The sequence below is a fragment of the Falsiroseomonas sp. CW058 genome, assembly GCF_050563535.1.
GTDB lineage: Bacteria > Pseudomonadota > Alphaproteobacteria > Acetobacterales > Acetobacteraceae > Falsiroseomonas.
Genome location: NZ_JBNXUO010000009.1, coordinates 111,255 through 156,370, shown reverse-complemented (window position 1 = coordinate 156,370; position 45,116 = coordinate 111,255). Strand labels below are relative to the sequence as shown.

The window sequence follows — 45,116 nt, the reverse complement described above, 5'->3', positions numbered from 1 at the left end:
GTTTGTGGTGGCCCCCCCCCCCCCCCCGCGGGGGCCGGCGGGGGGGGGGGGGGGGGGGGGGGGGGGGCCCGCCCCGCCCCCCCGCTGCGCGTCCGGGGCCTTGAAGCCGCATCCGCGCCTGACTATCTCCTGCTGCGTCGAGGGCGCCCGATCGGGGCCCCCGACGCGGACCGATGAGGGTCGCCCGCCACGGGGGCCCGCCACGCATCCGGTCCGCAACGTCCACGAGCTTGCTGAAGCAGGAGCTCCACCGATGAACGCCTTCGACTTTTCCCCGCTGTTCCGTTCCGCCATCGGCTTCGACCGCATGGCCCGCCTGGTCGAGACCGCGCGCGCCGCGGCGGATGGCCCGGCCTATCCGCCCTACAATATCGAGAAGACCGGCGAGGACAGCTACGTCCTGACCATGGCGGTCGCAGGCTTCGGCCCGAACGACATCGACGTGACGGCGCATGACAACACGTTGACCGTGTCCGGCAAGGCCCCGCAGGCCCAGGACGCCGGGCGCGTGCTCTACCGCGGCATCGCCGGCCGCGCCTTCGAGCGCCGCTTCGTCCTCGCCGACCACATCCTGGTGGAGGGCGCGCAGCTCGAGAACGGCCTGCTGCATGTCGCCCTGCGGCGCGAGGTGCCCGAGGCGCTGAAGCCCCGCCGCATCGCCATCCAGGCCGGCGCGCCCCGCGCGCTGACCGCGAATGGCGCCGAGCAGGTGCAGCAGGCGGCCTGACCGGCCGATGGGCTGACGAAGCCGGCGGGGCGACCCGCCGGCTTTTTTCATGCGCGGCCGGGCGATCGTGCCCGCGCCTCATCCAGGCCGCTTGAAGAACATCTCCGCCGCCGCCTTCTGGGCATCGCGCCGGCCGATCTCGGCCTCGGCGCGGGCGATCTCGGCCCTGAGCTCGCCGATATAGCCGCGCAGGTCGTCCACGTCCCAGCGGTCCAGCACCGCCGGCACGAATCGCCCCGTCGGGCGCGGTCCTTCCGGGTCTTCCATCCCACTCCCCTCACCTTTCCTGCCCGCGGGCTTTGACCGGGCGGGCGCCACTCCCTTATATCCGCGATCGACGAGGCGCGGGCGCCACGGCGGGCGATTCCGCTCGCCCCGCTTCTGGCGCACGCCCCACCGGAAGGTTGACCATGAAGACGCCCCTGATGCCCAAGGCCACCGCCGTGTGGCTGATCGAGAAGACGTCCCTGTCCTTCGAGCAGATCGCCGACTTCGTCGGCATGCACCCGCTGGAGGTGCAGGCCATCGCGGATGGCGAGGTGGCGCAGGGCATCGTCGGCTACGACCCGATCTCCAACGGGCAGCTGACGCGCGAGCAGATCGTGAAGGCCGAAGGCGACCCCGCCGCCCGCCTCACCCTCATCGAGAACACGATCCCCCTGCCGAAGCAGCGCTCCAAGGGCGCGCGCTACATCCCGGTGGCGAAGCGGACGGAACGGCCCGACGCCATCGCCTGGCTGCTGCGCAACTTCCCGCAGCTGTCGGACCCGCAGGTGGTCAAGCTCCTCGCCACCACGAAGGAGACGATCCAGAAAGTGCGGGACAAGACCCACCCCAACACGCCGAACATCAAGCCGCGCGACCCCGTGACCCTCGGGCTCTGCACGCAGACGGCGCTGAACGAAGCGGTGGCCGCCGCCAACGAGCGGACCGGCGCCACCAACACCTCCCCGGCGATGCCGCACGACGACGCCGCCTGAAGGCGGTGCCGTCGCGGCGGCCGGGGCGCTTCGGCCGGCACGGAGGTGCCGGCCGGCAGGCCTTCCCGCGCTCCGGCTAGTTGAGCCGTCTCAGGCGCAGCCGTTCCATCTCCTCCTTCAGGCGCAGCTTCTCCAGCTTCAGGCGCTGCAACGCCTCGCTGTCCGGGCGGGGCCGGGTGCCTTCCTCGAAGATCCGGGCCTCGAGCGCCGCGTGGCGCTCCTCCAGAGAGCGGAGGCGGGGCATTTCGGGCATGCGCGTACATCCCTGGTGGTTGACCGCGGACGCCGGGCGGCGGGTCCCGGGGGCGGATCGGATCGGCCGGCGCGCCCCCGCGGGCCCGTCACCCTTCTGCGCCCGCGCCCAGCATGTTATGCCGGCCCCTGGCGGGTTCCAGCTTTATATTCTGCCCGATACGCTCCCGCCTGGCGGACCCGTCGCGAAACCGACGCGGCCCGCCATGCCGCAACATCCAGCCACCAGGGGCGCATGCTGGCCGACCGCGACAGCCTCCTCCGCCGCCTGCACGAGCTCCGCAGCGAGCACCGCGACCTCGACACCGTCATCGCGCGGCTGGGCGAGAGCGGGGCCGACCCCCTGCAGCTGCAGCGGCTCAAGAAGCGCAAGCTGAAGCTGAAGGACGAGATCGCCTGGCTCGAAAGCCGACTCGTCCCCGACATCATCGCCTGACCCTTCCACCCCGCGCCCCGCCGCCCTTCCCCGCCCCGGCGGCAGGCCCGGACGGGACGCCGCCGCCCGAGCCGCCACATGCCCGAACCCGCCCCGCCCCTCGTCGGCATCATCATGGGCAGCACCTCCGACTGGGAGACGATGCGCCATGCGGCCGAGATCCTGGCCGAGCTCGGCGTGCCCCATGAATGCCGCGTCGTCTCCGCCCACCGCACGCCCGACCGGATGTACGACTATGCGAAGGCGGCGGAAGGCCGAGGGCTGAAGGTCATCGTCGCCGGCGCCGGCGGCGCCGCGCACCTGCCGGGGATGACCGCCTCACTCACCACGCTGCCGGTGCTGGGCGTCCCGGTCGAGAGCCAGGCCCTGCGGGGCCAGGACAGCCTCCTGTCCATCGTGCAGATGCCGGCCGGGATCCCGGTCGGCACGCTCGCCATCGGCCGGGCGGGGGCGGTGAATGCCGGGCTGCTCGCCGCCGCCATCCTCGCCACCGCCGACCCTGCCCTGGGGGCGCGGCTCGCCGCCTGGCGCGCCGCCCGCACCGCCGCCGTGCCGGACCTGCCGGCATGACGGCGCCCGCCCGCCCGGACCTCGCCGGGCCGCTCCCGCCGGGATCGACCATCGGCATCCTCGGCGGCGGACAGCTCGGGCGCATGTCGGCGCTCGCCGCCGCCGCGCTCGGCTACCGCTGCCACGTCTTCGCGCCGGAGGCGGACAGCCCGGGGATGCAGGTCGCCGCCGCGCGGACCGTGGCGGGCTACGAGGATGCGGCCGCGCTGGCCGCCTTCGCCGCCGCCGTGGACGTCGTGACCTTCGAGTTCGAGAACGTCCCCGCCGCCACGCTCGACATCCTCGCCCCGCTGGTGCCCTGCCGGCCCGGCGTGGCCGCGCTGCGCACCGGGCAGGACCGGCTGGCGGAGAAGCGCTTCGCGGAATCCATCGGCCTCGCCGTCGCCCCCTGGCGGGAGGTGACGAGCCTTGCGGAACTCCACGCAGCGGTCGCGGCGCTCGGCCTGCCGGCCGTGCTGAAGACCACGCGGCTCGGCTATGACGGCCGCGGCCAGGCCGTGCTGCGCGGGCCGGAGGACCTGGCCCCCGCCTTCGAGCGCCTCGCCCCGCGCCCGCTGGTGCTGGAGGCCTTCGTCCCGTTCGAGCGTGAGGTGTCCGCCATCGCCGCCCGCGGCATCGACGGGCGGATCGTCACCTTCGACGCCACCGAGAATCGGCACGCGCACCACATCCTCGACCTCTCCATCGCGCCCGCACCCGTGCCCGCGGCGGTGGCGGCGGCGGCACGCGCGGCGGTTGCGCGAGTCGCCGAGTCGCTCGACCTCGTGGGCCTGGTCGCGCTAGAGATGTTCCTGCTGCCCGATGGACGCCTCCTGGTGAACGAGATGGCGCCGAGGCCGCACAATTCCGGGCATTGGACGATGGATGCCTGCCGGATCGGCCAGTTCGAGATGCATGTCCGCGCCGTCGCCGGACTGCCGCTGCCGGAGCCGGGGCGGCATCACGACGCCGTGATGAAGAACCTCGTCGGCCCCGATTCCTTCGCCCGCTGGCCGGAACTGGCGGCAATGGGCGATGTCGCGCTGCACCTGTACGGGAAGGCGGAGGCCCGTCCGGGCCGCAAGCTCGGCCATGCGACGCGGCTGCTTCCGCTCGGCGCGGTCGCGGAAGCGAGGGATTCCGGGGCTCTCTCACCCCTGTGACCCGTTTGCCATGCCGGGCTGTGGCCGGTCGGCAACACTGGGCCGCGACTGTTGCGCCCATGCTGTCAGAGGGCACGAAGCGGTGTTAGGGTGCACCGCACGCACCGCCCGGGGCGAAGACGCGAAATGGTTGCCGGCCCACGGCCCCGACAAGCGCCCAGCCCCACGGTGCAGCAGCTAATGGTTTCGAGGAGAAACACGATGAGCCTCAAGAAGGCCCTTCTGGCCGCGACGGTTCTGGCCCTGCCGGTCGCCGCGCAGGCGCAGCCCGTCAACGGCCTCTATGTCGGCGCCGGCGCCGGCATCAACTGGCTCCAGGAGTCGGACGTCGCGCTGTCCCGCCAGTTCGGCGGCACCGCCGCGTCCCGCACGGGCTCGGCCGAGTTCAGCCTCGGCTGGGCCGGCGTGATCAGCCTCGGCTACGGCTTCGGCAACGGCGTCCGCGCCGAGATCGAGGGCAGCTACCGCCAGAACGACGTCGACAGCGTCTCCGGCTTCCCCGGCCTGCAGCGCCCGCTGCGCTCCAGCGGCACCGCCCGTTCCTACGGCGTGATGGCCAACGCCCTGTATGACTTCGACCTCGGCGCGGGCTCCTTCTTCACGCCGTATGTCGGCGTCGGCGCCGGCTACGTGTGGCACGAGTACGACGGCACGCGCGTCACCAGCCCCGCCGGCTCCGTGACCATCGACGGCAGCGACGGCCAGTTCGCCTACCAGGCGATCGTCGGCGCCGCCTTCCCGATCGCCGCCGTTCCCGGCCTGGCCGTGACCGCCGAGTACCGCTTCCTCGGCACGCTCCAGCCCGAGATCGACGCCGTGTCGCGCAGCCCGGCCGGTGCCGTGACCGCCCGCGGCAATGCCGAGGTGGACAACTACAACCACAGCCTGATGCTCGGCCTGCGCTACGCCTTCGGCGTGACGCCGCCGCCGCCGGTCGTGCCGCCGGCGCCGCCCGCTCCGGCCGTGACCGTGGCCCGCACCTTCCTGGTGTTCTTCGACTTCGACCGCGCCGACCTGACCGACCGCGCCCGCCAGATCATCGCCGAAGCGGCGACGAACGCGCAGCGCACCGGCACGACGCGCATCGAGGTCTCGGGCCACGCCGACCGTTCGGGCACGCCGCAGTACAACCAGCGCCTGTCCGAGCGTCGCGCCGCCGCCGTCGCGGCCGAGCTGGAGCGCCGTGGCGTTGCCCGCTCCGCCATGGTCATCCAGGCCTTCGGCGAGAGCCGTCCGCTGGTCCCGACCGCCGACGGCGTGCGCGAGCCGCAGAACCGCCGCGTCGAGATCGTCCTGCGCTGATCCGCGCCGGACATCGCGAAGCCGACAGGGGGGGCGCCGCAAGGCGCCCCCTTTTCTGCGTACGGGGCCGTCCTGCCTACTGCAGCTTGCGGCGGACAAAATGCGGCAATTCCCATGTTGCAGCGCAACAGCGCATCCGGCATCTGCCAAGGGGGGAGTGACGTGCGGCGCATGGCCTGACCGGTCCCGAGAAGGCGTGCGCCATGCTGACACCCCGATTCCCGCTCTCCCCCGCCCCGTTCGGCCGGCGCGCGCTGCTCGGCGCCTCGCTCGGCGCGCCGCTCCTGCTCCGTGCCCCGCCCGCGCGGGCGAACGAGCCGGTCGATGTCGAGCTCGTCCTCGCGGTCGATGTCAGCCGCTCCGTCGACCAGGAGGAGCAGGAGATGCAGTTCCGCGGCTATGCCGCGGCCTTCCGCGACCGCCGCCTGATCGAAGGCGTGGCCGGCGGCCCTCTCGGCCGCATCGCCGTGACTTTCTTCACCTGGTCCGACTGGCACATCCAGGAACACCTGGTCCCCTGGACGCTGGTGGACGGCCCCGGCACCGCCGAACGCTTCGCCGCCGCCATCGATGCCGCGCCGCGGCGGGCCTGGCTCTACACCTCGATCTCGGGCGCGATGGACTATGCCGCCCGGCTGTTCGGCCGCGGTTTCGAAGGCACGCGGAAGGTCGTCGACATCTCGGGCGACGGCGTGAACAATTCCGGCCGCCCGGTGGCCGAGGCGCGTGAGGATGCGCTGGCGCAGGGCATCGTGCTGAACGGCCTCGCCGTGCTGGACCGCACCCCGCAGCCCTGGGCCGCCGGCCTGCCCCCGCTCGACGACTACTACCGCAGCCAGGTGATCGGCGGGCCCGGCGCATTCCTGATGGTGGCGGAGGGATTCGACGCCTTCGAATCGGCCGTGAAGCGCAAGATCATCCGCGAGATCGCGTCCGCCCCGCCTCACGGCCCGCTGGTGGAACGCGCCACGGCCTGAACGCCCCGTCCGGGCGCGTCACCCCGCGTCGATCAGGCGGCCACCGGGCGAATCCGCCGACGGTCCGGCAGACGCGACCGGCAACCAGAGCGTGACGGTGGTGCCCCGCCCCTGCACGCTGTCGATCCGCATGGCGCCACCCGAGCGTTCGGCGAATTGCCGGGCCATGGTCAGCCCCAGCCCGGTGCCCTGGTCGGCCCCTTTGGTGGTGAAGAAGGGCTCCTCCGCCCGCGCCAGCACCTCGGGCGGCATACCCGTCCCGTGATCGGCGACCGAGACGCGCAGCATCGGCGCCTGGCGCGGCGCCTCGGGCGGCCCGGCCCCCTGTTCCAGCGTCGCCAGCACGCGCACGACGCCCCCCTGGGGCATCGAGTCTCGCGCATTGACGATGAGATTGACCAGCACCGTCTCGAACTCGCGGCGGTCGGCGCGGATGGGGGGCAGACCCTGCGGCGCGGCGCATTCCACCCGCAACCCGGACCCGAGCAGGCCGTCCAGCAGCGCCTCCAGCCGTCCCAGCACCTCGGCGGGCGCGAAACGCTCCGCACCGTCGGGCGCCGCCCGGCCGAATTCCAGCATCCGCCGCGCCAGCCGCGCGCCGCGCGTCGCCGCCTCGTCCATCAGCCGCGCGATGCGCCGCACCTCCGTCACGTCGCCCGCGCGCCGGTCCAGCAGGCGGGAGGAGGCGACGACGCTCTGCACCAGGTTGTTCATGTCATGCGCGACGCCGGCCGCGACCTGGCCGAGCGCCGCGTTCCGCTCGGACCGGCGCAGCCGCGCCTCCATCTCGGCGCGGCGTTCCGCCTCGATGCGGGCGAGATGGGCGTCGGCCGCCGCGGCGGCCATGGCGGCGCCCTCGCGCCGGGCGCTGCGGGTGACGCGCGCGGTCAGCAGCAGCAGCAGCGCCGCCGCCGCCAGGCAGATCACGGCCGGCGCCGCCAGCCGGGCCATCCAGGCGCGCTGCATCGTAGCGGGGCCGAAGCCGTAGATCACCGCCACCGGGTAGTCCCCCACCCGGCGGAAGGCGTTCAGCCGCAGCGTCCCGTCAAGGCCGGAGCGCACCGTGAACAGGCCCGCGCGCCGGCCCTCCGCCATCATCCGCAGCGTCGGCGAATCGGGCGGCAGGCGGGGCTCGGCGCCCGTGGGCACCGGGAAGCGGGCCAGCACCGCGCCATCGGCGTGGATCAGCGCCACCCGGTCGCCCGGGGCTTCCACGATGCTGGCATAGAAGCGGGTGAACTGGTCCACCCGGAAGCTGGAGGCGAGGACGCCGCCCTCCGGCCCGCTGCGAGGGCGGCTCAGCACGAAGATCTGCTGGCCGGACGGGCGGGCGGTGACGCGGCCGCCCACGAAGGTGCCGCGGGCGCCCTCCAGATAGGCCCGGACATAGTCCCGGTCCCGCTGGTCGAGCGGCTGCTGCGGGAAGGGCTCGGCGCCGGCGCGCAGCACCATCCATCCCGCCGCGTCAACCAGGCCGAGCCCGGCGGTGAAGGGTGCGCTTTCCGCGAGGCGCAGCAGGAAGCCATGCACCTCGGCCGAGGCCGCGACGGCATCCCAGGCCATGCCGGCGATGCGCGCATCGGCCGCGGTCAGCAGCGCCTCCTGCGTCTCGAAGGCGCGGAGGGTCTGTTCGTGCAGCATGTCGGCCAGCCGCGCCACGCGCGATTCAGCCTCGGCCGTCACATTGCGCCAGGTGATCCAGGCGGTGAGGAGGAACACCGCCGCCGGCAGCAGGATGGCCGCGGTCCAGAGCGGCCAGAATGACGCGCGCCCCCTGCGCGGCATGGGAGACCGCATGGGCGTCGGGCGCGCAATGTCGTCCGGCTTTGGCACGCGGGGATTATGCCGGGGCCATCCCCGCCCGCCAGCCTGATGAGAGCGGAGAGGTTACGGAACCCCTTCCGTTCGCCGAGTCGTGATCAGGACGATCGGAAACCGATCGCCCCGCGACCGAAGCGCCTCATGCTTGGCTCATGAAGTGCTGACGCACTTCATGCTTCGGACGCCAGCGCGCCTCCGGCGCTCGGCTTCGCCGCACTTGCGGCGGCGCCCGTTCGGGCGCCCGGCCCGCTGCGCGGGCCGCAGGTCGGAACTTCGTGAGCCGCGTATCAGCGCCCCCGCCCCGTCTTCTCCTGCAAGGCATCGATGCGCAGCGACGCCTCGGCCTTGGTGAGGTTCGGGTCGAACTCCTCCCCGGCCTCCTCGGACAGCGTCTTCAGATAGGATGCCTGTGCCCCCGTCATCTCCTCGTCGCCCGTCGTCCAGTCATGCGGGTCCTTGACGGTGTTGGACCCCGGTTCCGGATCCGCCTTGGGGTTGGCGGCGTGGCGGTCGGTGGACGGGTTCTGCTTGGTGGTCATGTCGGGTGGTCCCTGCTGGCCTGTGTTCTCCTAACGTTCACTGTTGCGCCGGGTTGCCGCGGCCCGTCACTCCAGCACGGCCAGGTAGCGATGCGCACGGGTGTCGAGCAGCGTGACCCGCAGCTCCACCGTCCGCTCCGACAGGTCCCGGGCCAGCCGCGCGATCTCCAGCAGCGGCGCCCCGGGGACGAGGCCGAGCAGCCGCGCCTCCTCCTCCCCGGCCGCGACGGCAGCCAGCCCCTCCTCGGCGCGCGCGATGGTCACGCCGTATTCGCGCTGGTACAGCACGTAGAGCTCGTCCGTCATCGGCTTCAGCAGGGGCAGGGCGAAGCCGGGGAACAGCGCGGCCGGCAGCAGGATTCGCTCGAGGATCGGCGCGGCCTCGCCTATGGTGCGGAGCCGCTTCACCCGGTGCACCTCCTCCCCCGCGCCGAGGCCGAGCAGCGCCGCCTCCTCCGTCGTGGCGGCGCCGGTGCGGCAGTCCAGCACGAGGCTGGACGGCGCCACCTTGCGGCGGTCGAGGTCCACGATCCGGAAGAAGTGGAACAGCGCGCGTTCCGAGGTATGGGCCGCGACGAAGGTGCCGATGCCCTGCCGCTTCTCGATCAGCCGCCGCCGCTCCAGCGCGGCCAGCGCCTTGCGCACCGTGCCGGTCGACATGCCGAGCAGCGCCGCCAGGCCCTGCTCGGTTGGCAGTTGCGTCCCCGGCCGCCAGAGCCCTTCGGCCAGCCGCCGGGTCAGGATCTCCTCTGCCTGCCGGTAGAGCGGCCCCCTCGCCCGGCCATCCCCCGCCACGGTGCCGCGCGGGGGGCGCCGGGCCGCCCCGTCCCTCACCGCTTCAGGTTCGGCGCCGGCCGGCCGTCGATCGCCACGTTCACCACCGCCGGCCGGCCGGAGGCGAGCGCGCGGTCCAGCGCCGGCACCAGGTCGCGCGCATGCTCCACCGCCTCGCCATGGCCGCCCATCGCCTGCGCCACCAGTTCATAGCGCGTGCCGGGCGCAAGCTCGCAGCCATGGGCGCGGTTGGCGCCGTAGTCCCGCAGCTGGATCTGGTGCTCGGCGTTCCAGCGGCTGTCGTTGCCGATCACCGCCACATAGGGCAGCCCGTGCCGCGCGGCGGTGTCGAGTTCCGCCATGTGGAACCCGAAGGAGCCATCGCCCATCAGCGCGATGGCCGGCGCCGCCTTCGCCGCGCGCGCGCCGATGGCGAAGGGGTTCCCCACGCCGATCGCGCCGGCCACGCCGTTGGTGACGCGGGTGCCGGACCGGACGATGGACTGGCCCCACTGCCCGATCTCGCCGCCGTCGCAGACGAAGATCCCCCCCGGCCGCGCGGCCAGCGCGGCCTCGATCGCGTGGCACAGCGTCGCGGGGTGGATCGGGCCGTCCGGCGCGCCGGCCAGCGCCGCCCATTCCGCCGGGCGCCAGGCGATCGTCTCGCGCACGCGCTCGGCCCAGGCGGCCTGCGCGGCGGTGGGCTGCAGCGCGGCGGCCAGCGCGGTCGTGGCGGACATGGCGTCGCAGACCGCGCCCAGCAGCAGCCGCTCGCCCAGCAGGCGCTGCGCCCGGCCGAGCAGCGCCGGCTCCGGCTCCAGCACCACGAAGCGGGCCCGCGCCGCGGTCCGCCCGAAGCGGCTGGTGAAGTCGAGCGGCTTGCCGAGCAGCACCACCAGGTCCGCCTCCGGCAGCAGTTCGGCAAAGGCGCCGAGCGAGGGGTCGGCTAGGCCGCGGGGCGAGTTCATGCGGATGGCGGGCAGGCCCGACGCCGCCTCGAGCGCGAGGAGAGCGGCCTCCCCGGCCGGGGAGCAGAGCGCGGGCGGCGCCAGCAGCAGCGGCCGGGCGGAGGCCATGACGGCGGCGCCGATGATGGCTGCCGTGCCGGCCGAGAGCGGCATGCCAATCGCCCCGCCATCCCCGGCGGGCGCGGGGTCCGCCACTTCCGCCTCCAGCAGGTCGGTCGGCAGGGAGAGGTGGACCGGCCCCGGCCGCCCGCTGCGCGCAAGGGCGATGCAGCGCGCCACCTCCTGCCCGAGCCCGGCCGCGGACTGCGCGGTGAAGGACGCCTTCGCCACGGGCGCGGCCATGGCGGCCTGCGGCAGTTCCTGGAAGGCGCCGTTGCCGAGTTCCGCGAGCGGCGCATGGCCCGACAGCAGCAGCACCGGACTTTCGCCGGCAAGCGCGGTCGGCAGGCCGGCGACGGCGTTGGTGTGCCCCTGCCCGCCGGTGACGAGCGCCACGCCGACCCCGCCCGAGACGCGCGCATAGGCATCCGCCATGTGGACGGCAGCGGCCTCGTGCCGGGTGTGGACGATGTCGATGCCGGAGCCCAGCAACGCGTCATACACCTCCATGATGTGGTTGCCCGACAGGCTGAAGATCCGGCGCACCCCCGCCGCCTTCAGCCCCGCCACCACCGCATCCGCGCCGCGCCGTCTCATTATTGGTTCGTCCTGGCCGATTGAGTCATGTACAAGACCATGCAAACTGTTGATCTCGCAAGGGGAGGAGCGCGTCTTGGACGCTGTCCTGAACGTGTCGGTCTGGCGGGGCGACGCCACGGGCGGCGGGCTGCGCCAGTACCAGGTGCCGGCGCGGGAGAACCAGACCGTGCTCGACGTCGTCACCCACATCCAGCGGGAGATCGAGCCCGGCCTTGCCTATCGCTTCGCCTGCCGCGTCGGCATGTGCGGGTCCTGCGCGATGGTGGTGAACGGCCGCGCCCGCTGGACCTGCCGGACGCATGTGAAGAAGGTCGCGGGGGACGGGGTGCTGGAACTCCGCCCGCTGTCGAACCTGCCGGTGATCCGCGACCTCGCCACCGACATGGCGCCCTTCTTCGACAAATGGGCCCGCGCGCGCGGCACCTTCCAGCCGAAGGATGCGCAGGACGGCGCCGTGCCCGAGGAATTCGCGGTGGTCCCGCCCGACAGCGCGAAGCGCCAGGCCGCGGATGCCGGGATCGAATGCATCGGCTGCGGGGTCTGCCACGCCTCCTGCGACATCGTGCAGTGGAACCCGGACTATCTCGGCCCCGCCGCGCTGAACCGCGCCTGGACGCTGGTGAACGACGTGCGCGACGGCGCCCGGAAGGAAAGGCTGGCGGCGGTCGCGGGCGATGCCGGCTGCCATGCCTGCCATTCGACGCAAAGCTGCACCGAACGCTGCCCGAAGGGCATCGACCCGTCGGGCGCGATCGCGGGGCTGAAGCGCACCCTGTTCTGGAACGTCTTCGGGTTGGGGCGATGAGCGCGCCGGGGGGCACCCATCTCTGGGTGGCGCAGCGCGTCACCGCGATGGTGCTGGCGGTGGCGGTGGCCGTGCATCTGGTCACCATCGTGCTTGCCGTGCGCGGCGGGCTTTCGGCCGCCGAGATCATCGGCCGCACCCGCGGCAGCGCCGCGTGGTTCGGCTTCTACGCCGCCTTCGCGCTGGCGGCGGGGCTGCATGGCGCCATCGGGCTGCGCGGCATCGCGGCGGAATGGCTGGGCTGGCGCGGGCGCGGCTTCGACCTGGCCTGGCTGGCGATCGGCCTGCTGACGGCGGGGTTCGGCATCCGCGCGGCGCATGGGCTGTATGCGGCATGATCGACCCGCGCCCACGTTCCCACCCGACCTATCTCGCCTTCCTCGTCCACCGCGTCTCCGGCCTGCTGCTGGCGCTGTTCCTGCCGCTGCATTTCTGGGCGCTGTCGCACGCCATCGCGGGGGAAGCCGCGCTGGACGGCTTCCTGCGCTGGACCGACAATGCGGTGCTGAAGGCGGCTGAGACGGCGCTGGTGGTGCTGCTGGCGGCTCACCTGGCCGGCGGGCTGCGCGTGCTGGCGCTGGAGTTCCTGGGCTGGCGCGCCAGCCAGAAGACGCTCGTCGCGGCCTCGGCGGGCGTGTCGCTCGCGGCGGGGCTGCTGTTCCTGCTGAATCTCTGAGGGGCCGCGGATGGACTGGTCGCAGCTCGCGATCCTGCTCGGCGGCTGCTTCGTCGCGGCCTTCGCCTCCGGCATGGCGGGCTTCGCGTTCAACCTGGTGGCGGCGTCGATCCTGTTCCACTGGCTGCCGCCCGCCACCACGGCGCCGGTGCTGGTGCTGGGGTCCATGCTGATCCAGCTCGGCACCATCCGCGCGGTCATCCCGGCGATCCGGTGGGAGGTGCTGCGCCCCTACCTCATCGGCGGCGTGCTCGGCACGCCCTTCGGCGTGCTGGTGCTGAAGTTCGGCGAGGCGCGCTGGATCGTGGCCGGCGTCGGGCTGCTGCTGGTGGTCTATGCGGGCTACGCGCTGCTCGGCATCGCGCTGAGGCACCGGCCGGCGGAGCTCCGGGCCGGCGCGGGCGCCGATGCGGCAGTGGGCTTCGCGGGCGGCGTGCTGGGCGGCATCGGCGGCTTCTCCGGCGCGCTGCCGGCGATGTGGGGCGACCTGAAGGGGCTGCGGAAGGACGAGGCGCGGGCCATCTTCCAGCCCTTCATCATCGCGATGCAGATGGCGGCGGCCATCGGGCTCGTTGCGGGCGGCTTCTTCGGGCCGGACAGCGCGCGGATGCTGCTTGCCGCGCTGCCCGCGCTCGCGCTCGGCGCCTGGCTCGGGGTCCGCGCCTACAAGGTGATCCCGGCAGAGGGCTTCCGGGTGGTATTGCTCGGCCTGCTGCTGCTGTCGGGCCTGTCGCTGGTTCTGTAGGGAGGTGTCCGCATGACGCTGATGACCAAGACCGGGACCGAGGCGCTCCGCGTCGCGCCGGACGCGATCGAGGAGGCGGCGAAGCTCCTCTACATCCGCGCGCTGAAGGTCCTGCCGGACGACATCAAGGCGGGCTTCACCCGGCTCGACGCGAGCGAGACGGACGGGACGGCCAAGGCCGTCCTCGCGACCATGATCGAGAACATCGGCGTGGCCGAGCGCACGGACAACCTGCTCTGCCAGGACACCGGCATCCCGATCTTCAACGTCGAGATCGGCCGCAACGTCGAGATCGACGGCTGGGCGCTGAAGCAGGCGATCCGGCGCGGCACGGAACGCGCGACGCGAGAGCATCCGCTGCGGAGTTCGGTGGTGCATCCCATCACGCGCAGCAACGAACACACGAGCTGCGGCGCGCATGTGCCCGTCATCAACATCGACTTCGTGGAGGCGGAACGCGTGCTGAGGCTGGAGATGATCCCGAAGGGATCGGGCAGCGAGAACGGCAGCTTCCTCCAGATGCTCATCCCGGCGGACGGCATCGCCGGCGTGAAGCGCTTCGTCATCGACGCGGCGATGAAGGCGGGCGGCAAGGTCTGCCCGCCCGTCATCATGGGGGTGGGCGTCGGCGGCACGTCGGACCTGTGCATGCACCTCGCCAAGGTGGCCGCCACCCGCCCGCTCGGCAGCCGCTGCGCGGACGGGGAAGGGGCGAAGCTGGAGGCGCTGCTGTCCGAGGCGGTGAACAGCCTCGGCATCGGGCCGCAGGGGCTCGGCGGGGATTCCACCGCCTTCGCGGTGCATGTCGAGGTCGCGGCGACCCACATCACGATGAACCCGGTCGCCGTGAACATCCAGTGCCACAGCGCGCGCCGCGCCAGCGCCACCTTCACGCCCGCCGGCGTGGCGATCGGGTTCTGACGCCATGGCCCACCACACGCTCCACATGCCCTGCACCGAGGCGGATATCCGCAGGCTTCGCGTCGGTGATCACGTCACCCTGCAGGACACGCTGTTCGGCATCCGGGATGCCACGCAGATCCACATGTTCGACCACGGCCGCCGCACGCGGATGGACCTGCGCGGCCATGCGGTGATCCACACCGCGCCCAATGTCCGCAAGGTGGACAAGCGCGGCACCAATGACAGCGGCTACGAGGCGATCTGCGTCGGCACCACGACGAGCGACCGGATGGAGCGCTTCACCCGCCCCCTGATGGAGCGCGAGGGAGTTCGCATCATCATCGGCAAGGGCGGCCTGCGGGAGGAGAGCGCGAGGGCCTTCGCGGAACTCGGCGGCGTCTACCTCGCCATCATCGGCGGCACCGCGGCGCTGGAGACGACCTGGATCGAGGCGATCGAGGATGTGGACCTCGACGACCTCAACCCCGAGAGCCTCTGGAAATTCCGCATCCGCGACTTCGGCCCGCTGCTCGTGGCGATGGACAGCCATGGCGGCAGCCTGTTCGCCGAGGTGCAGGCGAAGGTGCAGGACCGCCGCGCGGCGGCGCTGGCCAGGCTGGGGGTGACGTGATGCGCGCGCTGCTGCTGCTCGGCCTGCTTGCCGCAGCGCCGGTCGTCGCCCAACCCGCGCCGCCCGCGGCGCCCCCTGCCCCGGCCGAGGATTGCGGCTGCGGCGTGCCGACCAGCCCGAGGGGGCCGCGATGACGGAGATCGCCCGCCGCACCACCGATGTCCTCGTGCTCGGCAGCGGTGGCGCCGGGCTGCTTGGCGCGCTGCACGCGAAGGCCGGCACGCCCGACCTGCGCGTCACCGTCGCGGTGAAGGGCCTGCTCGGCAAGTCCGGCTGCACGCGCATGGTGCAGGGCGGCTACAACGTGGCGCTGGCGGCGGGCGATTCGGCCGAGCGGCATTTCATGGACACGCTCGACGGCGGGAAGTGGCTGAACGACCAGGACCTGGCCTGGACGCTGGTGACGGTCGCGCAGACGCGCATCCGGGAGCTGGAGAATCGCTGGGGCTGCTTCTTCGACCGCAACCCGGACGGCACCATCCACCAGAAGGCCTTCGCCGGGCAGACCTTCGACCGCACCGTCCACAAGGGCGACCTGACGGGCATCGAGATCATCAACCGCCTGGCGGAGCAGACCTGGGCGCGCGGGATCGAGCGGATGGAGGAACACCGCGCGCTCGCCCTCCTCCCCTCGCGCGACCGCTCCCGCCTCGCCGGCGTGCTGATGGTCGATGTGCGGACCGGCGCGCTGGTGCTGGTGCAGGCGAAGGCGGTGCTGCTGGCGACCGGCGGCGGGCCGACGATGTACACCTACCACACCCCGTCGGGCGACAAGTCCTGCGACGGCATGGCGATGGCGCTGCGCGCGGGGCTCGCGCTGCGCGACATGGAGATGGTGCAGTTCCACCCGACCGGCGTGCTCGCCGGTCCCGGCACCCGCATGACCGGCACCATCATCGAGGAAGGGCTGCGAGGCGCGGGCGGATACCTGCTGGGCGGCGACGGCCGGCGCTTCATGGACCGCTACGACCCGCGGGGCGAACGCGCGACGCGCGACATCGTCAGCCGGTCCATGTACCGCGAGATGCTGGCCGGCAACGTGAACGAGGCCGGCGGCCTCTGGATCGAGATGGGGCATCTAGGCCCCGCCAATGTCGTGCGGCAGTTCAAGGGCATGGTCGAACGCTGCGCCGACATGGGCTTCGACCTGGCGGGCGGGCGCGTGCCGGTGGTGCCGACCGCGCACTACATGATGGGCGGCGTGGTCTTCCGCGCGGATGGGTCGACCGCCCTGCCCGGCCTTTTCGCGGCGGGCGAGGACACCGGCGGCGTGCATGGCGCGAACCGCCTCGGCGGCAACGGGGTGGCGAATTCCACCGTCTTCGGCGGCATCGCGGGCGACTCGATGGCCGCCTTCGCGCCCCGCCATGGCGCAATCGAGGAGCCCTGCCCCGCTGCGCTGGACGCCGCGCTGTCGCTGGCGCACGCCCCCTTCGCGCGCCGCCCGGCCTCCCTGACGCCGATCCGCGACGCGCTGCACGCGCTGATGTGGGAGAAGGCCGGCATCCTGCGCGATGCGGCGGGCCTGGCGGAAGCCGCGCGGGGCCTCGACGCGCTGGAGGCGGCGCTGGATGACGCGGGCGTGGATGGCGGCGCGCGGGCCTTCAACCTGGCATGGCAGGACTGGCTCAACCTCCGCTCCCTCCTGCTCGTCAGCCGGGCCATCGTCACGGCGGCGGTGGCGCGGGAGGAAAGCCGCGGCGCCCATTGGCGGGAGGACTTCCCGCAGACCGATTCCGAGGCGGCGGGGCTTGCCGCCACCCTCGTCACGCTCGCCCCCGACGGCCGCATCGCGTTGGGGCGGCAGCCCGTCACCTACAGCCGCATCCGGCCGGGCGAGAGCCTGCTGCCCGCCGCCGCGGAATAGTTCACGCGCGCGCCGGCAACCCCGGCGCGCCCGCTTCGTTCCCCGCCCGGAGCCGCGTCACGGGCGACGCGGCCGCCTCACCGGAGACGCGGGACATGGACGAGATCACCAAGCTGATGGTCGATCAGCTCAAGGACGCCCACAGCGCCGAACGCCAGGCGCTGCGCGCCATGCAGCGCATGATGAAGAACGCCACCAACGAGAAGCTGAAGCAGGGCTTCGAGATGCATATCGAGCAGACGCAGGGTCAGGTCGAGCGCCTGGAACAGGCGCTCGAGCAGCTCGGCGCCAAGGCCGGCCGCAAGGTCTGCGAGGCGATGCGCGGCCTGGTCGAGGAAGGCCAGCACGAGATGGAGGAGAACGACAAGGGCGCGAAGATGGACGTGGTCATCATCGCCTCCGCACAGCGCATCGAGCACTACGAGATTTCCGCCTACGGCACGATGGCGACCCTCGCGAAGTCCGCCGGCATGCGCGAACTCGGCGACCTGCTCGGCCAGACGCTCGACGAGGAGAAGCGGATGGACGCCGAGCTGACGCGCCTGGCCGAGAGCGAGGTGAACAAGGCCTTCATCGAGGAGGCGCGGGCCGAGATGGAGGAAGGCGCCAACGAGAACAAGCGCGGCGCCAGCCGCAAGAAGGCGTCCTGAGCCAGGCGCCCGTGGCGCCGGCCGCGCGGCCGGCGCCACGGGCCGCCGCTTGACGGGCGCGCACGCCCTTACCTACGCTGGAGTTGAGGGGCCGCCGCGATCGCCCCGTGAGGCTTCGGCCCAAGCATCGCGTCCATGAACCCATGTCGGGGACGGACGCCCATGCCCTTCGCCATCACAGCCAGCCAGCTTGCCCGCCGCATCGGCCTGCCCGATGCGCCGCTGCTGATCGATGTCCGCACGCCGGAGGATGCGGCCGCCGACCCGCGCCTGCTGCCGGGCGCGATCCGGCGGGACCACCGCGACGTCGCCACCTGGGCGGCGGAGCTGCGGGGCCGCGCGGCCGTCGTCGCATGCCAGCGGGGCCTGAAGCTCAGCGAGGGCACCGCCGCATGGCTGCGCCATGCCGGCGCCCGGGCCGAGACACTGGAGGGCGGTTTCGCCGGCTGGGCGGCGGCCGGGCTGCCGCTGGTCCATGCCGCCAGCGTACCGCCGCGCGACGCGGCCGGCCGCACCCTGTGGGTGACGCGGCAGCGCCCGAAGGTGGACCGCATCGCCTGCCCCTGGCTGATCCGCCGCTTCGTCGATCCCGCCGCCGTGTTCCTGTTCGTCGCCGCGGCAGAGGTCGCGGCGGTCGCCGACCGCTTCGGCGCCACGCCTTTCGACATCGAGGGCACCTTCTGGAGCCATCGCGGCGAGGGCTGCACCTTCGACACGATGCTGGAGGAATTCGGCCTGACCACCCCCGCCCTGAGGCGGTTGGCGCTGCTGGTCCGGGGGGCGGACACGGCGCGCCTGGACCTGGCCCCGCAATGCGCCGGGCTGCTTGCCGCCTCCCTCGGCCTGTCGCGGCTGCACGGGGACGACCTGGCGCAGCTCGAGGCGGGGATGGTGCTCTACGACGCCTTCCACCTGTGGTGCCGGGACGCTACGGAGGAGACGCACAACTGGCCAGGCCCGGGACCGCGATGATGGACACGCCGACGCCGCCCGCCACGGCCTTCCCCACCTTCCGCGAGGCCTTGCCCGTCTGGACACGCATCGGCCTGCTGTCCTTCGGCGGGCCGGCCGCCCAGATCGCGCTGATGCACCGAGAGGTGGTGGAGGAGCGCCGCTGGATCAGCGATGCGCGGTTCCTGCACGCGCTGAACTTCTGCATGCTGCTGCCGGGGCCGGAGGCGCAGCAGCTTGCCACCTATCTCGGCTGGCTGATGCATGGCGTGCGCGGCGGCCTGGCGGCGGGGCTGCTGTTCATCCTGCCGGGTGTCGCGGTGATGATGGTGCTGTCCGTCATCTACGCCACGCTGGGCGAGGTGCCGCTGGTCTCGGCTCTGTTCTTCGGGCTGAAATGCGCGGTGCTGGTCATCGTGGTGGAGGCGCTGATCCGCGTAGCCCGGCGGGCGCTGCGGGGCGCGCTGCCCTGGCTGCTGGCGCTGGGCGCCTTCGTCGCGCTGTTCGCCTTCGACGTTCCCTTCCCGGTGGTGGTGCTGGCGGCGGCGCTGGTCGGCTATGCCGCGCCCGGGGCCTTCGCGGCGGGCGGCCACGGCGCGGCGAAGGACGGCCCGCCGGCGATGCTCGACGCGCTGCTGGTGGCGGAGCCGGACCGGGTTGCGCGCATGGCGGGCGCCGCGCGGCGCGCGGGGCTGGTGGCGGTGGTGCTGTGGGTCTGGCCGGTGGCGCTGCTGATGGGCGGCGGCGTCTTCGGCGACGTCGCCTGGTTCTTCTCCAAGATGGCGGTGGTCACCTTCGGCGGCGCCTATGCCGTGCTGGCCTATGTCGCGCAGGAAGCGGTGGAGCATTACCGCTGGCTGTCGGCGGCGGACATGCTGGCGGGGCTCGGCCTGGCGGAGACGACCCCCGGGCCGCTGATCCTGGTGCTGCAGTTCGTGGGCTTCCTGGCCGGCTACAACGCGGCGGGGCTGCTGGCCGGCGCCGCGGCGGCGCTGCTGGCGGTCTGGGTCACCTTCGCGCCCTGCTTCGCGTGGATCTTCCTCGGCGCGCCGCATGTCGAGAAGCTGCACGACCAGCCGCGGCTGAAGGGCGCGCTGGCGGGCGTGACCGCGGCGGTGGTCGGAGTCATCGCCAACCTTGCGGTGTGGTTCGGGCTGCGGGTGATCTTCGCGCGTGTCGAGGCGGTGGAGGCCGGGCCGTTCCGCCTCTCCCTTCCCGACCCGCTGAGCCTGGTGCCGGATGCGCTGGCGCTGACGGCGCTGGCGGCGGTCTGCCTGTTCGTGCTGAAGCTCGGCGTGGTGCGGACGCTCGCGGTGACGGCCGCGGCGGGCTTCGCGGCGCGGACGCTGCTGGGGGTATGATACCGGCCGGCGTTGAAGGTGATCCGATGGCGGCGGGCTGAGCCCGCCGAGCCGCCGGATGGCGGCCGCCGCATCTGCGGCGAAGCCAAGGGCCGCGGATGCGGCCCGCCCGGCGTCTGAGGGGCGTGAATGTGTCAGCATTCACGCCGGTCAGTATGAGACCCGGCTCACGGAGTTCCGACCTGCGGCCCGCGAAGCGGGCCGGGCGCCCGAACGGGCGCCGCCGCAAGTGCGGCGAAGCCGAGCGCCGGAGGCGCGCTGGCGTTTGAGAAATGAAGTGCGTCAGCACTTCACGAGCCAAGTATGGTCCCGGCCTGCCGCCCTATGCCCCGGCGGCGTTGAACAACGCCTCGGCGGCCAGGATGCCGCGCAGGCCGCCGGGGGCGAAGACGGCCATCGCCCCTTCGGGATACTCGGCCTGCGCCAGCCCGCGGCCGATCGCCATGCCGAGCGGGACGATGTGCCCCACCAGAATGTCGGTGGCGCCCGGCGCGGATGGACGCAGCGCGCGGGACTGCAGCCAGGCGATGCGGCGGGCGAGCAGCGCGGCATCGGGGGTGTAGTCGTCGGCGGTCAGGTTGGGCTCGATCACTGCGCGGGCGCCGAAGGCGAGTTCTGCGGTGTCGCGGGCGCGGAAGACCGGGCTGGTCAGCACCTCGCCGAGCGGGATGCCGAGGGCGGCGACGGCGCGGCCGAGGCGAAGCGCCTGGGCGCGCCCGGCCTCGCTCAGGTTGCGCTGGCCGGCGCGGTTCAGCAGGTCGCCGGTGTCGGCCTGGGACCGGTCGGTGGTGGCGTGGCGCAGCACCGCGACCGCATCGCCCGCGCGCAGCAGGGCGAGGAGGGCCGCGGCCGCAGCCCCGGTGGCGGGCATGGCCGCGGCCGGCCCGGCCAGCAGCGGCGCGAGGAGGAGGCCGCGGCGGGAGAGGCGCCCCGCCGCGGCCAGCCCCGCGCGACCGGACCCCGCGGGCGGGCAGTCGCGCATCAGCCCAGGGTGAAGGCTTCGTGCACCGCGGTCTTGATGGCGCCGCCGACCACCGGGCCGCCGCCGGCCACGTAGATGAAGTCCCCGATCGTCACCGCCCCCATGCCGTGCCGCGGGGTCGGCATCGGGGCGTGGTGCTGCCAGCTGTCGGTGACGGGGTCGTAGCTCTCGACCTGGCCATGCACCTGGCCGGTCAGTTCGCGGTTCACGAACACCCCGCTCTCCCCGCCCATCGCGAAGAAGCGGCCGCGATAGACCACCAGGCCGTGGCCGGAACGCGGGGTGGGCAGCGGCGCGCGGGTGGTCCACTGGTCCGCTCCGGCGTCGTACACATGGTGCAGGCCGGTATTGTATTCGAAGGTGTTGAAGCGCCCGCCCACGATGTGGATGAGGTTGTTGTGCACCACCACGCCCGCATGGTCGCGCGCGCCGGGCAGGGCCTTGCGCGTCTCCCACCGGTCGGCCTGCGGGTCGTAGACCTCGTGCCAGCCGACCGAGGCACGTTCGGCTTCCGGGTTCGACGCGCCGCCGATGTGGTGGACGCGGCCGTTCACCACGGCCAGCGCGCCCGCGCCGCGCGGCCGCGGCATCGGCGCGATGCGGTCCCAGCGGTCTGAGGCCACGTCGTAGACGAAGGCCAGGTCGTCGGCCGCGCGGTTCTGGTTGTTGAAGCCGCCGAAGGCGTAGATCCGCCCGGCATGGGCGACCACGCCCACATGGTTGGCCCCGCGCGGCAGCCGCGCCTTCTCCACCCAGCTGTTCGCCGCCGGGTCGTAGACGTGGTGGAAGTTGTTGTTCACGCGCTGTTCGGCGTAGCCGCCGATGACGTGCAGCTTGTTGTCCCACTCCGCGGCCCAGGCCATCTCGGTCCGGGGCAGCGGCAGCGGCGCGCGTTCCACCCAGCGGCCGGGCGGGCCGGCAGGGGCGGGGCTGTCCACGAAACGCTGGGCATACTGCGCGGGCGTCAGCGTCACCGGCCCCTCGCCCCGCAGCGGCGCCATCCGGTCGGACGGGATGGGGATGCCATGATGCGGCTGCACCTGCTGGGCCTTCGCGCCCGCCGCCGTCGCAAGTCCCGCGGCGGCGCCGAGGATCATCCTGCGTCGCATCGATTCGTTTCCCTCTCCGGACGCCGCGACAGATAGGAGCTCGGAGGTGGCGCGAAAAGGTCGTTCCGTGCGCCGCCCCGAACCCGCATGCGGCGTCCCCGTTGCGCCCGACGGCCAGACGAGCCGAGGAGACCGCGTTCGATGTTCTACATGGATGGCAAGTTGCAGTATCCGGTGCGGGTCGAGAAGCCCAATCCCCTGTTCGCCAAGGCATTGCAGCAGGCGATCGGCGGGGTGGAAGGCGAGATCCGCGTCTGCCTGCAATACCTGTTCCAGGGCTGGGCCTGCCGCGGCCCCGCCAAGTACCGCGACATGCTGCTGAACACCGGGACGGAGGAGATCGGACATATCGAGATGCTGTCCACCGCCGTCGCGCTGAACCTCGAGAAGGCGCCCCTGTCGATCCAGGAGGAGGTGGCGGCGAACCCGATCGCAGGTGCGGTGCTGAACGGGATGAACCTGCGCCACATCCTCTCGGCCGGCCTCGGTGCCACGCCGGAGGACGCGAACGGCGTTCCCTTCAACGCCAGCCATGTCTACGCCAGCGGCAACATCGCCGGCGACATGATGGCGAATGCGGTGGCCGAGGCAACGGGCCGGACGCTGGCGGTGCGCCTGCACGGCATGACCGACGATCCGGGCATGAAGGACATGCTGGGCTTCCTGATTGCCCGCGACACCATGCACCAGCAGCAATGGCTTGCGGTGGTGGAGGAGCTCGGCGGCTACGAGAAGCAGCTCCCGGTGCCGAATTCCTTCCCCGACACGGCCGAGCACCAGCGCTTCGCCTATGCCTATTTCGGCCACGACGTCAGCGGCATGGTGCCGGCCGGCCGCTGGAGCGAGGGCCGTTCGCTCGACGGCAAGGGCGAGTTCGAGGCGCGGCGCAGCGAACCGCTGGGGCCGGAGCCGAAGCTTGCCCCGCCGCGCCCCGATTCCGGCGCGCAGCTGGAACAGATGACGGACGGCGCCGCGCCCATGGCCGCGAATGACCCGAGCATGATGGGCCGCGGGCGATCCGCCTGACCGGCGCCGCGTTACGCCATCATGGCGCCGCCATTCCGGAATGGAATGGCGGCGAGCGGATGATGGGAGACGGCATGATGCGACACACGGCCCTGGTTGCGGCGCTGGCCTCGGGCCTGGCGCTCGGCGCCTGCACCGACGGCAACGACCGCAACCAGCGCGCGCTGGGCGGTGCCGCGGCGGGCGCGGTGGCGGGCGGGCTGATCGGCTCGGTCACCGGCAGCGCCGGGCGCGGGGCGCTGATCGGCGGCGCGCTGGGCGGCGTGGCGGGGGCACTCACGCCGCCGCCCCAGCCCGACCGCATCCCGGCGGACCCCTATCCCGCGCAGCAGGTCGACCCGCGCTATGGCGGCTGGTACGACCAGTACGGCCAGTGGCACCAGGGCGCGCCGCCGGCGGGCTACCGGCCGAACTACAAGTAGGGCGCGGCGGCGGGGGGCCGGTGCGTCACCGGCCCCGCAGCGCGCGGCGCAGCTCCTTCAGCCCGTCCACCTGCTGGCGCAGCCAGCCGCCGGTGGCCAGGCTTTCGGGCGCCATCGGGTCGCCGGTGCGGGGGTAGCTGGTGCGGTCGAAGTCGCCGGTGCGGAAGATCCAGTCCCAGACCGGCAGCAGCACCGCGTAGTTGCGCCCATCCTCGCCGGCCGACAATTCTCCGTGGTGGATGCGGTGGAAGCGCGGGCTGACGATCAGGCGTTCGCCGATCCGGCCGAAGCTGAGCCGGACATTGGCGTGGCTCAGGCTCTCGGCCAGTTGGCGCACCATCACGATCAGCACGAACTGCACGGGCGGCACGCCGATCAGCAGCGCCACCGCGCCGAACCAGACCGCGGCGATCGCGTCGTCCAGCAGGTGGTTGCGGTCGTCGGTCCAGAAGGTCATCTGCCGCTGCGCGTGATGCACCGAATGCAGCGCGTACCACCAGCCGAACATGTGCTGGAAGCGGTGCCGCCAGTATTCGAAGAAGTCGAGGATGACGACATAGAGCAGCAGCGCCAGGACCGGCATCTCCCGCAGCGCCGGGAACAGCGTCTCCAGCGTCGGCGGCACGAAGCCGGCATCGGCCAGCAGCCCGTTCAGCGTCCTCTCGGCCGAGGAGAGCAGGACGAAGGCGATCAGCGGCAGCAGGCCCAGCCGCGCGAGCAGCGTGTAGACCACGTCCGTCCAGACCGCGGCGCCGTCGGTCACCGGCTCCACCGGGTGCAGCGCCTCGAGCGGGCGGCACACCGCATAGACCAGCAGGACCTGCACGAAGCCGAGCAGGGCGAAGTCCAGCCATTCCTGCATGCGGTCGGCGTAGTGCATCAGCCCCGCGGCGTAGAGCGCGGGCTGCACCACCGCTTCGTAGATCGCGCCGGAACTGTCGATCCAGAGCTGCATGAACCAGTCGAACATCAGGCGGTCACACCGTCGGCGGGCAGGGTTTCGAAGCAGAGGCCGCGGGCGAGGAGGCCAGTCACCAGATCCTCCATGATGCCCGCGAAGGGCTCGCGCCGGCTGCGCACGCCCCAATGCATCACCAGCACCTCGCCCGCGCGGATGTTCGCCAGGTTCCGGCGCAGCAGCGCGGCGTTGGGGTGGGCGGTGCTGTCGAGTTCGTCGCCCAGGAAGCCGTTGCGCGTCCAGCCCTGGTGGCGCAGGCCGCAGGCGGCCGCCATGCGCACCGCGCCCGGCGTGGTGATGCCGCCCGGCGCCCGCCACAGCGGCAGCACGATCGCCTCCGGCACCAGGCGCTTCAGCGTGGTGACCGGGCGGGCAAGCTCGGCGCAGAGCGCGCCGGCGTCCAGCACCTCGGACCCGCCGCCGCCGCGGGCGGCGAAGGTCACGCGGCCCGGCGCGGGGTCGCCGCGAAAATACCAGTGCCGCCAGGTGTGGCTGGCGAAGACATGCCCTTCCGCCGCGCGGGCGCGCCAGAAGGGCGCCCAGGATTCGGACAGGGTGGTGTCGCCGCGGAAGGTCGGCTCATTCGCCACGAACAGCGTGGCGCGAACGCCATGCCGGCGGAGGATCGCCGCGATCTGCTCGGCCTCGCGGCTCCAGCCGGTGTCGATGGTGAGGTAGACCGGGCCGGCGCAGCGCGCCGGGGTCTGGGCGAGCGCGGGGGCGGCGAGCGCGGCGGCGCCGCCCGCCAGCAAAAGCCGCCGCCTCACGGCGCGGGCCGCAGCGCCGCGGGGGTGGTGGGGGCGGGCAGCTGCACGGGGACCGGCGCATCGGCCCGCGGGCGCGGGGGCAGCGGCGCCGGCAGCGGGCGGGAGCCGGAGGTGGCGCCCGCCATGCTCTGCCCGAAATCGCCCCCCACCCCGTCGCGCCGCGGCTTGAAGAAGATGCCGTGCGGGCTGCGCCCGACGCGGATGGTCTGCCATTCCGCCTGGGCCGGGTCGAGGATGGCGACGCGGCCCACCCAGCGCAGCGTCATCCAGATGCGCCCTTCGGGGTCGAAGGTCAGGCAGTCCGGCCCGCCGGGGATGTTCCAGACGCGGCGGACTTCCAGCGTGTCCGGGTCGATCTCCGCGAGGCGGCTGTCCACGCGGGAGGTGGCGTAGAGCGCGCGGCCGTTCGGGTGGGGGAAGATGGTGTGCGCCCCGCGGCCGAGGGTGAAGGCGCGGCTCACCTCCCGCGTCTCGGGGTCCACCGTCACGAAATGGTCGCTGCCCATGATGCCGACGACGAGCCTGCCGCGGTGCCAGGTGACGCCCGCGGGCTCGGGCCCGACCTCGACCGACCAGAGCTGCGTCCGCGTCTCCAGGTCGAAGGCGATCAGCGCGCGGTCGCCCTGCATGGTGACGTAGGCGCGCCGGCTGTCGGGGGAGAAGGCGACATGGCTCGGCATGTCACCGGGGCGGAAGCGCTGGACGAGGGCGAGGGTCGCGGCGTCGTAGATGTCCACCTGGTCGCGCCGGAGGCTGGCGACCACGAGGAAGCGGCCGTCCGGGCTGTATTCCAGGTGGTAGGGGTTGGAGATGCGTTCCCGCCGGCGGATCTCGCCAGTCAGCGGCTCCACGAACAGCAGCTCGTTGCCGCCGGAATCGGCGATGACGAGCTGGCCGCCATCGGGGGTCAGCACCAGGTGGTGCGGCTCCCGCAGGACCGGCACGCGGCGGATCTCCTGCCGGGTCGTCGCGTCGATCAGGGAGATCGTCGCCTCGCCGGAGTTCAGGACATAGAGCAGGTCCGCCCGCGCGGCGCCCGGCAGGGCCGCCGCCGCGAGCATCGCCGCGAGGGTCAGGAGGGCTTTGCGCCAGGGCACCGGCAGCGACTTTCCGCAGACGTGTCTCGGGCCGCAAAATCGGTCGCCGGGGCCCGGATGTCCAGCGTTCCGGCAGTTACCGCGCGGTCATTCCGCCGCGCCTTCCGCCGGTTGGAAGGCCATCGCCACGCCGTTCATGCAGTACCGTTCCCCGGTCGGGCGCGGCCCGTCGGGGAAGACGTGGCCGAGATGGCCGCCGCAGCGGGCGCAGTGCACCTCCGTCCGCACCATGAACAGGCTGCGGTCGCTGCGGGTGGCGACCGCGCCTTCGATCGGGCGGAAGAAGGAGGGCCAGCCGGTCCCGCTCTCGTATTTCGCGGCGCTCTCGAACAGCGGGTTGCCGCAGCCGGCGCAGGCGAAGGTGCCGGCCCGCTTCTCCGCGTTCAGCGGGCTGGTCCCCGGGCGTTCGGTGCCGTGCTGGCGCAGCACGCGGAAGGCCTCGGGCGGCAGGGTGGCGCGCCACTCCGCCTCGGTCCTGCTGACGGGGAAGGTCTCCGCCGTCCGCTTCTCGCCCAGTCCGAACATCAGGCAGCCCCCTTCTTCAGACGGTCGGCGAAGGTCTTGCGGAATTTCGCGACCTTCGGACCCACGACGACGCGGCAATAGCCCGACCAGGGATTGCGCGCGTAGTAGTCCTGGTGCTCGGCCTCGGCGGGCCAGAAGCGCACCAGCGGCTCGACCTGCGTCACGGCCTTCGCGCCCCAGATGCCGGATGCGTCGATCTCGGCGATCACCTCGCGCGCCGCAGCTTCCTGCGCGGGCGAATGGGTCAGGATGATGCTGCGGTATTGCGGGCCGATGTCGTTGCCCTGGCGGTCCTGCGTCGTCGGGTCGTGCAGGGTGAAGAACATCCTCAGCAGGTCCGCATAGGTGACCACCTGCGGGTCGAAGTCGATCTGCACCACCTCGGCATGGCCCGTCCGCTTGCCGCAGACCTCCTCGTAGCTCGGGTTCTCCAGGTGCCCGCCGGCATAGCCGCTTTCGGCGCGGGACACCCCGTCGAGGTGGCGCATCGCGCCCTCGATGCACCAGAAGCAGCCGCCGCCGAGCGTCGCGGTCTCGGTCGCCATGTCGGGTCTCTCCCTCGGTTCCGCCTCCATGTGGGGGCTGCGGGCGCGCGGTGCAGGGGGTTCCGTTGCCGGGCGGCCTTCGGCAGGGTGCGGGGATGAGCCACGACGCAGCAGCCCTCGCCGCCGCCCTCGCCTTCGCCGAGGCGCATGAATCGCCCTTCCCGCGCGACCTGCGCGCGCATCTGGAGGGGGGCCACTTCGACCCGCCCCCCTTCAACGAGGTGATCGGCCCCGTCTTCCCCCGCGGCGCGCCGAACGGGCTGGTGCTGCGGCGCGGCGAGCGGATCGGCGCCTATGGCGACACCCGCCAGGCGGACATGACCTTCAGCGTGGCGAAAAGCTACCTTTCCCTGCTGGCCGGCATCGCCCAGGCGGACGGGCTGCTGCCCGACCTCGACGAGCCGGTGCGCGCCCGCATCCGTGACGGCGGGTTCGAAAGCGACCAGAACGCCTCGATCACCTGGCGCCACCTGCTGACCAACACCTCGGAATGGGAAGGCGAGCTGTTCGGCAAGTCCGACGTGATCGACCGCGGCCGCGACCTGGCGCGGGAGGGCGCGGGGCCGAAGGGCGTCGCGCGGCCGCTGAAGGCGCCGGGGACGCATTGGGAATACAACGACGTGCGGGTGAACCGCCTGTCGCTCTGCCTGCTGCACCTGTTCCGCCGCCCGCTGCCCGAGGTCTTCGCCGAGCGCGTCACCGACCCGATCGGCGCGAGCCGGGACTGGGTCTGGTACGCCTATGACAACGCGCTGGTCGAGATCGACGGCCGCAAGCTGCCGTCCGTTCCCGGCGGCACGCATTGGGGCGGCGGCCTGCGCATCCATGCCGAGGACCAGGCGCGGATCGGGCAGCTCGTCCTGAACCGCGGCGCCTGGGAGGGGCGGGAGGTGATCCCGGCCGGCTGGATCGCGCAGTCGCTCGCCCCCTGCCCGCTCAATCCCTCCTACGGGTTCCTGTGGTGGCTGAACGGCGCGGGGCGCTGGCCGGAGGCGCCGCGCGATTCCGTCTTCGCCATGGGCGCGGGCGGCAACGTCACCTGGATCTGGCCCTCGGCGGAGGTGGTCGCGGTGTTCCGCTGGATCGACCCGGAGGTGGTGGGCAGGGCATGCGCCATGGTGGCCGGCGCCGTCCGGGTCTAGCCGCGGGGGTGGCGCTTCATCGCGCCGGCCGCTATGGGCCGGCGCAACGACCCTGCCCGGAGGACCGCCATGCTTCGCCGCCCGCTGCTTGCCGCCCTTGCCGCCCCGCTGGTCCTGCCCGGGGCCGCCCGCGCGCAGGATGCCTGGCCGACGCGTCCGGTGACGCTGGTGGTGCCCTGGGCGCCGGGCGGGTCGAACGACGTCGCCGCGCGGCTGGTCGCGCCGATGCTGGCGGAGCGGCTGGGCCAGTCGGTGGTGGTGGAGAACCGCGCCGGCGGCGGCGGGTCCATCGGCATGGGGCTGGTCACGCGGGCGCGGCCGGACGGGCACACGCTGCTGATCTCATCCGCCTCCAACCACGTCTTCCACGCGCTGGTCTCGCCCGATCTCGGCTATGACGTGCGGGACGCGCTGGTCGGCATCGCCATGATGGTGGACGTGCCGAACGTGCTGGCGGTGAACCCGGCGACCGGGATCACGAATGTGCAGGAACTGATCGCGCGCATCCGCGCGACCCCGGGCGGCATGTCCTTCGGCTCCTCCGGCACCGCCAGCTCCAACCACCTGGCGGGCGAGCTGTTCCGCATGCTGACGAACACCGAGCTGACGCATGTGCCCTATCGCGGCGGCGGGCCGGTGGCGACGGACCTCGTCGCGGGCACCATCCCGATGGCCTTCATGAACCTGCCGACGGTGATCGGGCCGGCGCAGTCCGGGCGGCTGCGGATCATCGGCGTCGGCACGGCGGAACGCGTCCGCATCCGCCCCGACCTGCCGACCATCGCGGAACAGGGCGTGCCGGGCTACGCCGTGCGCAGCTGGACGGGCCTGTTCGCCCCGCGCGGCACGCCGCGCCCGATCATCGACCGCATGGCGGAGGAGATGCGCACCGTGCTGGACGCGCCGACCATCCGCGCGCGGCTGACCGACCTGGCGAGCGAGCCGATCTTCATGCCCCCCGCCCAGACCGACGCCTTCGTGCGGGAGGAATTCGACCGCTGGGGCCCGGTGGTCCGCGCGGCGCGCGTCACGCTGGACTGACCGCCTGCCCTCCCCCGCTTGCGGGGGAGGGCCCGGCCGGGGGCATGATCGGGCCCATCCCCAGCAGCCCGGACCGCCCATGCCCCGCCCCCTCACCCTCGCCGCCGCCCAGCTCGGACCCATCCCGCGCAGCCAGTCCCGTGCCGAGGTGGTGCAGCGGCTGCTCGGCCTCATGCGCGACGCCGCGAAGCGCGGCTGCGACCTCATCGTCTTCCCCGAGGCCGCGTTGACCGCCTTCTTCCCGCACTGGTGGATCGAGGACGAGGCGGAGCTAGACAGCTGGTTCGAGACGTCCATGCCCTCGAACGAGACGGCGCCGCTGTTCGAGGAGGCCCGGCGATCGGGGATCGGCTTCCATCTCGGCTACTGCGAACTGACGTTGGAGGGGGGGCGCAAGCGGCGCTTCAACACCGCCATCCTGGTGGACAAGGCCGGCCGCATCGTCGGGAAATACCGCAAGATCCACCTGCCCGGCCACGCCGACCACCAGCCGCACCGTCCCTTCCAGAACCTGGAGAAGCGGTATTTCGAGGTGGGCGACCTCGGCTGGCGCGCCTGGGCCACGATGGGCGGCGTGATGGGGATGATGATCTGCAACGACCGCCGCTGGCCGGAAGCGTGGCGCGTGCTCGGCCTGCAGGGGGTGGAACTGGTCATGCTCGGCTACAACACCCCCCAGCATGACCCCGCCATGCCGCAGACCGACCCGCTGCAGGACTTCCACAACCACCTCTCGATGCAGGCGGGCTGCTATGCCAACGGCACCTGGGCCGTCTGCACCGCCAAGGCCGGCGAGGAGGAGGGGGTGATGCAGATCGGCGGGTCCTGCATCATCGCGCCGTCCGGCCAGATCGTGGCGCAGGCGCTGACACGGGGGGACGAACTCGTGGTGGCGACCTGCGACCTCGACGCATGCCGGCCCTACAAGGAGACGATGTTCAACTTCGCGCGGCACCGGCGGCCCGAACACTATCGGATGATCGTCGAACGGACTGGAAGCGTCGCCCCGGATTGACGTAAACTCGGATTGACACTTGCCCGGCCGCCCTCCCGGCGCCACAAGGCCGTGTCCGCGGAGAAGGCAGTCCCATGGTGCAATCCAGCGATTACGTCGAACTCGCACGGGTCTGGCGTGGCCCCGTGGTGGAAAGCACGCATCGCGGCGCGGTCGTGGTCGCGGGGCTCTCCGGCGGGTTGCGGAACGCCTGGGGCAACCACGGGCTGGTCACCACGCCGCGATCCGCGCTGAAGCCCTTCCAGGCGGTGGCGCTGGTCGAATCGGGGGCTGCGGACGCCTTCGGGCTGAGCGAGGAGCACATCGCGCTCGCCTGCGCCTCGCATCACGCGCAGCCCTTCCAGGTGGCGCTGGTGACGGACTGGCTCGGGCGGCTCGGCCTCGACGAAGGGGCGCTGGTCTGCGGGCCGGCGCTGCCCAAGGGCACCGAGGACATGGCCGCCGCCTTCGCGCAGGGCGGGCCGCGGCGGGTGTTCCACAACTGCTCGGGCAAGCATTGCGGCTTCCTGACCGTGGCGCGGCATCTCGGCGCCGGGCTCGACTACGCGGACCGCGCGCATCCGGCGCAGCGGCTCTACATGGACATCCTGTCCGAATACACCGGGCGCGACGCCGCCGCCCTGCCGGCGGGGGTGGACAATTGCGGCCTGCCCGCCATCGCGCTGCCGATGGTCGACATGGCGCGGGCCTGCGCGCGCCTTGCCGCCGGCGCCGGCCGGACGGAGGCGCGCCGCGCCGCCGCGCAGCGCGTGATGAAGGCGATGGCCGCGCATCCCGACCACCTGGCCGGGACGGACGAGCCGACCGCCCGCATCATCCGCGCCACTGGCGGCAAGGTCGTGCTCAAGGGCGGGGCGGAGGGCTTCGTCGCGGGCTTCGCGCGCGAACTCGGCTTCGGCATCGCCGTGAAGATCGCGGATGGCGCGACGCGCGGGAAGATGGGCACGCTGGTGCGAATCCTGTGCAAGCTCGGCGCCCTGTCCCGCGACGAGGCCGAGGCCCTGATGGAGACGGTGGAGCCGCCGGTCACCGACAGCAACGGCAACGTCATCGGCGGGGTCGAGGTGCCGTTCGAACGCCCGGTCCCCACCACGCCGACCCGGGCGACCCCGGGCTTCTGGTTCTCCGGCGTGCCGGTGCTGGAGGACGTGTTCAAGCCGTAGCCGACAGCGCGGCGCGCTACCCCTTGGTGGCGCCCGCGGTCAGCCCCGCGACCAGGTGCTTCTGCGCCAGCCAGACGAAGGCCAGCACGGGCAGGAGCTGCACGGTCGCGGCGGCGAACAGCACGCCCCATTCCACGCCGTCGAAATTGCCGACGATCTCCGCCAGCACCAGCGGCGCCGTGCGCGCGGCGGTCGAGGTGAAGATGAAGGCGAACAGGAACTCGTTCCAGGCATAGACGATCACGAAGACCGCGACCGCCAGCATCCCCTGCGCGGCCAGCGGCGCGATGATGCGGACCAGCGTGACCAGGCGCGACGCCCCGTCCACCGCCGCCGCCTCGTCCAGCTCCGGCGGGATCTGCGCGATGAAGGCGCGCATGACGAAGGTGCCGAGCGATACGAAGAAGGTTGCGTAGAGCCCGGCCATGAGCACATGCGTGTCCTGCAGGCCGAGCGCGTTCGCCACCGGAAACAGCGGCAGCGTCACCACGATGGGCGGCACCAGCCGCACCACGATCAGCAGGAAGGCGGAGGCGCCGAGCCAGCGGCCGCGGAACCGCGCATAGGCGTAGCCCGACAGCAGGCTGGCACCCACCGCCAGCACGGTCGCCAGCGCGGTGATGACCAGGCTGTTCAGCAGCCCGGTGAAGAAGGCCGGCCAGCGGTCCCACAACGCGGCGTAGTGCGACAGCGTCGGCGTGAAGCCGAGCCGCGGCGGGAAGGCGAAGATGTCGCGCTCCGGCTTCAGGCTCGCGCTCACGATCAGCAGGATGGGCGCGAGCGACCAGAGCAGGATCAGCGCGACGGCACCCGCCTTCAGCGCGCCGAGCGCCAGCTTCCGCCTATTTCGCGTCATCGGCCTGCGCACGCGCCAGCCGCCACAGATAGGGCGCGGCGAGGATCAGCGAACCCACCACCATCAGCCACCCCGTCGCCGCCGCGGCGCCGAAGGCGTTGTAGCGGAAGGCTTCCAGATACAGGTACACCGCCACCACCTCCGTCGTGCGCGCCGGCCCGCCCTCGGTCAGCAGCCACACCTCGCCGAACAGGCGGAAGGCGAAGATCAGCCGGAACAGCGCGGCGACCAGGATCGCCGGCACCAGCAGCGGCAGCGTCACGCGGCGGAAGGTCTGCCACGGCCCCGCCCCGTCGATCCGCGCGGCCTCGTACAGCTCGACCGGCAGCGCCAGGCGCGCGGCGTAGAGGATCATGAAGGTGAAGGGCAGGTGCAGCCAGGTGGACAGCAGGCTGACCAGCACCAGCCCATGCGACGGCACCACCGCATATTCCAGCGAGGGTAGCCCGAGAAGCCCGAGCAGGTAGGCGACATGCCCGACCTCCGGGTCGAACAGGTAGCGCCACATCACGACCGCCGCGACCTCGCTCACCGCATAGGGCGCCAGCACGATCGCCAGCATCAGCCGCTTCATCGGCAGCCCATGCGCGAACAGCAGCGCCATGCCAAGGCCGAGCAGCAATTCGGCATGCACCACCACCAGCACGACCAGCGCCGTGTTCCACAGCGCCCGCCAGAAGAACGGGTCCGCCAGGATACGCGCGTAGTTCGCCAAGCCGACGAACACCGTGCCGGTCCCGAAGGAGGAGGTGTTGAGCGACAGCCAGAGCAGCCAGGCGGCGGGGACGACGATGACGGCGAAGACCATCGCCTGGGCCGGCGCGATCAGCCCGAGCCGGGTCCACGCCGTCTCCCGCATCAGTCGGGCACGCGCATCCGCGCCAGCGCCTCGCGGTCGAGCGTGACGCCGAGGCCGGGGGCCTGCGGCACCTCCAGCATCCCGTCCCGCAGCACGGCGACGTCGCCGACCAGCGGCGCGCTGAGGTGCTGCCGCAGCGGGTTGTCGAAGACCATGCATTCGAAGGTGCGGAAATTCTCGGCCGCCGCGGCCAGGTGCAGGCTTGCGGCGGCGCAGACGCTGCCGGACCAGCCGATATGCGGCGCATAGGCGACGCCGTGCATAGCCGCGTGTTCCGCGATGCGCCAGGTCTCGGTGATGCCGCCCGACCGCGCGACATCGGGCTGGATGAGGCCCAGCACATGGTCCCGCACGAGTTCAGCCGAATCGGCCGCGGTGAAGTCGCTCTCGCCCGCCGCGATGCGGATGGGCAGGTGCTGCGCAAGCCGGCGGTAGCCCGCATGGTCGCCGGGCGGCACCGGTTCCTCCAGGAACCAGTAGCCGCAATCGGCCATTGCGCGGCCGACGCGCATCGCGTCATCCGCGTCGTAGATCCAGTTGGCGTCGCAGCCCAGCAGCACGTCGTCCGGCACCAGGCGACGGATGAAGCGGACGCGGCGGATCGCCTCCTCCGCGGGTCGGCCGATCTTCACCTTGATCTGCGTGAAGCCCTGGGCGAGCGCCTTCGCGACCTCGGCCTCCACGCGCAGGTCCTCGGCCCAGTTGATGGAGGACGCATAGGCCTGCACGCGCGGCCGCCCGATGCCGCCGAGCAGCTTCCAGACCGGCTGCCCCGCCGCCTGCCCCGCCAGGTCCCAAAGCGCGATGTCGATGCCGGCGATCGCCTCGATCAGCATCCCGCCCGTGCGGCCGGTCAGCGTGCCGCGCATGGCATTCCACAGCGCGCGCCGGTCATGCGCGGAGCGGCCGACCAGCTTCGGCGCCAGCACGTCGCGGATGAACCGGGCATAGCCGGCCGAACCGCGCCGGGCGAGGCATTCGCCGATGCCGGTGAGGCCCGATTCGGTCACCACCTCGACGATCACGATCTCCAGCGCGGGCCAGTCCCCCTGGCTCGTCACCTGCACGGTGGGCAGCACCGCGCGCAGCGGGTGGGCGATGACGGATCGGATGGTCAGCGGATCGGCCATGGTGCAAACCTATCGGATAGGTTGGTCGGTTGCAAGGTTCGGGCCGGGGCTGGTAGCCTTCCCGCCATGCAGGACGCTGCGGCCGATCCCTTCGGCGAGATGCGGGCGCTGGCGCCGGTGCGCCTGGCCGATGGCGTGCTGGCCGAACTCACCGCCGCGATCCTGGACGGCCGCCTGCCCGAAGGCGGCGCCCTGCCATCCGAGGCGCGGATCGCCGCCCGCTTCGGTGTCTCCAAGCAGGTGGTGCGGGAGGCGATCCGCCAGCTCTCCGCGCTCGGCGTGCTGGAGATCGGCCAGGGCCGCGCGACGCGCGTGGTGGCGATGGGGGCCGAGCCGCTCGGCCGCTTCTGGTCCTTCGCCGTCGGCGCCACGCGCCAGGGCCTGCGCGAGGCGGTGGAACTGCGCCGCATGCTGGAGCCGCAGGTGGCGGCGCTGGCCGCGGAACGCGCGACGGAGGCGGGCATCGCCGCCCTCGCCGCCGCGCTTGCGCGCATGGAAGCCGCGCTGTCGGACACATCGCACTGGATCGTCGCCGATCTCGACTTCCATGAGACGCTGGCGCGGATGACCGGCAACCGCCTGGTCGAGTTGCAGATGCGTGGCCTGCGCCCGGTGATCGAGCGGGTCATGGCCCTGCTGAACCATGCCGGCACCCGCACGGAGGCGGACTGGCGCATCACGCTGGAACGCCATGCCCGAGTGCTGCGGGCGGTGGCGGCGCGCGACGCGGTGGCGGCGCAGGCGGCGATGCGCGATCATTTCGGCGCGGCCGACACGGCCATCGCCAGCATCTTCCCCAACGAGAAGCAGCAGGAGGACACGCCATGACGATCCGCATCACCCGCCGCGCCGCGCTCGGCGCCGGGTTCGCCGCCGCGGCCCGCCCCTCCGCGGCGCAGGGCGCCGCGCTCAACGTGCTGGCGCACCGCGTCCACCAGAACGTCGCGACCGGCGCGCAGGGCGGCAACGTCTCCGATGCCTTCGCCCGCGCCAGCGGCACCGCCGTGCAATGGACAAGCTTCGACACCGGCCCCCTGTGGGAAAGGCTGCAGCGCGAGGCCTCGCTGCCCTCCACCACCATCGATGTCGGCTTCGTGCTGAACACCATGGTCTCCCCCCGCACCGTGCAGCTGTTCGAACCGCTGGAGCCCTACCTCGGCCGGGAGCCGATCGAGGATCAGGCCGATGTCTTCCCCGGCCTGGTGGACGGGATGAAGGCGGCGGGCACGCTGATCGGCATGCCGATGCGCCATGCCTCCTCCGGCCTGCACTACAACGCCGAGATCCTCGCCGAGCGCGGCATCACCCGCGCTCCCCGCACGATCGAGGAGGTGTTCGACTTCGCCCGCCGCTGCACCTATCGCCGCGGCGACGGCACGCCGGTGGTCGGGCTGCTGATGCCGGGCGTCACCTATCCCAACGTCATCGACCTGGCCCGCGCCTGGGACGGGGATTTCATCACGCCCGATTTCCGTTGCGTCGCCGACCAGCCGCCGATGCTGAACGCCATCCGCGCGCTGCGCGAACTGTGGCAGGCCGGCGCCTTCCCGCGCAACTTCGCCGCCATCCAGTCCGAGGACGTGAACACCTGGGTGCAGCAGGGCCGCGCCGCGATGGCGCTGAACTCGATGGGCCGCAACCGCATCTACAACGACCCCGCCCGCAGCCGCTTCCCCGGCAGGATCGAGACCATCGCCGTCCCCGCGAGCGAGACCATGCGCGGCCGCTTCGAGGTGGCGCCGGCCAAGGTGGAGTTCTGGGGCATGGTCATCCCCCGCAACGCGCGGCGGAAGGACCTCTCCTGGGCCTTCATCCGCCACGTCATGTCGAAGCCCTCCACCCTGGCCATGGCGCTGAACGGCAACGGCCCGGTCCGCAACTCGACCTACGAGGACCCGCGGATGCGCGAGAGCCTGCCCTATGCCGAGGAGGAGCGCCGCGTGCTGCGCGTGGCCCGCGTGCCCCTGCCCGCCTTCGACGAGGCACCCCGCGCCGGCGACATCTTCAAGGAGGAGGCGGAGGCCGCGGTGCTCGGCCTCAAGACGCCGGAAGCGGCGATGGCGAGCGTGGTGCAGCGCGTGACGCCCCTGCTGCCGCGCAACTCGTGATCGCGACGGCCGCGCTCTCCTCCGTCCTGCAGCGCCGCTTCGGCGTCGCGCGGCACGCCATGCGCGGGTTGCGCGCGCTCGACCCCGGCCGCGCGCGCTTCGCGGGCCCGGCCGCGACGGTGCGCTATCTGGCGCGGCGCGAGGACCGGGACGAGGCGCTGTCCCCCTTCAACCCCGCCTCCCCCTTCGCCGCCGCCTTCGAGCAGGTGGGAGAAGGCGCGGTGCTGGTGATCGACGCGCAGGGCGATGCGGGCGCGGGCATATTGGGGGAGATGCTGGCCACCCGGCTCTCCGCCCGCGGATGCGCCGGCGTGGTCTGCGACGGCGGGATGCGCGACGTGGCGGAGATCGCGGCGCTCGGCCTGCCGGTGATCCATCGCGGGCCGGCACCGGCCTCCTCCACCGCGTCGCTGATGCTGGTGGATTTCGCGCTGCCGGTCACCTGCGCCGGCGCCACGGTCTTCCCCGGCGACTGGATCGTCTCGGACGAGGACGGCGTGGTGGTCTGCCCCGCCGAGATCTGGGAGAAGGCGCGCGCCGAGGTGGAGCAGCGCGCGGCGCTGGAGGGCTGGCTGCGCCTTCGCCTCGCGGCGGGCGAGCCGATGAACGGGCTCTACCCACCGACCGAGGCGGTGAAGGCGGCCCATGCGCGCTGGCTTGCCGCCGGGTCGCCGCCGGACCGGCTGGTGGTGTAGGGCGGCCTACTCGCCCCACATGTCGCGGCGGAACTGCTCCTGCGCCGCGTCCTCGGCATCCGCCGCGTCGCCCCAGGGGGTGCGGACCTCGTCCGTCGGGACATGCACCAGCACGCGCTCGATGCCGGTGATCCGCACCGTCTCCCCGCCGACCGTCAGCTCGCCCCTGAACTCCACCTGCCGGCCGCCGCCGTCGAAGGCCTGCACGTTGCCCATCCCGTCCACGCGCAGCGTCACCGGGCCGTCGGCGTGGCAGAAGGCAGCCTGGAAGGCGGCGAAGTCCATGCCCCGGCTGACATCGAACATGTCCGCCCCGCCCGCCCCGCCATCGACCACGTCGTTGCCGTCGCCCGGCTGCCACATGATGCGGTCCGTGCCGTCGCCGCCGAGCAGCGTGTCCGACGCCCCGTCGCCGCGCCCGCCCGACAGCGTGTCCTCGCGCGCGCCGCCGTCGAGCAGGTCCGCGCCGGCGCCGCCATCCATCTGGTCCCAGCCGGTGCCGCCGCGCAGCGTGTCCTGCCCGTCCTCGCCGTTCAGGAAGCTGAACTGGCTTCGGGTGCCGATCACGTCGTCGCCGCCGCCACCCGAGACCGAGCCGACCAGGCCTTCCCCGGTCAGCGTGTCGGCGCCGGCGCCACCCTGCTGCCCGCCCATGCCGCCGGTTACGCCGTGCAGCGCCGCGTCGTCGATCCGCGCGATGCCCGCGGGGCGGCCGCCCCCGGCCTGGTCGGTGTCCTTCGCGGCGGTCGTACCCATGCCCTCGTCCCCGTCGATGCGGCTGCCGGCACCACATTATGGTGCGGCGCCGCGGCGCGCCATTCGCCCATTGCGATCGGGACCATAGGCCGCCCCTGTCGCCTCCGGGGGACCGACGCCGCTACCCCATCGCCACCATCGCCCGCCCCCCGGCGAGCCGCAGGATGCGCGTCGGGCGCTCCACGCCGATCAGGCGGTGCACCACCAGGATCACGCTGCGCCCGGCCGTCGCCTCGCCCAGCGTCTCCAGGAAGGCGCGTTCCGTGTCGGGGTCGAGCCCCGCCGCCGGCTCGTCCAGGATCAGCACCGGCGCATCGCTCAGCAGCGCGCGGGCGAGGGCGAGGCGGCGCGCCTGGCCGCCGGAGAAGCGGGTGCCGGCCTCGCCGCAGCGGGTCGCCAGCCCCTCCGGCAGGGCGCGCACCACGTCGCCGATGCCGGCGGCGTCCAGCGCGCGCCACAGCGCGGGCTCCTCCGCTTCCGGCTTCGCGAGGCGCAGGTTCGCCTCGATGCTGTCGTCGAACAGGCGGGCATCCTGCGTCAGGCAGGCGATGCGCGCGCGCACATCGTCCGCCGCCAGCGTCGCGATGTCGACGCCGCCGAGCGTGATGCGCCCGGCCTGGGGGGCGGCGAATTTCAGCAGCAGGGAGGTGAGCGTGGACTTGCCGATGCCGGACGGCCCGAGCAGCGCGATGCGCGCGCCCTCCGGCACGTCGAGGTCGAGACCGTCGAACACCGCCTCGCCCTCCGGCGTCCAGGCGAAGCGCACGCCCTCCGCCCGGATCGCGTGGCCGCGGGGCGGGGCCGCGGGGGCGGGCGGGTCGACCACGGGGGGGGCGGCGTCGGCGGCCTCGAACAGGCGCCGCGCGCTCGCCCACGCGGCGGCCAGCGCGGCGCCCGCGCGCGGCATCAGCCCCAGCGCCTCGGCCGCCGCGGTGGCCAGGAACAGGCCGAGCACCGCCGCCGCGACCGCCGCCTGCCCCATCGCCACGCCATAGGCGAGCGCGCCGAGCATCGCCGCCTGCGTCAGCACCGCCCCCGCCGCCCCGCCCCAGGCCGCGCGCCGCGCCAGCGCGCGCTGCGCGCCGGACAGCGCCGCGCCCTCGGCGGCCACGCGCTCCGACGCGACCCTCTCCGCCCCGGCGGCCAGCGTGTCCTCGATGCCGGTCAGCGGATCGACCACGGCGGCGCGCAGCGCGCCCTGCGCCACCGCCACCCTCTCCCCCGCCGAAGCGGCGCCCGGCGCCAGCAGCGGCGGCAGCAGCAGCGCGAGCGCGAGCGGCAGCGCCACCAGCGCCGCCAGCAGCGGCGAGACGGCGCCGAGCAGCAGCGCGATGACCACCACCACGGAACCTGCCGCCACCGCCGGCACGATCGCGCCGAGATAGACGCGGTCCAGCGCGTCGATATCGGACACCAGCCGCCCCAGCAGGTCCCCCGCGCGGCGGAAGCCGAGCCCGGCGGGCAGCCGTTCCGCCAGGCGGCGGAAGAACCAGACCCGCGTGTCGGCCAGCGCGCGGAAGGTCGCCGCGTGGGTGACCAGGCGTTCCAGGTAGCGGGCCGCAGGGCGCAGGATCATCACCGGCCGCAGCCAGACGATGGCGGCCGCCCCGGCCGCAGCGCCGGCGGTCGCGATCCCCTCCGACACCGCATCCCCCGCCAGCGCCAGCAGCGCGATGCCGAGCAGGGCGGCGACGCAGGCCGCCGCGATGCCGGCCAGCAGCCAGGCGCCGCGCCCGCGCCACAGGCCCAGCACGCGGATCAGGTCCGCCCTCATTCGCCTGCCATCCGGGCGCCCGCGGCGCGCCCGCCCTCGATCTCCAGAACGCGGCCAAGGCTGCGCTGCGCGGCGCGCGAATGGGTGGCCACGATCGCCGTCCGCCCGGCGCAGAGCCGGCGCAGGCTCTCCAGCACGTCGGCCTCCGTCCCCGGGTCGAGATGCGCCGTCGGCTCGTCCAGCAGCACCAGCGGTGCGTCGCGCAGGAAGGCGCGCGCGACCGCGACGCGCTGCGCCTGCCCGCCGGACAGGCCGTAGCCGCCCTCCCCCACCAGCGTGTCGAGGCCGCGCGTCAGGCCGCGGGCGAAGTTCATCACCCGCGCCTGCTCGGCCGCGGCCTCCACCTGGGCATCCGTCGCCTCGGGCCGGGCGAGGCGGATGTTCTCCCGCAGGGTGCCGCGGAACAGGTGCGCGCGCTGGCCGACATAGGAGGTCAGCCGCCGGAGCTCAGCCGGGGCCAGCAGCGTCGCATCCTGCCCGTTCAGCGCGATGCGCCCCGAATCGGGGCGCCGGAAGCCCATCAGCAGCCGCAGGACGGAGGACTTGCCGGCACCGGACGGCCCGGCCAGCACCAGCGTCTCCCCCGGCATCACGCGGAAGGACAGGCCGGCCAGCGCCGCCGGGCGGGTCGGGTCGTAGCTCAGCGTCACCTCGGTGAAGGTGACCACCAGCTTGCGCGGCAGCTCCTCCAGCCGCAGGCCGGCCGGTCCCTCCGGCGCCGCCAGCAGGGGCGCCAGCTCCGCCGCCGCGCCGCGGGCGCCGAGGCGTTCGTGATAGGCCTGGGAGAAGGCGCGGAGCGGCGCGAAGAAGGCCGGCACCAGCAGCAGGCAGAAGATCCCGGCCGCCGGGTCCGGATGCGCGCCCGCCAGCAGCAGCCCGTGGCGGTAGGCGAGCGAGGCGATGGCCAGCGCCGCCAGCAATTCCATCGCGGCGGAGGACAGGAAGGCCACGCGGAGCACCCGCATGGTGCGGCCGCGCAGTTCCTCCGCCGCCCGGCCGAGCGCGGCGGCCTCGGCCTCCTGCCGGCGGAACAGCACCAGGGTCGGCAGGCCTCGCATCCGGTCGAGGAAGCGGCCCGACAGGCGGCCGAGCGCGTCGAACTGCCGCCGGCTGGCCTGCGCGGCGCCGATGCCGGTGACCGCCATGGCAACCGGCACCAGCAGCCCGGCGCCCAGCAGGATCAGGCCGCTCGGCGCATCGGCGGCAAGCGCCGCGGCCGCCACCAGCGCAGGCCCGGCCAGCGCCAGCATCGCCGCCGGCAGCCAGCGCGTGAGGAAGCCTTCCAGCGCCTCGATCCGGTCCACCACCAGGGCGGCGCGTTCGCCCACCGGGCGGGGGTCGGTCGCCCCTTCCTCCAGCAGGCGGGCGAAGGCCTGGCCGCGCAGCCGCGCCTTCGCGGCTTCCCCCGCCGCGACGAGGGCGCGTTCCTGCGCCACGCCGAATCCGGCCGACAGCGCCGCCAGCGCCGCCGCGGCCGCAAGCTCGTTCCAGCCCGCAGCCCCGTGGCCGAGCAGCGAGGCGATCAGCGCGGCGAACAGCCAGGCCTGGGCGATGCCGATGGCGACCTGCCCGATGCCGAGCGCAAGCGGCAGCGCAAGCCGCGCGCGCGCCAGCCGCGCCTCGCGCTGCAGCAGCGCGCGTGCGGCGCCGTCTCCCGGTTGTCCGTGCCTGGCCATCCCTCCCGACCATAAGGCAGAGCCCGGCTGCGGTCATCCCAGGGGGCGGTCACCTTGCGGGGTTGCCGGCAGGCGCCGCGGTCCCACACTCTCGCGCGATCGAGGAGCCCGCCGGATGCTGCCCAGCCATGACCGCTACGACCACGCCGACTGGCGCGGCCGCGCACCCTATGCCTGGCCGGGCGGGGCGCGGCTGGCGGTCTATCTCGGCGTCAACCTCGAGCATTTCGCCTTCGGCGAGGGGCTGGGCGCCGAACTTGCGCCCGGCGGGCCGCAGCCGGACGTGCTGAACTACGCCTGGCGGGACTACGGCAACCGGGTGGGCGCGTGGCGGCTGCTGGACCTGCTCGACGAACTCGCCCTGCCCGCCACCGTGCTGCTGAACAGCGCGATGTACGGCCACGCCCCGGCCCTGGTCGCCGCGCACCGGGCCCGTGGCGACGAGATCGCGGGCCATGGCCGCACCAATTCCGAACGGCAGTCCACCCTGCCGGAAGCCGAGGAACGCGCCCTGATCGCGGAGGCGACCGCCGCCATCGCGGCGGCCGAGGGCCGGGCGCCGCGCGGCTGGCTCTCCCCCTGGATCGCGGAAAGCCGGGCGACGCCGGACCTGCTGCGGGAAGCGGGCTACGCCTACACCCTGAACTGGTGCGCCGACGATGCGCCGGTGTGGATGCGCACGCGCGGTGGCCCGCTGCTCGCCGTGCCCTACCCGCAGGAGGTGAACGACATCCCCGCCATCGTCGCCCGCAAGGACGGGGCGGAGGATTTCGCGCGGATGATCGTCGACGACCTGGAGGAGCGGCTGCGCCAGACGCGGGACGGGCTGGCGCAGGTGATGGGCATCGCGCTGCACCCCTACATCATCGGCCAGCCCTACCGGATGCGCGCGCTGCGCCACGCCCTGGCGCGGGTGGCGGCGGAACGCGGGCGCGTCTGGATCACCACCGCGGGCGCCATCCACGACCATGTCGCCGCGCTGCCCGCCGGGATCGTTCCCGGCTGCCCGCGCGTTGCGCCCGCCACCATGGAGGATGCCGCATGACGCGTGCCCTGCTTCTCGCCGCCCTGCTGCTGGGCGCCTGCGCCGCCCGCCCCGCGCAGCCGCCGGTGCGGACGGTGGAGGCCGTGGACCTCTCGCGCTATGCCGGCACCTGGTTCGAGATCGCGCGCTTCCCGACCAGCTTCCAGGACAGCGCGACCCGCCGGTGCGAGGCGGTGACCGCCACCTACACGCCGCGCCCAGACGGGCAGATCGGCGTCGTCAACAGCTGCCGCAACGCGCTCGCCGGCGGCGCGGTGATCGAGGCGGAGGCGACCGCCTATCCGGTGGAGGGCAGCAACAACAGCCGCCTGCGCGTCACCTTCTTCTGGCCCTTCTACGGCGACTACTGGGTGATCGGGCTCGACCCCGGCTATCGCTGGGCGGTGGTGGGGGCGCCCGGGCGCGACTACCTGTGGGTGCTGTCGCGCACGCCGGACCTGGCGCCCGGCGACTATGCCGAGGCGATCGGGCGCGCCCGCGCGCAGGGCTTCGAGGTGTCGCGCCTGCAGCCGACGCGCCAGCCCGCGGCGGATGCGCGGTGAGCTGGTCCGTCCCGCTCGGCCGCATCGCGGGGACCGAGATCCGGCTGCACCTGACCTTCCTGCTGCTGCTCGGCTGGATCGGCGTCTCGCAGGGGATGCGCGGCGGCCTGCCGGCGGCGGCGGAGGGGATCGTCTTCATCTGCCTGCTGTTCGGCTGCGTGCTGCTGCACGAATTCGGCCATGTCGCGGCGGCGCGGCGCTACGGCGTGCGCACGCCCGACATCACGCTGCTGCCGATCGGCGGCGTCGCGCGGATGGAGCGCATCCCCGAGAAGCCGTCGGAGGAGCTGGTGGTGGCGCTGGCGGGCCCCGCGGTGAACGTGGCGATCGCGGCGGTGCTGTTCGCGCTGCTGGGCGGGCTGCCGCCGGTGGAGGCCGCGGCCGGCATCGACGACCCGGGCCACGGGCTGCTGGCGCGGCTGTTCTGGGTGAACGTGACGCTGGTGCTGTTCAACCTGGTGCCGGCCTTCCCGATGGATGGCGGGCGCGTGCTCCGCGCGCTGCTGGCGCTGCGGCTCGGCAGCCGCCGCGCGACGGAGATCGCGGCCGGCATCGGGCAGTTCGTCGCCTTCGGCTTCGGGCTTCTCGGCCTGCTGGGCGGCGCGCCGCTGCTGGTCTTCGTCGCGCTGTTCGTCTGGCTGGGCGCCGCCGCCGAAAGCCAGGCGGTGCAGATGCGCGAACTGACGCGCGGGATGATGGCGGGCGAGGCGATGGTCGACCGCTTCGAGGCGCTGCCCGTGACGGCGCGCATCGCCGATGCGGTGGACCTGCTGCTGCGCAGTTCGCAGACCGACTTCCCCGTTGTGGACGGCGGCGGCCGGCTGCGCGGCGTGCTGACGCGGTCCGACATGATCCGCGCGCTGCGCGAGGCCGGGCCCGATGCGCCGGTGCTGGAGGCGATGCGGCGCGAGGTGGCCACCGTGGCGCACCGCGCGCCGCTCGAACAGGCGCTGGAGGCGATGCAGGCGGCGGCCGGGCCGGTCGGCGTGCTGGATGCGGATGGCCGCCTGGTCGGGCTGCTGACGCAGGAGAACCTGGGCGAGATGCTGATGGTGGAATCCGCCCGCGCCCGCCGCCCGGCGCCGCCCAACCCCTGGGCGCCGCGGGGCTGACGCCGCGCGGCGTTCCGCCTAGGCTGCCGCGCGGAGGTTCCCCGACATGCCGCACCCGACGCGCCGCCACCTGATCCTCGGCACCGCCGCCCTCGCCGCGGGCGCGACGGAGGCGCGGGCGCAGGCCGCGCAGGACTTCCCGAACCGGCCGATCCGCGTCGTCGTCCCCTCGCCGCCCGGCGGGCCGCCGGACCTCATCCTGCGCGCCATCGCGCCGAAGCTGACCGCGGCGCTCGGCCAGCCGGTGATCACCGAGAACCGCGCCGGCGGCGGCGGGCTGGTCGGCACCGCCTATCTCGCGCGGCAGCCGGCGGACGGGCACGCTTGGCTGTTCACCACCGCGTCGCACACCAACATCCCGCCCTTCAACGAGAACGTCACCTACGACCCGGTGCGCGACTTCACCCATGTGACGCTGGCCGCGCAGAATTTCGGCCAGGCGCTGGTGGTGCACCCCGGCCTGCGCGCGGCATCGGTGGCGGAGCTGATCGACCTCGCGCGGCGCGAGCCGGGCCGCCTGACCTATGCGAATGCCGGCAACGGCACCGCCAGCCACATCCCGGCCGAGCTGATGAAGGCGATGACCGGGACCGACATCCTCTCGGTGCCCTATCGCGGCGTGGCGGAGGCGGCGGCGGACCTGCTGTCCGGGCGGATCGACATGTTCTTCGTCGGCACCCAGATCGCGCTGGAACATGTGCAGGCCGGGCGGCTGCGCGCCCTCGCCATCACCGGCAGCCGGCGCTGGAAGGGCATGCCGGAGGTGCCGACGATGCAGGAAGCCGGGCTTGCCGGCTTCGACGTGGTGAACTGGTTCGGCCTGTGGCTGCCCGCCGGCGCGCCCCGCCCGGTGGTGGACCGCATCCACGCCGCGGTGGCGGCCGCCGTGCGGGAGCCCGACGTGCGCGCGCAGTTCGACACGCTGGGCCTGGAGGGCGTCGCGATGTCGCCCGACGCCTTCGCCCCCTTCGTCGCCGACCAGGCGCGCATCGCGC

At 73.3% G+C, this 45,116-nt stretch carries 50 protein-coding genes (1 of these 50 only partly in view); 31 read left to right on the top strand and 19 right to left on the bottom strand.

The window, feature by feature from the left end; translation table 11 throughout:
• Positions 1-253: 253 nt before the first annotated feature.
• A complete protein-coding gene (locus ACK8OX_RS10125; RefSeq protein WP_430663910.1) occupies positions 254-727 on the top strand; it encodes an Hsp20 family protein in 474 nt (157 codons plus the stop codon).
• A gap of 78 nt (positions 728-805) precedes the next feature.
• On the opposite strand, the gene ACK8OX_RS10120 is transcribed toward ACK8OX_RS10125, so the two are convergent.
• Positions 806-994, bottom strand: a complete 189-nt coding sequence (locus ACK8OX_RS10120) for a DUF1192 family protein (protein WP_430663909.1) — start codon at positions 992-994, stop codon at positions 806-808.
• A gap of 143 nt (positions 995-1,137) precedes the next feature.
• Between ACK8OX_RS10120 and ACK8OX_RS10115 the strand changes: the two genes are divergently transcribed.
• On the top strand, positions 1,138-1,707 hold the full coding sequence (locus ACK8OX_RS10115; RefSeq protein ID WP_430663908.1) for a cell cycle transcriptional regulator TrcR: 570 nt from the start codon (positions 1,138-1,140) through the stop codon (positions 1,705-1,707).
• Positions 1,708-1,783: 76 nt separating this feature from the next.
• Here the strand turns inward: ACK8OX_RS10115 and ACK8OX_RS10110 are convergent, their stop codons facing one another.
• Entirely contained in the window at positions 1,784-1,960 is a 177-nt protein-coding gene (locus ACK8OX_RS10110) for a YdcH family protein (RefSeq protein WP_430663906.1), read from the bottom strand.
• Between the two features lie 234 nt (positions 1,961-2,194).
• On the opposite strand from ACK8OX_RS10110, the gene ACK8OX_RS10105 reads away from it, so the two are divergent.
• The 5 genes from ACK8OX_RS10105 (at position 2,195) to ACK8OX_RS10085 (ending at position 6,386) form a co-directional block, all read left to right on the top strand.
• Positions 2,195-2,395, top strand: coding sequence for a YdcH family protein (locus ACK8OX_RS10105; protein ID WP_270936382.1), 201 nt, complete (start codon positions 2,195-2,197; stop codon positions 2,393-2,395).
• Positions 2,396-2,473: 78 nt separating this feature from the next.
• The gene (gene purE / locus ACK8OX_RS10100) at positions 2,474-2,965 is read left to right on the top strand and encodes a 5-(carboxyamino)imidazole ribonucleotide mutase (protein WP_430663905.1); all 492 of its coding nucleotides are present in this window, start codon (positions 2,474-2,476) and stop codon (positions 2,963-2,965) included.
• A complete protein-coding gene (locus tag ACK8OX_RS10095) occupies positions 2,962-4,107 on the top strand; it encodes a 5-(carboxyamino)imidazole ribonucleotide synthase (RefSeq protein WP_430663904.1) in 1,146 nt (381 codons plus the stop codon). The genes purE and ACK8OX_RS10095 overlap by 4 nt, the downstream gene beginning before the upstream one ends.
• Before the next feature lie 201 nt (positions 4,108-4,308).
• Positions 4,309-5,409 (top strand): OmpA family protein, encoded by a 1,101-nt coding sequence (locus ACK8OX_RS10090; RefSeq protein WP_430663902.1) that lies wholly within the window; start codon positions 4,309-4,311, stop codon positions 5,407-5,409.
• A 203-nt stretch (positions 5,410-5,612) separates the two neighbouring features.
• Positions 5,613-6,386, top strand: a complete 774-nt coding sequence (locus ACK8OX_RS10085; RefSeq protein WP_430663901.1) for a DUF1194 domain-containing protein — start codon at positions 5,613-5,615, stop codon at positions 6,384-6,386.
• An 18-nt stretch (positions 6,387-6,404) separates the two neighbouring features.
• Here the strand turns inward: ACK8OX_RS10085 and ACK8OX_RS10080 are convergent, their stop codons facing one another.
• From ACK8OX_RS10080 to ACK8OX_RS10065, 4 genes are all read right to left on the bottom strand, one after another.
• Positions 6,405-8,171 carry an ATP-binding protein gene (locus ACK8OX_RS10080; RefSeq protein WP_430663900.1) on the bottom strand — a complete coding sequence of 589 codons (1,767 nt, stop codon included), beginning with the start codon at positions 8,169-8,171 and terminating at the stop codon, positions 6,405-6,407.
• 323 nt (positions 8,172-8,494) lie between these two features.
• The gene (locus ACK8OX_RS10075; protein ID WP_430663899.1) at positions 8,495-8,746 is read right to left on the bottom strand and encodes a DUF3072 domain-containing protein; all 252 of its coding nucleotides are present in this window, start codon (positions 8,744-8,746) and stop codon (positions 8,495-8,497) included.
• A 66-nt stretch (positions 8,747-8,812) separates the two neighbouring features.
• Positions 8,813-9,580, bottom strand: coding sequence for a GntR family transcriptional regulator (locus ACK8OX_RS10070; RefSeq protein WP_430663898.1), 768 nt, complete (start codon positions 9,578-9,580; stop codon positions 8,813-8,815).
• On the bottom strand, positions 9,577-11,184 hold the full coding sequence (locus ACK8OX_RS10065) for a thiamine pyrophosphate-binding protein (RefSeq protein WP_430663897.1): 1,608 nt from the start codon (positions 11,182-11,184) through the stop codon (positions 9,577-9,579). Before ACK8OX_RS10065 ends, ACK8OX_RS10070 begins: the two co-directional genes overlap by 4 nt.
• Positions 11,185-11,260: 76 nt before the next feature.
• Between ACK8OX_RS10065 and ACK8OX_RS10060 the strand changes: the two genes are divergently transcribed.
• The 11 genes from ACK8OX_RS10060 (at position 11,261) to chrA (ending at position 19,776) form a co-directional block, all read left to right on the top strand.
• Positions 11,261-11,992, top strand: a complete 732-nt coding sequence (locus tag ACK8OX_RS10060) for a succinate dehydrogenase/fumarate reductase iron-sulfur subunit (protein WP_430663896.1) — start codon at positions 11,261-11,263, stop codon at positions 11,990-11,992.
• Positions 11,989-12,330: a succinate dehydrogenase gene (locus tag ACK8OX_RS10055; protein ID WP_430663895.1), complete on the top strand. Its 342-nt coding sequence runs from the start codon at positions 11,989-11,991 to the stop codon at positions 12,328-12,330. The genes ACK8OX_RS10060 and ACK8OX_RS10055 overlap by 4 nt, the downstream gene beginning before the upstream one ends.
• Entirely contained in the window at positions 12,327-12,668 is a 342-nt protein-coding gene (locus tag ACK8OX_RS10050; protein ID WP_430663894.1) for a succinate dehydrogenase, read from the top strand. The genes ACK8OX_RS10055 and ACK8OX_RS10050 overlap by 4 nt, the downstream gene beginning before the upstream one ends.
• A 10-nt stretch (positions 12,669-12,678) precedes the next feature.
• Entirely contained in the window at positions 12,679-13,413 is a 735-nt protein-coding gene (locus ACK8OX_RS10045) for a sulfite exporter TauE/SafE family protein (RefSeq protein ID WP_430663893.1), read from the top strand.
• 12 nt (positions 13,414-13,425) lie between these two features.
• Positions 13,426-14,334: a fumarate hydratase gene (locus ACK8OX_RS10040; RefSeq protein ID WP_430663892.1), complete on the top strand. Its 909-nt coding sequence runs from the start codon at positions 13,426-13,428 to the stop codon at positions 14,332-14,334.
• Positions 14,335-14,338: 4 nt separating this feature from the next.
• Positions 14,339-14,947: a fumarate hydratase C-terminal domain-containing protein gene (locus ACK8OX_RS10035; RefSeq protein ID WP_430663891.1), complete on the top strand. Its 609-nt coding sequence runs from the start codon at positions 14,339-14,341 to the stop codon at positions 14,945-14,947.
• Positions 14,947-15,081 carry a hypothetical protein gene (locus ACK8OX_RS10030; RefSeq protein ID WP_430663890.1) on the top strand — a complete coding sequence of 45 codons (135 nt, stop codon included), beginning with the start codon at positions 14,947-14,949 and terminating at the stop codon, positions 15,079-15,081. The genes ACK8OX_RS10035 and ACK8OX_RS10030 overlap by 1 nt, the downstream gene beginning before the upstream one ends.
• Complete coding sequence (locus ACK8OX_RS10025) at positions 15,078-16,814, top strand: L-aspartate oxidase (RefSeq protein WP_430663889.1); 1,737 nt, start codon at positions 15,078-15,080, stop codon at positions 16,812-16,814. Before ACK8OX_RS10030 ends, ACK8OX_RS10025 begins: the two co-directional genes overlap by 4 nt.
• 95 nt (positions 16,815-16,909) lie before the next feature.
• On the top strand, positions 16,910-17,464 hold the full coding sequence (locus ACK8OX_RS10020; protein ID WP_430663888.1) for a ferritin-like domain-containing protein: 555 nt from the start codon (positions 16,910-16,912) through the stop codon (positions 17,462-17,464).
• A gap of 162 nt (positions 17,465-17,626) precedes the next feature.
• Entirely contained in the window at positions 17,627-18,436 is an 810-nt protein-coding gene (locus ACK8OX_RS10015) for a chromate resistance protein ChrB domain-containing protein (protein ID WP_430663887.1), read from the top strand.
• Positions 18,433-19,776 carry a chromate efflux transporter gene (gene chrA, locus ACK8OX_RS10010; protein WP_430663886.1) on the top strand — a complete coding sequence of 448 codons (1,344 nt, stop codon included), beginning with the start codon at positions 18,433-18,435 and terminating at the stop codon, positions 19,774-19,776. Before ACK8OX_RS10015 ends, chrA begins: the two co-directional genes overlap by 4 nt.
• A gap of 322 nt (positions 19,777-20,098) precedes the next feature.
• Here chrA and ACK8OX_RS10005 read toward each other — a convergent pair whose 3' ends face one another.
• Together ACK8OX_RS10005 and ACK8OX_RS10000 are read right to left on the bottom strand one after the other, a co-directional pair.
• The gene (locus tag ACK8OX_RS10005; protein WP_430663885.1) at positions 20,099-20,758 is read right to left on the bottom strand and encodes a histidine phosphatase family protein; all 660 of its coding nucleotides are present in this window, start codon (positions 20,756-20,758) and stop codon (positions 20,099-20,101) included.
• On the bottom strand, positions 20,758-21,867 hold the full coding sequence (locus ACK8OX_RS10000; protein ID WP_430663884.1) for a Kelch repeat-containing protein: 1,110 nt from the start codon (positions 21,865-21,867) through the stop codon (positions 20,758-20,760). Before ACK8OX_RS10000 ends, ACK8OX_RS10005 begins: the two co-directional genes overlap by 1 nt.
• A gap of 141 nt (positions 21,868-22,008) precedes the next feature.
• Here ACK8OX_RS10000 and ACK8OX_RS09995 point away from each other — a divergent pair, with 141 nt between their 5' ends.
• Together ACK8OX_RS09995 and ACK8OX_RS09990 are read left to right on the top strand one after the other, a co-directional pair.
• The gene (locus tag ACK8OX_RS09995) at positions 22,009-22,893 is read left to right on the top strand and encodes a manganese catalase family protein (RefSeq protein WP_430663883.1); all 885 of its coding nucleotides are present in this window, start codon (positions 22,009-22,011) and stop codon (positions 22,891-22,893) included.
• 74 nt (positions 22,894-22,967) lie between these two features.
• On the top strand, positions 22,968-23,315 hold the full coding sequence (locus ACK8OX_RS09990; protein WP_430663882.1) for a YMGG-like glycine zipper-containing protein: 348 nt from the start codon (positions 22,968-22,970) through the stop codon (positions 23,313-23,315).
• 25 nt (positions 23,316-23,340) lie between these two features.
• Here the strand turns inward: ACK8OX_RS09990 and ACK8OX_RS09985 are convergent, their stop codons facing one another.
• From ACK8OX_RS09985 to msrA, 5 genes are all read right to left on the bottom strand, one after another.
• Entirely contained in the window at positions 23,341-24,285 is a 945-nt protein-coding gene (locus ACK8OX_RS09985) for a sterol desaturase family protein (protein ID WP_430663881.1), read from the bottom strand.
• Positions 24,285-25,040: a polysaccharide deacetylase family protein gene (locus tag ACK8OX_RS09980; protein WP_430663880.1), complete on the bottom strand. Its 756-nt coding sequence runs from the start codon at positions 25,038-25,040 to the stop codon at positions 24,285-24,287. The genes ACK8OX_RS09985 and ACK8OX_RS09980 overlap by 1 nt, the downstream gene beginning before the upstream one ends.
• On the bottom strand, positions 25,037-26,137 hold the full coding sequence (locus tag ACK8OX_RS09975; protein ID WP_430663879.1) for a YncE family protein: 1,101 nt from the start codon (positions 26,135-26,137) through the stop codon (positions 25,037-25,039). Before ACK8OX_RS09975 ends, ACK8OX_RS09980 begins: the two co-directional genes overlap by 4 nt.
• A gap of 87 nt (positions 26,138-26,224) precedes the next feature.
• Positions 26,225-26,662: a peptide-methionine (R)-S-oxide reductase MsrB gene (msrB, locus tag ACK8OX_RS09970; protein WP_430663878.1), complete on the bottom strand. Its 438-nt coding sequence runs from the start codon at positions 26,660-26,662 to the stop codon at positions 26,225-26,227.
• A complete protein-coding gene (msrA, locus tag ACK8OX_RS09965; RefSeq protein ID WP_430663877.1) occupies positions 26,662-27,207 on the bottom strand; it encodes a peptide-methionine (S)-S-oxide reductase MsrA in 546 nt (181 codons plus the stop codon). Before msrA ends, msrB begins: the two co-directional genes overlap by 1 nt.
• 95 nt (positions 27,208-27,302) lie before the next feature.
• Between msrA and ACK8OX_RS09960 the strand changes: the two genes are divergently transcribed.
• The 4 genes from ACK8OX_RS09960 (at position 27,303) to ACK8OX_RS09945 (ending at position 31,568) form a co-directional block, all read left to right on the top strand.
• The gene (locus ACK8OX_RS09960) at positions 27,303-28,349 is read left to right on the top strand and encodes a serine hydrolase domain-containing protein (RefSeq protein WP_430663876.1); all 1,047 of its coding nucleotides are present in this window, start codon (positions 27,303-27,305) and stop codon (positions 28,347-28,349) included.
• Positions 28,350-28,418: 69 nt separating this feature from the next.
• Entirely contained in the window at positions 28,419-29,390 is a 972-nt protein-coding gene (locus tag ACK8OX_RS09955; protein ID WP_430663875.1) for a Bug family tripartite tricarboxylate transporter substrate binding protein, read from the top strand.
• Positions 29,391-29,469: 79 nt separating this feature from the next.
• Positions 29,470-30,405 carry an N-carbamoyl-D-amino-acid hydrolase gene (locus tag ACK8OX_RS09950; protein ID WP_430663874.1) on the top strand — a complete coding sequence of 312 codons (936 nt, stop codon included), beginning with the start codon at positions 29,470-29,472 and terminating at the stop codon, positions 30,403-30,405.
• Between the two features lie 74 nt (positions 30,406-30,479).
• Positions 30,480-31,568, top strand: coding sequence for an asparaginase (locus tag ACK8OX_RS09945; protein WP_430663873.1), 1,089 nt, complete (start codon positions 30,480-30,482; stop codon positions 31,566-31,568).
• Positions 31,569-31,584: 16 nt separating this feature from the next.
• On the opposite strand, the gene ACK8OX_RS09940 is transcribed toward ACK8OX_RS09945, so the two are convergent.
• The 3 genes from ACK8OX_RS09940 to ACK8OX_RS09930 are packed head-to-tail and all read right to left on the bottom strand — an operon-like array spanning position 31,585 to position 34,413.
• Complete coding sequence (locus tag ACK8OX_RS09940; protein WP_430663872.1) at positions 31,585-32,424, bottom strand: carbohydrate ABC transporter permease; 840 nt, start codon at positions 32,422-32,424, stop codon at positions 31,585-31,587.
• Complete coding sequence (locus tag ACK8OX_RS09935) at positions 32,411-33,283, bottom strand: carbohydrate ABC transporter permease (protein WP_430663871.1); 873 nt, start codon at positions 33,281-33,283, stop codon at positions 32,411-32,413. Before ACK8OX_RS09935 ends, ACK8OX_RS09940 begins: the two co-directional genes overlap by 14 nt.
• Positions 33,283-34,413, bottom strand: a complete 1,131-nt coding sequence (locus ACK8OX_RS09930) for a mandelate racemase/muconate lactonizing enzyme family protein (protein ID WP_430663870.1) — start codon at positions 34,411-34,413, stop codon at positions 33,283-33,285. The genes ACK8OX_RS09935 and ACK8OX_RS09930 overlap by 1 nt, the downstream gene beginning before the upstream one ends.
• 66 nt (positions 34,414-34,479) lie before the next feature.
• Here ACK8OX_RS09930 and ACK8OX_RS09925 point away from each other — a divergent pair, with 66 nt between their 5' ends.
• From ACK8OX_RS09925 to ACK8OX_RS09915, 3 genes are read left to right on the top strand one after another with little or no spacing between them, the layout of a single operon-like run.
• On the top strand, positions 34,480-35,241 hold the full coding sequence (locus ACK8OX_RS09925; protein ID WP_430663869.1) for a FadR/GntR family transcriptional regulator: 762 nt from the start codon (positions 34,480-34,482) through the stop codon (positions 35,239-35,241).
• A complete protein-coding gene (locus tag ACK8OX_RS09920) occupies positions 35,238-36,521 on the top strand; it encodes an ABC transporter substrate-binding protein (RefSeq protein WP_430663868.1) in 1,284 nt (427 codons plus the stop codon). The genes ACK8OX_RS09925 and ACK8OX_RS09920 overlap by 4 nt, the downstream gene beginning before the upstream one ends.
• Positions 36,518-37,216, top strand: a complete 699-nt coding sequence (locus ACK8OX_RS09915; RefSeq protein WP_430663867.1) for a hypothetical protein — start codon at positions 36,518-36,520, stop codon at positions 37,214-37,216. Before ACK8OX_RS09920 ends, ACK8OX_RS09915 begins: the two co-directional genes overlap by 4 nt.
• A 6-nt stretch (positions 37,217-37,222) precedes the next feature.
• Here the strand turns inward: ACK8OX_RS09915 and ACK8OX_RS09910 are convergent, their stop codons facing one another.
• The 3 genes from ACK8OX_RS09910 to cydD form a co-directional block, all read right to left on the bottom strand.
• On the bottom strand, positions 37,223-37,972 hold the full coding sequence (locus ACK8OX_RS09910; RefSeq protein WP_430663866.1) for a calcium-binding protein: 750 nt from the start codon (positions 37,970-37,972) through the stop codon (positions 37,223-37,225).
• Positions 37,973-38,093: 121 nt separating this feature from the next.
• Positions 38,094-39,746: a thiol reductant ABC exporter subunit CydC gene (cydC, locus tag ACK8OX_RS09905; protein ID WP_430663865.1), complete on the bottom strand. Its 1,653-nt coding sequence runs from the start codon at positions 39,744-39,746 to the stop codon at positions 38,094-38,096.
• Positions 39,743-41,422: a thiol reductant ABC exporter subunit CydD gene (gene cydD, locus ACK8OX_RS09900; RefSeq protein ID WP_430663864.1), complete on the bottom strand. Its 1,680-nt coding sequence runs from the start codon at positions 41,420-41,422 to the stop codon at positions 39,743-39,745. Before cydD ends, cydC begins: the two co-directional genes overlap by 4 nt.
• Before the next feature lie 115 nt (positions 41,423-41,537).
• Here cydD and ACK8OX_RS09895 point away from each other — a divergent pair, with 115 nt between their 5' ends.
• The 4 genes in view from ACK8OX_RS09895 to ACK8OX_RS09880 are tightly spaced (at most 46 nt apart) and all read left to right on the top strand, a layout consistent with a single transcriptional unit that may run on beyond the window.
• Positions 41,538-42,467 carry a polysaccharide deacetylase family protein gene (locus ACK8OX_RS09895; RefSeq protein WP_430663863.1) on the top strand — a complete coding sequence of 310 codons (930 nt, stop codon included), beginning with the start codon at positions 41,538-41,540 and terminating at the stop codon, positions 42,465-42,467.
• Entirely contained in the window at positions 42,464-43,009 is a 546-nt protein-coding gene (locus tag ACK8OX_RS09890; RefSeq protein ID WP_430663862.1) for a lipocalin family protein, read from the top strand. The genes ACK8OX_RS09895 and ACK8OX_RS09890 overlap by 4 nt, the downstream gene beginning before the upstream one ends.
• Positions 43,006-44,121, top strand: a complete 1,116-nt coding sequence (locus ACK8OX_RS09885; RefSeq protein WP_430663861.1) for a site-2 protease family protein — start codon at positions 43,006-43,008, stop codon at positions 44,119-44,121. Before ACK8OX_RS09890 ends, ACK8OX_RS09885 begins: the two co-directional genes overlap by 4 nt.
• 46 nt (positions 44,122-44,167) lie before the next feature.
• Positions 44,168-45,116: the 5' portion of a tripartite tricarboxylate transporter substrate-binding protein gene (locus ACK8OX_RS09880; RefSeq protein WP_430663860.1), read on the top strand. It continues 35 nt past the right edge of the window; 949 of the gene's 984 nt are visible here — the first part of the coding sequence; it begins with the start codon at positions 44,168-44,170; its stop codon lies off the right edge, out of view.

Bases quoted from the DNA above. Each gene is read 5' to 3' on its own strand.
- ACK8OX_RS10125 (WP_430663910.1), top strand. From the start codon at position 254: ATGAACGCCTTCGACTTTTCCCCGCTGTTCCGTTCCGCCATCGGCTTC.
- ACK8OX_RS10120 (WP_430663909.1), bottom strand. From the start codon at position 994: ATGGAAGACCCGGAAGGACCGCGCCCGACGGGGCGATTCGTGCCGGCG.
- ACK8OX_RS10115 (WP_430663908.1), top strand. From the start codon at position 1,138: ATGAAGACGCCCCTGATGCCCAAGGCCACCGCCGTGTGGCTGATCGAG.
- ACK8OX_RS10110 (WP_430663906.1), bottom strand. From the start codon at position 1,960: ATGCCCGAAATGCCCCGCCTCCGCTCTCTGGAGGAGCGCCACGCGGCG.
- ACK8OX_RS10105 (WP_270936382.1), top strand. From the start codon at position 2,195: ATGCTGGCCGACCGCGACAGCCTCCTCCGCCGCCTGCACGAGCTCCGC.
- purE (WP_430663905.1), top strand. From the start codon at position 2,474: ATGCCCGAACCCGCCCCGCCCCTCGTCGGCATCATCATGGGCAGCACC.
- ACK8OX_RS10095 (WP_430663904.1), top strand. From the start codon at position 2,962: ATGACGGCGCCCGCCCGCCCGGACCTCGCCGGGCCGCTCCCGCCGGGA.
- ACK8OX_RS10090 (WP_430663902.1), top strand. From the start codon at position 4,309: ATGAGCCTCAAGAAGGCCCTTCTGGCCGCGACGGTTCTGGCCCTGCCG.
- ACK8OX_RS10085 (WP_430663901.1), top strand. From the start codon at position 5,613: ATGCTGACACCCCGATTCCCGCTCTCCCCCGCCCCGTTCGGCCGGCGC.
- ACK8OX_RS10080 (WP_430663900.1), bottom strand. From the start codon at position 8,171: ATGCCGCGCAGGGGGCGCGCGTCATTCTGGCCGCTCTGGACCGCGGCC.
- ACK8OX_RS10075 (WP_430663899.1), bottom strand. From the start codon at position 8,746: ATGACCACCAAGCAGAACCCGTCCACCGACCGCCACGCCGCCAACCCC.
- ACK8OX_RS10065 (WP_430663897.1), bottom strand. From the start codon at position 11,184: ATGAGACGGCGCGGCGCGGATGCGGTGGTGGCGGGGCTGAAGGCGGCG.
- ACK8OX_RS10055 (WP_430663895.1), top strand. From the start codon at position 11,989: ATGAGCGCGCCGGGGGGCACCCATCTCTGGGTGGCGCAGCGCGTCACC.
- ACK8OX_RS10050 (WP_430663894.1), top strand. From the start codon at position 12,327: ATGATCGACCCGCGCCCACGTTCCCACCCGACCTATCTCGCCTTCCTC.
- ACK8OX_RS10045 (WP_430663893.1), top strand. From the start codon at position 12,679: ATGGACTGGTCGCAGCTCGCGATCCTGCTCGGCGGCTGCTTCGTCGCG.
- ACK8OX_RS10040 (WP_430663892.1), top strand. From the start codon at position 13,426: ATGACGCTGATGACCAAGACCGGGACCGAGGCGCTCCGCGTCGCGCCG.
- ACK8OX_RS10035 (WP_430663891.1), top strand. From the start codon at position 14,339: ATGGCCCACCACACGCTCCACATGCCCTGCACCGAGGCGGATATCCGC.
- ACK8OX_RS10030 (WP_430663890.1), top strand. From the start codon at position 14,947: ATGCGCGCGCTGCTGCTGCTCGGCCTGCTTGCCGCAGCGCCGGTCGTC.
- ACK8OX_RS10025 (WP_430663889.1), top strand. From the start codon at position 15,078: ATGACGGAGATCGCCCGCCGCACCACCGATGTCCTCGTGCTCGGCAGC.
- ACK8OX_RS10020 (WP_430663888.1), top strand. From the start codon at position 16,910: ATGGACGAGATCACCAAGCTGATGGTCGATCAGCTCAAGGACGCCCAC.
- ACK8OX_RS10015 (WP_430663887.1), top strand. From the start codon at position 17,627: ATGCCCTTCGCCATCACAGCCAGCCAGCTTGCCCGCCGCATCGGCCTG.
- chrA (WP_430663886.1), top strand. From the start codon at position 18,433: ATGATGGACACGCCGACGCCGCCCGCCACGGCCTTCCCCACCTTCCGC.
- ACK8OX_RS10005 (WP_430663885.1), bottom strand. From the start codon at position 20,758: ATGCGCGACTGCCCGCCCGCGGGGTCCGGTCGCGCGGGGCTGGCCGCG.
- ACK8OX_RS10000 (WP_430663884.1), bottom strand. From the start codon at position 21,867: ATGCGACGCAGGATGATCCTCGGCGCCGCCGCGGGACTTGCGACGGCG.
- ACK8OX_RS09995 (WP_430663883.1), top strand. From the start codon at position 22,009: ATGTTCTACATGGATGGCAAGTTGCAGTATCCGGTGCGGGTCGAGAAG.
- ACK8OX_RS09990 (WP_430663882.1), top strand. From the start codon at position 22,968: ATGATGCGACACACGGCCCTGGTTGCGGCGCTGGCCTCGGGCCTGGCG.
- ACK8OX_RS09985 (WP_430663881.1), bottom strand. From the start codon at position 24,285: ATGTTCGACTGGTTCATGCAGCTCTGGATCGACAGTTCCGGCGCGATC.
- msrB (WP_430663878.1), bottom strand. From the start codon at position 26,662: ATGTTCGGACTGGGCGAGAAGCGGACGGCGGAGACCTTCCCCGTCAGC.
- msrA (WP_430663877.1), bottom strand. From the start codon at position 27,207: ATGGCGACCGAGACCGCGACGCTCGGCGGCGGCTGCTTCTGGTGCATC.
- ACK8OX_RS09960 (WP_430663876.1), top strand. From the start codon at position 27,303: ATGAGCCACGACGCAGCAGCCCTCGCCGCCGCCCTCGCCTTCGCCGAG.
- ACK8OX_RS09955 (WP_430663875.1), top strand. From the start codon at position 28,419: ATGCTTCGCCGCCCGCTGCTTGCCGCCCTTGCCGCCCCGCTGGTCCTG.
- ACK8OX_RS09950 (WP_430663874.1), top strand. From the start codon at position 29,470: ATGCCCCGCCCCCTCACCCTCGCCGCCGCCCAGCTCGGACCCATCCCG.
- ACK8OX_RS09945 (WP_430663873.1), top strand. From the start codon at position 30,480: ATGGTGCAATCCAGCGATTACGTCGAACTCGCACGGGTCTGGCGTGGC.
- ACK8OX_RS09940 (WP_430663872.1), bottom strand. From the start codon at position 32,424: ATGACGCGAAATAGGCGGAAGCTGGCGCTCGGCGCGCTGAAGGCGGGT.
- ACK8OX_RS09935 (WP_430663871.1), bottom strand. From the start codon at position 33,283: ATGCGGGAGACGGCGTGGACCCGGCTCGGGCTGATCGCGCCGGCCCAG.
- ACK8OX_RS09930 (WP_430663870.1), bottom strand. From the start codon at position 34,413: ATGGCCGATCCGCTGACCATCCGATCCGTCATCGCCCACCCGCTGCGC.
- ACK8OX_RS09925 (WP_430663869.1), top strand. From the start codon at position 34,480: ATGCAGGACGCTGCGGCCGATCCCTTCGGCGAGATGCGGGCGCTGGCG.
- ACK8OX_RS09920 (WP_430663868.1), top strand. From the start codon at position 35,238: ATGACGATCCGCATCACCCGCCGCGCCGCGCTCGGCGCCGGGTTCGCC.
- ACK8OX_RS09910 (WP_430663866.1), bottom strand. From the start codon at position 37,972: ATGGGTACGACCGCCGCGAAGGACACCGACCAGGCCGGGGGCGGCCGC.
- cydC (WP_430663865.1), bottom strand. From the start codon at position 39,746: ATGAGGGCGGACCTGATCCGCGTGCTGGGCCTGTGGCGCGGGCGCGGC.
- cydD (WP_430663864.1), bottom strand. From the start codon at position 41,422: ATGGCCAGGCACGGACAACCGGGAGACGGCGCCGCACGCGCGCTGCTG.
- ACK8OX_RS09895 (WP_430663863.1), top strand. From the start codon at position 41,538: ATGCTGCCCAGCCATGACCGCTACGACCACGCCGACTGGCGCGGCCGC.
- ACK8OX_RS09890 (WP_430663862.1), top strand. From the start codon at position 42,464: ATGACGCGTGCCCTGCTTCTCGCCGCCCTGCTGCTGGGCGCCTGCGCC.